Origin of the sequence: Lysinibacillus sp. NPDC096212, from assembly GCF_044763105.1 — a bacterium.
Classification (GTDB): domain Bacteria; phylum Bacillota; class Bacilli; order Bacillales_A; family Planococcaceae; genus Lysinibacillus.
Genome location: NZ_JBIWFQ010000014.1, coordinates 57,672 through 115,342 on the forward strand (window position 1 = coordinate 57,672; position 57,671 = coordinate 115,342).

At 36.1% G+C, this 57,671-nt stretch carries 55 protein-coding genes and 1 pseudogene (1 of these 56 only partly in view); 8 read left to right on the plus strand and 48 right to left on the minus strand.

All coding sequences use genetic code 11. The features are described 5' to 3' along the window. From ACIQ7T_RS14845 to ACIQ7T_RS14860, 4 genes are all read right to left on the minus strand, one after another. Window positions 1-489, minus strand: the start of a protein-coding gene (locus ACIQ7T_RS14845; RefSeq protein WP_370080402.1) for a M56 family metallopeptidase. 1,053 nt of this gene lie to the left of the window's left edge; 489 of the gene's 1,542 nt are visible here — the first part of the coding sequence; the start codon lies at window positions 487-489; its stop codon lies off the left edge, out of view. A gap of 1 nt (window position 490) precedes the next feature. Continuing rightward, a complete protein-coding gene (locus ACIQ7T_RS14850) occupies window positions 491-859 on the minus strand; it encodes a BlaI/MecI/CopY family transcriptional regulator (RefSeq protein ID WP_370080404.1) in 369 nt (122 codons plus the stop codon). A gap of 420 nt (window positions 860-1,279) precedes the next feature. After that, window positions 1,280-2,158: a PQQ-binding-like beta-propeller repeat protein gene (locus ACIQ7T_RS14855; protein ID WP_370080406.1), complete on the minus strand. Its 879-nt coding sequence runs from the start codon at window positions 2,156-2,158 to the stop codon at window positions 1,280-1,282. A 237-nt stretch (window positions 2,159-2,395) separates the two neighbouring features. Then, window positions 2,396-4,087 (minus strand): M3 family oligoendopeptidase, encoded by a 1,692-nt coding sequence (locus tag ACIQ7T_RS14860; protein ID WP_402871228.1) that lies wholly within the window; start codon window positions 4,085-4,087, stop codon window positions 2,396-2,398. A 343-nt stretch (window positions 4,088-4,430) separates the two neighbouring features. Between ACIQ7T_RS14860 and ACIQ7T_RS14865 the strand changes: the two genes are divergently transcribed. Next, on the plus strand, window positions 4,431-5,039 hold the full coding sequence (locus ACIQ7T_RS14865) for a transglutaminase-like domain-containing protein (RefSeq protein WP_370080409.1): 609 nt from the start codon (window positions 4,431-4,433) through the stop codon (window positions 5,037-5,039). 117 nt (window positions 5,040-5,156) lie between these two features. Here ACIQ7T_RS14865 and ACIQ7T_RS14870 read toward each other — a convergent pair whose 3' ends face one another. From ACIQ7T_RS14870 to ACIQ7T_RS14965, 20 genes and pseudogenes are all read right to left on the minus strand, one after another. Beyond that, window positions 5,157-6,338: an iron-containing alcohol dehydrogenase gene (locus ACIQ7T_RS14870; RefSeq protein WP_370080411.1), complete on the minus strand. Its 1,182-nt coding sequence runs from the start codon at window positions 6,336-6,338 to the stop codon at window positions 5,157-5,159. Between the two features lie 17 nt (window positions 6,339-6,355). Beyond that, complete coding sequence (gene ahlS / locus ACIQ7T_RS14875; RefSeq protein ID WP_370080413.1) at window positions 6,356-7,201, minus strand: AhlS family quorum-quenching N-acyl homoserine lactonase; 846 nt, start codon at window positions 7,199-7,201, stop codon at window positions 6,356-6,358. A 127-nt stretch (window positions 7,202-7,328) separates the two neighbouring features. Next, on the minus strand, window positions 7,329-8,750 hold the full coding sequence (locus tag ACIQ7T_RS14880) for an aldehyde dehydrogenase family protein (RefSeq protein ID WP_402871233.1): 1,422 nt from the start codon (window positions 8,748-8,750) through the stop codon (window positions 7,329-7,331). A gap of 101 nt (window positions 8,751-8,851) precedes the next feature. After that, entirely contained in the window at window positions 8,852-9,847 is a 996-nt protein-coding gene (locus ACIQ7T_RS14885) for a LacI family DNA-binding transcriptional regulator (protein ID WP_402871235.1), read from the minus strand. Between the two features lie 90 nt (window positions 9,848-9,937). Then, on the minus strand, window positions 9,938-11,170 hold the full coding sequence (locus ACIQ7T_RS14890) for an RtcB family protein (protein WP_370080421.1): 1,233 nt from the start codon (window positions 11,168-11,170) through the stop codon (window positions 9,938-9,940). Window positions 11,171-11,314: 144 nt separating this feature from the next. Next, on the minus strand, window positions 11,315-13,165 hold the full coding sequence (locus tag ACIQ7T_RS14895; RefSeq protein WP_370080422.1) for a dynamin family protein: 1,851 nt from the start codon (window positions 13,163-13,165) through the stop codon (window positions 11,315-11,317). A gap of 233 nt (window positions 13,166-13,398) precedes the next feature. Continuing rightward, window positions 13,399-14,280: a ribokinase gene (gene rbsK, locus ACIQ7T_RS14900; RefSeq protein WP_370080423.1), complete on the minus strand. Its 882-nt coding sequence runs from the start codon at window positions 14,278-14,280 to the stop codon at window positions 13,399-13,401. 92 nt (window positions 14,281-14,372) lie between these two features. After that, on the minus strand, window positions 14,373-14,546 hold the full coding sequence (locus tag ACIQ7T_RS14905; RefSeq protein WP_370080424.1) for a DUF2197 domain-containing protein: 174 nt from the start codon (window positions 14,544-14,546) through the stop codon (window positions 14,373-14,375). Then, window positions 14,543-15,568: pseudogene (locus ACIQ7T_RS14910) on the minus strand (MFS transporter); the annotation flags it as partial. The gene ACIQ7T_RS14905 and the pseudogene ACIQ7T_RS14910, both read right to left, overlap by 4 nt. 12 nt (window positions 15,569-15,580) lie before the next feature. Continuing rightward, window positions 15,581-15,754, minus strand: a complete 174-nt coding sequence (locus ACIQ7T_RS14915) for a hypothetical protein (protein WP_370080425.1) — start codon at window positions 15,752-15,754, stop codon at window positions 15,581-15,583. Window positions 15,755-16,198: 444 nt separating this feature from the next. After that, complete coding sequence (gene leuD, locus ACIQ7T_RS14920) at window positions 16,199-16,789, minus strand: 3-isopropylmalate dehydratase small subunit (RefSeq protein ID WP_402871242.1); 591 nt, start codon at window positions 16,787-16,789, stop codon at window positions 16,199-16,201. A 30-nt stretch (window positions 16,790-16,819) separates the two neighbouring features. Beyond that, window positions 16,820-18,229, minus strand: coding sequence for a 3-isopropylmalate dehydratase large subunit (gene leuC / locus ACIQ7T_RS14925; RefSeq protein ID WP_370080427.1), 1,410 nt, complete (start codon window positions 18,227-18,229; stop codon window positions 16,820-16,822). 16 nt (window positions 18,230-18,245) lie between these two features. Beyond that, complete coding sequence (gene leuB / locus ACIQ7T_RS14930; RefSeq protein WP_370080429.1) at window positions 18,246-19,346, minus strand: 3-isopropylmalate dehydrogenase; 1,101 nt, start codon at window positions 19,344-19,346, stop codon at window positions 18,246-18,248. Window positions 19,347-19,534: 188 nt separating this feature from the next. Next, window positions 19,535-21,073 carry a 2-isopropylmalate synthase gene (locus ACIQ7T_RS14935; protein ID WP_370080431.1) on the minus strand — a complete coding sequence of 513 codons (1,539 nt, stop codon included), beginning with the start codon at window positions 21,071-21,073 and terminating at the stop codon, window positions 19,535-19,537. After that, the gene (gene ilvC / locus ACIQ7T_RS14940; protein ID WP_370080433.1) at window positions 21,060-22,094 is read right to left on the minus strand and encodes a ketol-acid reductoisomerase; all 1,035 of its coding nucleotides are present in this window, start codon (window positions 22,092-22,094) and stop codon (window positions 21,060-21,062) included. The genes ACIQ7T_RS14935 and ilvC overlap by 14 nt, the downstream gene beginning before the upstream one ends. Before the next feature lie 98 nt (window positions 22,095-22,192). After that, a complete protein-coding gene (gene ilvN / locus ACIQ7T_RS14945; RefSeq protein ID WP_049664470.1) occupies window positions 22,193-22,708 on the minus strand; it encodes an acetolactate synthase small subunit in 516 nt (171 codons plus the stop codon). Then, a complete protein-coding gene (gene ilvB, locus ACIQ7T_RS14950; RefSeq protein ID WP_370080435.1) occupies window positions 22,705-24,471 on the minus strand; it encodes a biosynthetic-type acetolactate synthase large subunit in 1,767 nt (588 codons plus the stop codon). The genes ilvN and ilvB overlap by 4 nt, the downstream gene beginning before the upstream one ends. A 464-nt stretch (window positions 24,472-24,935) precedes the next feature. Then, window positions 24,936-26,606, minus strand: a complete 1,671-nt coding sequence (ilvD, locus tag ACIQ7T_RS14955; RefSeq protein WP_370080437.1) for a dihydroxy-acid dehydratase — start codon at window positions 26,604-26,606, stop codon at window positions 24,936-24,938. 342 nt (window positions 26,607-26,948) lie between these two features. Then, window positions 26,949-28,271, minus strand: a complete 1,323-nt coding sequence (locus ACIQ7T_RS14960; protein WP_370080439.1) for a D-arabinono-1,4-lactone oxidase — start codon at window positions 28,269-28,271, stop codon at window positions 26,949-26,951. Beyond that, on the minus strand, window positions 28,259-29,434 hold the full coding sequence (locus tag ACIQ7T_RS14965) for an amino acid deaminase/aldolase (RefSeq protein WP_370080441.1): 1,176 nt from the start codon (window positions 29,432-29,434) through the stop codon (window positions 28,259-28,261). The genes ACIQ7T_RS14960 and ACIQ7T_RS14965 overlap by 13 nt, the downstream gene beginning before the upstream one ends. A gap of 415 nt (window positions 29,435-29,849) precedes the next feature. Here ACIQ7T_RS14965 and ACIQ7T_RS14970 point away from each other — a divergent pair, with 415 nt between their 5' ends. Beyond that, window positions 29,850-30,392, plus strand: a complete 543-nt coding sequence (locus tag ACIQ7T_RS14970; protein ID WP_402871250.1) for a cysteine hydrolase family protein — start codon at window positions 29,850-29,852, stop codon at window positions 30,390-30,392. A gap of 256 nt (window positions 30,393-30,648) precedes the next feature. Continuing rightward, the gene (locus ACIQ7T_RS14975) at window positions 30,649-30,906 is read left to right on the plus strand and encodes a GlsB/YeaQ/YmgE family stress response membrane protein (RefSeq protein ID WP_370080445.1); all 258 of its coding nucleotides are present in this window, start codon (window positions 30,649-30,651) and stop codon (window positions 30,904-30,906) included. Window positions 30,907-31,293: 387 nt separating this feature from the next. Here the strand turns inward: ACIQ7T_RS14975 and ACIQ7T_RS14980 are convergent, their stop codons facing one another. Beyond that, window positions 31,294-31,989 (minus strand): lytic transglycosylase domain-containing protein, encoded by a 696-nt coding sequence (locus ACIQ7T_RS14980; RefSeq protein WP_370080447.1) that lies wholly within the window; start codon window positions 31,987-31,989, stop codon window positions 31,294-31,296. Between the two features lie 168 nt (window positions 31,990-32,157). Between ACIQ7T_RS14980 and mscL the strand changes: the two genes are divergently transcribed. From mscL to ACIQ7T_RS14995, 3 genes are all read left to right on the plus strand, one after another. Next, entirely contained in the window at window positions 32,158-32,547 is a 390-nt protein-coding gene (mscL, locus tag ACIQ7T_RS14985) for a large conductance mechanosensitive channel protein MscL (RefSeq protein ID WP_402871254.1), read from the plus strand. 597 nt (window positions 32,548-33,144) lie between these two features. After that, the gene (locus ACIQ7T_RS14990; protein WP_370080451.1) at window positions 33,145-34,278 is read left to right on the plus strand and encodes a methionine biosynthesis PLP-dependent protein; all 1,134 of its coding nucleotides are present in this window, start codon (window positions 33,145-33,147) and stop codon (window positions 34,276-34,278) included. Further along, window positions 34,262-35,428, plus strand: coding sequence for an aminotransferase class I/II-fold pyridoxal phosphate-dependent enzyme (locus tag ACIQ7T_RS14995; protein ID WP_402871257.1), 1,167 nt, complete (start codon window positions 34,262-34,264; stop codon window positions 35,426-35,428). Before ACIQ7T_RS14990 ends, ACIQ7T_RS14995 begins: the two co-directional genes overlap by 17 nt. A gap of 82 nt (window positions 35,429-35,510) precedes the next feature. Here ACIQ7T_RS14995 and ACIQ7T_RS15000 read toward each other — a convergent pair whose 3' ends face one another. After that, window positions 35,511-35,939: an NUDIX hydrolase gene (locus ACIQ7T_RS15000; RefSeq protein ID WP_370080455.1), complete on the minus strand. Its 429-nt coding sequence runs from the start codon at window positions 35,937-35,939 to the stop codon at window positions 35,511-35,513. A 69-nt stretch (window positions 35,940-36,008) separates the two neighbouring features. Between ACIQ7T_RS15000 and ACIQ7T_RS15005 the strand changes: the two genes are divergently transcribed. Continuing rightward, window positions 36,009-36,494 carry a GNAT family N-acetyltransferase gene (locus ACIQ7T_RS15005; protein WP_370080457.1) on the plus strand — a complete coding sequence of 162 codons (486 nt, stop codon included), beginning with the start codon at window positions 36,009-36,011 and terminating at the stop codon, window positions 36,492-36,494. 45 nt (window positions 36,495-36,539) lie between these two features. On the opposite strand, the gene ACIQ7T_RS15010 is transcribed toward ACIQ7T_RS15005, so the two are convergent. From ACIQ7T_RS15010 to ACIQ7T_RS15060, 11 genes are all read right to left on the minus strand, one after another. Further along, a complete protein-coding gene (locus tag ACIQ7T_RS15010; RefSeq protein WP_370080459.1) occupies window positions 36,540-36,899 on the minus strand; it encodes a cupin domain-containing protein in 360 nt (119 codons plus the stop codon). Continuing rightward, entirely contained in the window at window positions 36,896-37,420 is a 525-nt protein-coding gene (locus ACIQ7T_RS15015; protein WP_370080461.1) for a GNAT family N-acetyltransferase, read from the minus strand. The genes ACIQ7T_RS15010 and ACIQ7T_RS15015 overlap by 4 nt, the downstream gene beginning before the upstream one ends. Before the next feature lie 120 nt (window positions 37,421-37,540). Then, complete coding sequence (locus ACIQ7T_RS15020) at window positions 37,541-38,548, minus strand: hypothetical protein (RefSeq protein ID WP_402871262.1); 1,008 nt, start codon at window positions 38,546-38,548, stop codon at window positions 37,541-37,543. Between the two features lie 158 nt (window positions 38,549-38,706). Next, the gene (locus ACIQ7T_RS15025) at window positions 38,707-38,859 is read right to left on the minus strand and encodes a YpzG family protein (RefSeq protein WP_082172689.1); all 153 of its coding nucleotides are present in this window, start codon (window positions 38,857-38,859) and stop codon (window positions 38,707-38,709) included. 90 nt (window positions 38,860-38,949) lie between these two features. Beyond that, entirely contained in the window at window positions 38,950-39,735 is a 786-nt protein-coding gene (locus ACIQ7T_RS15030; RefSeq protein ID WP_370080467.1) for a nucleotidyltransferase domain-containing protein, read from the minus strand. Between the two features lie 26 nt (window positions 39,736-39,761). Then, window positions 39,762-41,411: a sensor domain-containing diguanylate cyclase gene (locus tag ACIQ7T_RS15035; protein ID WP_370080469.1), complete on the minus strand. Its 1,650-nt coding sequence runs from the start codon at window positions 41,409-41,411 to the stop codon at window positions 39,762-39,764. 214 nt (window positions 41,412-41,625) lie between these two features. Continuing rightward, the gene (locus ACIQ7T_RS15040; protein WP_370080471.1) at window positions 41,626-41,874 is read right to left on the minus strand and encodes a hypothetical protein; all 249 of its coding nucleotides are present in this window, start codon (window positions 41,872-41,874) and stop codon (window positions 41,626-41,628) included. Next, window positions 41,867-42,370, minus strand: a complete 504-nt coding sequence (locus ACIQ7T_RS15045) for an RNA polymerase sigma factor (protein ID WP_370080491.1) — start codon at window positions 42,368-42,370, stop codon at window positions 41,867-41,869. The genes ACIQ7T_RS15040 and ACIQ7T_RS15045 overlap by 8 nt, the downstream gene beginning before the upstream one ends. Window positions 42,371-42,380: 10 nt before the next feature. Then, entirely contained in the window at window positions 42,381-42,767 is a 387-nt protein-coding gene (locus ACIQ7T_RS15050; protein WP_370080473.1) for a group-specific protein, read from the minus strand. Further along, window positions 42,768-43,517 carry an ABC transporter permease gene (locus tag ACIQ7T_RS15055; protein ID WP_370080475.1) on the minus strand — a complete coding sequence of 250 codons (750 nt, stop codon included), beginning with the start codon at window positions 43,515-43,517 and terminating at the stop codon, window positions 42,768-42,770. Further along, on the minus strand, window positions 43,514-44,236 hold the full coding sequence (locus ACIQ7T_RS15060; RefSeq protein WP_370080477.1) for an ATP-binding cassette domain-containing protein: 723 nt from the start codon (window positions 44,234-44,236) through the stop codon (window positions 43,514-43,516). Before ACIQ7T_RS15060 ends, ACIQ7T_RS15055 begins: the two co-directional genes overlap by 4 nt. A gap of 248 nt (window positions 44,237-44,484) precedes the next feature. On the opposite strand from ACIQ7T_RS15060, the gene ACIQ7T_RS15065 reads away from it, so the two are divergent. Next, window positions 44,485-45,072 (plus strand): hypothetical protein, encoded by a 588-nt coding sequence (locus ACIQ7T_RS15065; RefSeq protein ID WP_370080479.1) that lies wholly within the window; start codon window positions 44,485-44,487, stop codon window positions 45,070-45,072. A 264-nt stretch (window positions 45,073-45,336) separates the two neighbouring features. Here the strand turns inward: ACIQ7T_RS15065 and ACIQ7T_RS15070 are convergent, their stop codons facing one another. The 11 genes from ACIQ7T_RS15070 to ACIQ7T_RS15120 all read right to left on the minus strand — a co-directional run bounded on the left by ACIQ7T_RS15070 (window position 45,337) and on the right by ACIQ7T_RS15120 (window position 57,625). After that, entirely contained in the window at window positions 45,337-46,440 is a 1,104-nt protein-coding gene (locus ACIQ7T_RS15070; RefSeq protein WP_402871267.1) for a C45 family autoproteolytic acyltransferase/hydrolase, read from the minus strand. An 87-nt stretch (window positions 46,441-46,527) separates the two neighbouring features. Next, window positions 46,528-47,376: a MerR family transcriptional regulator gene (locus ACIQ7T_RS15075; RefSeq protein ID WP_402871270.1), complete on the minus strand. Its 849-nt coding sequence runs from the start codon at window positions 47,374-47,376 to the stop codon at window positions 46,528-46,530. A 424-nt stretch (window positions 47,377-47,800) separates the two neighbouring features. Further along, complete coding sequence (locus ACIQ7T_RS15080; protein ID WP_285394919.1) at window positions 47,801-48,121, minus strand: hypothetical protein; 321 nt, start codon at window positions 48,119-48,121, stop codon at window positions 47,801-47,803. Between the two features lie 164 nt (window positions 48,122-48,285). Beyond that, window positions 48,286-49,854 (minus strand): putative ABC transporter permease subunit, encoded by a 1,569-nt coding sequence (locus ACIQ7T_RS15085; RefSeq protein WP_402871273.1) that lies wholly within the window; start codon window positions 49,852-49,854, stop codon window positions 48,286-48,288. Beyond that, entirely contained in the window at window positions 49,823-50,560 is a 738-nt protein-coding gene (locus ACIQ7T_RS15090) for an ABC transporter ATP-binding protein (protein ID WP_402871322.1), read from the minus strand. The genes ACIQ7T_RS15085 and ACIQ7T_RS15090 overlap by 32 nt, the downstream gene beginning before the upstream one ends. A 550-nt stretch (window positions 50,561-51,110) precedes the next feature. Then, window positions 51,111-52,391 (minus strand): alpha/beta hydrolase, encoded by a 1,281-nt coding sequence (locus tag ACIQ7T_RS15095; RefSeq protein ID WP_402871276.1) that lies wholly within the window; start codon window positions 52,389-52,391, stop codon window positions 51,111-51,113. A gap of 13 nt (window positions 52,392-52,404) precedes the next feature. Beyond that, the gene (locus tag ACIQ7T_RS15100) at window positions 52,405-53,484 is read right to left on the minus strand and encodes a DUF1648 domain-containing protein (RefSeq protein ID WP_402871279.1); all 1,080 of its coding nucleotides are present in this window, start codon (window positions 53,482-53,484) and stop codon (window positions 52,405-52,407) included. Window positions 53,485-53,491: 7 nt separating this feature from the next. After that, window positions 53,492-53,869, minus strand: coding sequence for a GntR family transcriptional regulator (locus ACIQ7T_RS15105; RefSeq protein WP_249073792.1), 378 nt, complete (start codon window positions 53,867-53,869; stop codon window positions 53,492-53,494). A 513-nt stretch (window positions 53,870-54,382) separates the two neighbouring features. Next, window positions 54,383-54,760 carry a carboxymuconolactone decarboxylase family protein gene (locus ACIQ7T_RS15110; RefSeq protein WP_402871282.1) on the minus strand — a complete coding sequence of 126 codons (378 nt, stop codon included), beginning with the start codon at window positions 54,758-54,760 and terminating at the stop codon, window positions 54,383-54,385. Between the two features lie 210 nt (window positions 54,761-54,970). Next, window positions 54,971-56,344 (minus strand): argininosuccinate lyase, encoded by a 1,374-nt coding sequence (argH, locus tag ACIQ7T_RS15115; protein ID WP_402871285.1) that lies wholly within the window; start codon window positions 56,342-56,344, stop codon window positions 54,971-54,973. 87 nt (window positions 56,345-56,431) lie between these two features. After that, complete coding sequence (locus tag ACIQ7T_RS15120) at window positions 56,432-57,625, minus strand: argininosuccinate synthase (RefSeq protein WP_402871288.1); 1,194 nt, start codon at window positions 57,623-57,625, stop codon at window positions 56,432-56,434. Between the last annotated feature and the right edge of the window lie 46 nt (window positions 57,626-57,671).

Consider the following 57,671-nt stretch of genomic DNA (forward strand, 5'->3'; position numbering starts at 1 on the left):
ACATTCTTTCAATGCGATTTCCTTAGTGATATTCATTTCACTTTTAACTTTTTCAAGTAAATGAAGGGTTTTCGGTTCAGTTATCGTTTGCCCCCATCTTTTCACCATGTACATAAAACGATAATGTCTTACAAGATGAACTGCCAAAAATACAACGATTCCTAAAATCCAAATTATCATCACCATCTGCCAAACAGAAAGTGCTGTCACTGTATCTACAGATGAGGACACAAGCGTTATCTGACTACTGTTAGTTGGAACAGGTTCTTTAGATGGTACTTGCACCGATTCTGATAGATTGAAAACTGGGGTCGATATATTATTGATTGAAAATGGTAAAATAAAACCTGCAAGGATAGCGAACCAGCCATAATAAAGCCATCTAGCACTGTACCGTTTTAAAAGGGAAGGCGTTACAGCTATAAAGAGTAGTCCAATAAAGGACATAACTACTGATTTAAAGAATAAACCTACCATGATACTGTGCATATTAATCCCTCTTTTCTTCCACCCATTTAATTAATGAAGCTAAATCTTCATTAGAAATAGTATCGGATTTATAGAGTGTCCCCACTAAATTCATAAAGGAATTTTTATGGTAGAGCTTCATAAAATGCTCTGTTTCAAAACTTAGATAGGCATCTTTTTCTACTATAGGGTAATAAAATCTCTCCTTACCTTTTTTCTCACTGCGAAGAAATCCACGTTCAGTTAATCTTTGCATAAGGGATACTACGGTTTGGATCTTCCAACCTTTCTCATTTCCTATTTCTCTCATTATTATACCTGTAGTAATTGGAGGATTACTTTCCCAAACTATCCTCATAATCTCAAATTCTGCTTCAGGCAATTTTTTCATATTTACTCACCCCTTTCATTTAAGTCAATTGTCTTACTCGTATAATATATCTTTTTTGAAACAGCGTCAAATTTTGTTATAGATGGAGATATATTATTCAAATACCAAGGGTTATCCTAACAGTCATTGCATTCTCTGTTCCAAGTTGCAGAAATTCTCTATGGTGATGAAATTTATTAGAAAAACTTCCGAAATGCAAAGAATCAAGGGATAGAATAAATCAATTATTGTTGCTGTTAAAACATAAAAACAGAGTCAATCTACAAAATGTGTAGAATCAACTCTGTTTTTATGTTTGATATTTCGTAAATCGAATATTTAACTAAACCACTCGTTATTTTAAGTGTTACATTTCACATTTTGCACTAACGAAATTAGACCAAAACTATTCTCATCCTTTTGGCAATATAAATGATATTACTAACTATTTTGTATTAGTTTATTACAGAACTTCCATTCAACACTAAGTGTATCCGTATTTCTTACCTCACCATCAGAGGTGATCACAAATTCACCTTGCTTTATGAATTCATATAGAAATACATTACCCAGAATTTTATTACTTACTAATATTCCAGAATCGTTTATTCTACAAATAGATTTTGGTCCCCCAGTTTGGCAATTCCAGAGAATAAATAGCCACTCATCTTCTTTGACATCCCTACTTAAATTATGAAAAATATGCCCTTCAGGACAGTTATATTGCCATACAATTTGACCCTCAAAGTCGTAGCAAGCAATTTTTTCATATGTGTTAACTACAAAATGTTCATCTAGGAATTCAACGCTTTTAGGATTGATTTTATCCTTAAATAGAACTTTATTATTGGTAACATCAATAAGTTGATCTTGAGAATCTTTTACAACAAACCTTTTTAAACCTTCGTTGTCTGTAAAGATCCTTCTAACACCTCTTATTTGTTCCTTAGTAGAACCATCTCTTATATTTACTATCGTATAAGGACCTTGGCTACGTCCTAAACCGATAACTATTTCATCCTCTATTATTAATCTATCAACATCTTGTACTTTTGTAAGATCTTTGCGGTGCCACAATTTTTCTCCAGTTAATGCATCGTAAGCAGCAACACCTTTACGAGAGTACGCCGCTGTAACTACAATTGGACTAGGAAAAGGGATTAACAACATTCTTTGCCCACCAAAATCTAAAATAGTTTCAAATTCTGACAATTTCTTTTTGGTAGCCCATGACCAAAGTGTAACTTTCTTTTCGAATTCAGCTGTAACGAATAGATCCGAGCCTTCCACGGGAACATTAATATGTCTAATTTTATACATTTTCTCACCACAAGTTTATAAAATTGCTTACTCTTCTTGTTTATATAAGCCTTACTGAAATTGTACTATCTTTGTATAAGGAAGCAAAATGTAAAAATTAACAAAATGCTATTAGTTATATATAGATATTATCTTCAACTAATCTGCCCCGTTCGTTTAACTAAGAAGTTACTTGTTACTTTTATCAGATATTATAATTATTTTATATAGGGATTCTTTAATGGCATTTTGTCGTAATTAATCATTCTTACTAAACCATGTATCAATGGAATTTATCATATTTTCAAATGCTTCTTCTTTAAATGGTGAGGCGATTCCTGAATGATCAAGTAAGTCTAGGAAAGATAAACGTCCCCCCTGTTTGCATATGTCCATATATACATTCCAAGCAGTATAAATATCTTTTTGTGCGATTGACCAAATCTGCAAGGCACAAATTTGAGCCATTGCATAGTCGATATAGTAAAATGGAAATTTAAATAAATGAGTTTGTTGGTGCCAAAAGTTCCCTTTTTTTAAGTAAGAGTGATTGTAGGTAGTTTTATATGGCATATATTTTTGTTCAATTTCAATCCATTTTTTCTTTCGCTCCACTGATGATAAGTTAGGATTTGTATAGATAAAATGTTGAAACTCATCAATACTAGCCCTATAAGGCATTGCAAAGATAGCATCTTCTAAGTGTGAATATCTATAATTCATTGCGTCATCCCCAAATATTTCTTCCATGTAAGGCCAAATAAGAAATTCCATTGTAATTGAGCTAATCTCACAAGCTTCCTTAGTGGGAAGTATAAATTCTGGTATGTTGTTATTTTGGTTAAAAATAGCCATTTGGAATGCATGACCAAATTCATGTGCCAGTACCTTTACATCCTTTCTTGATCCATTAAAGTTTGCAAAGATATATGGTATCTTTTCATTACATAAATAAGTAGTATAAGCACCTCTTGCTTTATTTTCTTTAATGGTTAAATCCATATATTTATTCTCATGCATTAACTTGAAAATCTCACCAGGTTGATTAGATAATTGTTGGAAAATAGTTTTAAATTTTTCTATCATCCAATTAGAATCTCCTTTAAGGATAGCCTCTCCGGTTTTAAACCTCACTTCTTCATCATAGTAGGTTAAGTTCTCAATCCCAATCCCAATCCGAATCCGTTGCTTTCCCCTTAATTTCTCGGATATAGGAACCATATATTTCAAAATCATTTTTCTAAAATCAGCCACCTCTTGTTGACCATAGTCAACCCTAGAAAGTCTAGCATATCCAAGTTCCACAAAAGAATTGTAACCGAGCTCTTTTGCTATTTGCGTTCTTACTTGAATTAAAGAATCAAAAAGTTCATCAATTCTATTTTCGTATTGCTCCAATAGTTCATATTTTTTTTCAATAGCCTGCTTTCTAAGCATTCTATCTGGAGATGAAACAAATTTATCTAATTGAGATAGATTTCTCTCTTCTCCTTTAAATTCAATCTTGGCATTTGCCATCAATCTTGTATATTCACTTATAAGATTGTTCTCTCTTTTTAATTTATCAATAACTGATGAACCAATAGTATTTACATTAATTTCAGCAAGATTCAGTAATTGTTTTCCATACTTTTGCTTAATTTGTTCTTTAAATGTGGACCTTATTAAGCGTTCATAATAACTCGCTACAACTTTTTCATATACCGGCCAATTTTTATTGATAAACTTTTGCTCTTCTTGATAATTCTTATCTGAGGTATCTAATTGTGCTCTTATCTCCGCAATAGTCATCATTGTTAAAACATGATTTCTAAGCGAATTAATCTTATCTATTAGCTTAAATTGCTCTTCGAATGAGTTTACAGAGTCAAACTTTCCTAATAGTTCAAATACCACTTCTTCAAATTTTACGATGTTAGGCCTCTCATATAAAAGCTGATCAAAAATCATTGCCTTCCCCTCCCTTCGCATTCCATATTATGGTATATTATGTACAACAGAATAAATAGTCTTATAATTCAAAACAATGCGTGCTATAATAGCGATATAAGATAATATAAATACCATTAGCATATACAAAAGGTCTGCTTTCATAAAAGCAGACCTTTTTGTTTTCTTAGATATAGTTCGATTCAATCTACCCTCTATTTTATCTCCTCGGCAATGGTATATATCATTTTTCTAATTAAACTAAACTGTACCGTCAGTTGAAAAATATATACTAACCACCTATCTTCGTTGTATATTAATACTTAACCACAAATAAAAATTCAACAGAAAGGGTTGGTGGTTTATGGGTTTTGTATTTGAATCTGAAAATTTAGGTGATTATTTAATTGAATTAGATGTGGTTGATTACTCTAATTCAATTATTAAAGAAAAAATTGAGGAACTTTTTAAGTCAACTCAAACAGAAATTGAAAAAACAAAAATTGCTTTTGAATTTGTTCGTGATGAAATATCACATTCTTGGGATATTCAAGGGAAAAAAGTTACTTGTCACGCATCAGATGTATTGAAGTATAAACAAGGTATTTGCTATGCAAAATCAAACCTTTTGGCAGCACTATTACGCTCGCAAGGAATTCCAACAGGTTTTTGTTATCAGCGTTTAATGTTGTTTGATACTCCAGAAAAAGGCTATTCGATTCACGCTTTGAATGCTGTTTATTTAAAGTCCCATAATAAGTGGATACGATTAGATGCTCGCGGAAACAAAACAGGTGTTAATGCTCAATTTTCATTAGATGAAGAAAAATTAGCTTTTTCAATTAACAAGGAACTTAACGAAGAGGATTATTCTATTATTTTTGCAAAACCAAACCATAAAACCATTGCTGTATTAAAAGAGCATACTGATGCATTGGAAATGTATAAACATTATTTACCTGAAAGTATATAGTCATTTCACTAACAGGGACTTTAGTTAAATTTTCGATTCAAGAAATATCCAAACAATCTTTGAGAAAACAGTCTAAAAAAAGAGAAACGCCCGCAATCAACGTTTCTCTTTTATTCATTATAGTAGATGAGGTTCTCGAACTTCTCCATCAAATGCAGCTCGATAAATAGTATAGATATCTTCTCGCTTAAGCGGCATCGGACTACGTGCTAAGATTCTTGTTTGCTTTGTCGCATCACCAGTTAGTTGTTCCAGTGCTAATTCTGGTATATTGAATCCTTTTAATGTTGACGGAATATTAACATCGTGAACAAGTTGCTTTAATGCATCTACACATTTATAGGAAGCCTCTTCTTGCGATAAATACGCAGATGAAATACCCATTGCATCTAAAATATCTTTCATACGTTTTTCGCAACTTTGACGAATATAGCCCATTACATATGGTAATAGCACTGCGTTGGAATCTCCATGAGCAATATGGAACTGGCCACCAAGTGGATAAGCTAAAGCATGTACTCCTGCAACACCAGCATTAAAAAAGGCTAAGCCTGCCAAATAACTGCCATAACTCATATCCGAACGAGCCTGTTTATTCTGAGAGTCATGCACTGCAGTTCGAATAGAGCCACTAATTAATTTAATGGCTTGTAGTGCAAGTGCATCAGTTACTTCATTGGCATTTATAGAAACATAAGCCTCTATTGCATGTGTTAAAGCATCTACGCCTGTAGCAGCGGTCACTTTTGGTGGTAAGGAAATCGTTAACGCAGGATCTATAATGGAGACATCTGCTAATAAGTAATCATGTGTAACAACATCCTTAGTTGTTTCAAGTGATAGTACGGATATATTTGTCACTTCTGAACCTGTGCCAGATGTAGTTGGAATTAATATCTTAGGTAACCCTTTATTTTCAAGAGTTTTTGTTCCCGTTAAATTTAAGTAATCTGCCACTTTTCCATCATGTGTTGCTAAAACAGCGGCAAGTTTCGCTAAGTCTAATGCACTTCCTCCCCCTAGACCAATGACTAAATCAAAATGATGCTTTCTTGTAAAATCAACTAGTTTTTCACCAATTGCGAGCGGTGGCTCAGGAGCAATATCGGTATAAATGGTTGTAGAGTACCCATTGTCTTGTAAAGGCTTTTCAACATTATCTGTTAAACCTAACTCTTTTAAAAATGGATCAGTAATAATTAAAATATTTTTCACCTTTAATTTTTCTACTTCTGGTAATAACTGGTTCAAACAACCCCAGCCTGTATAACTTGCAGGAGTAAAAGTTAATTTATGCATAATTGTTATGCTCCTATCTATTCATAATAACCTTCTGTCGATTTTCTAAAAGACTTAAATTGGGCAGAATCATGACCAAACCAAACTTGTGAATTTGTTTCATTTGCTAATCTTCTAATTCGTTCAACCGTAGAATTATAACCAACAGAATCATATAGTATTCCAGGTGGCTTGACAGGTGGCCCAAAGCTTTCAGCAGTGTAAATGGTATCTGAAGCTAAAATAATTCCACCCGTTTCTGGCATATTAATATGCAAACCTAGCATTCCCCATGCATGACCGCTACCAAAATTCAAAACTTGGATTCCTTCTGCAAGCTTCACATTATCCTCACCACGCTTAATTAAGCGCCATTGTAAGTTGTTCTTTATCCACATATCAATGTCACCCCAAATATATGCACCTTCTTTTACATTTCTTGCATATGTTTGTAAAGTTCCATTGAATTCATCTTCCTGCACAATTATTGTTGCATTCGTAAAAAGTTCTAAACAGCCTGCATGATCTAAGTGTAAATGTGAAGCAACAACATATTTAATATCTTCTGGACGCACATTTAACTCTTCCAAACGATGATGTAAATAGCATTCTTCTGGCATATTAATTGGGAATGCTTTTTGAGTAAATTCACCCCAGCGTCCTTCAGGTCCCATTGAGTTTGGGTTACAAGCTGTATCAAACAATATTTTTCCTTCTGGATGATCAATTAATACTGTATAAACTGGAAATTCTACAAATTCATTTGGCTGGTTTGGATGATCGATCGTTGCAGGGTTATGCATGGCAATCATATAGTTTTTATCCATTCGCATTGTTCCATTATCCATAACATACAATTTCGGATGCTGTTTGATTATGTTCATTTACAACCATCTCCATTTCTGAATCATTTGTGCCTCGGCGTAATTGTAGCTGACGCTTTGCTTTCACTACATAAAACATTTGTAGCCGACTCTTTGCTTTCGCTACATAAAACATTCGCTGAAGAAGTTAATTGTTATTCCAAATCACTAGCTTCATTTCTGTCATTTCCTCAACTGCATATTTGATTCCTTCTCGACCGGTTCCGCTTTCTTTAATGCCGCCATATGGCATATGGTCAACACGGTATGTCGGAACGTCATTTATAATGACACCCCCTACTTGTAATTTCTTTGAAGCTTTAAAGGCCATCTCGATTGAAGGTGTAAATATTCCTGCCTGTAAGCCATAATTTGAATCATTGACAGCATCAATGGCTTCTTCTATTGAAGAAACAGTATTGACAATTACAACAGGTGCAAATATTTCCTCACAAGATACACGGCTATGAGAGGATACATTAAATAATACTGTTGGAAGTAAAATATTATTTTCAATACGACCACCCGTCAGTACTTCGGCACCTTCTGCTACCGCTTCTTCTATCCATGTGACAGCACGCTGTTGCTCAGTTTCTGAAATCATCATCGCTAAATCTGTTGTTACATCTAGTGGGTCCCCTATTGTTAGCTGTTCTATTTTTGCTTTTAGTTTTTCTAAAAATACATCTATTATATTTTCTTTTACATATATACGCTGTAGGGAGATGCACACTTGACCTTGATTTGAAAAAGCTCCCATAACAATTCGGTCCATGATTTTATCGAGTTGAATCCCTTCATCAACAATAACACCAGCATTCGAACCAAGTTCTAATGTAACTTTCTTTAATCCTGCGCGATTACGAAGAGAAATGCCTACAGCAGGACTTCCCGTAAATGTAATCATTTTTACTTTTGGATGTGCTAAAAATACATCCCCTACTAGTTTTCCTTGCCCAGTTACTAAGTTAAATGCACCTGCTGGTAAGTTTGTTTGTGCCAATAGTTTTGCTAGAAAATGAGCAGATAAAGCTGTTTGTGTTGCAGGTTTCAAAACAATCGTATTTCCAGCTGCTAATGCTGGTCCAACTTTATGGGCTACTAAATTTTGTGGAAAATTAAAAGGTGTAATGGCCGCAATAACGCCTAATGGTTCGCGGATTGTATAACCAAATCTACCCTCTCCACTTTTAGATGCATCCATCGGAATCATTTCACCAGATAGTCGCTTCGCTTCTTCTGCTGCAAATTTGTAAGTTTCAATCGTTCGATCAATCTCAGCATACGCATACTTCAACGACTTTGCTGATTCTAATGAGATAATATTAGCTGCCTCATCTCTATTTACTGCAAATAGTTCAGATAATTGTTCTAAAATTTCTGCTCTTTGGAATGCCGTTAAAGCTGCCATTTCAGACTCTGCTAAATGAGCACTTTCAATTGCGCGCTGTACATCATCTTCAGTTGCCATCGCAAATTGAGCAATGACCTCTTTTGAGTAGGGGGATTGAACCTCCATAAATTCATCTGTCATTTGCCATTGTCCATTAATAAATAAGCTTTTTTTCAAGACCTGACTCACTCCTCTTTCGGAATGGTTACGTATTCATTTCTGAAAATAAAAAAATGAATACGTAACCATTTTAAGTTTTAAAAAATAAACTGAGGTCATCAGTTTATTTTTTTACATGTTGTATTTCTCGGGAAAAGCTTAACAGATTCTGTTTGTTGGATGCAAGTACTTTTTTTCTCCATTACCTCAAATAATTTTTCAATAGCAATAAATCCGAGGTTTTTTTCGGATGCTAAACCTACTGTTGTTAAAGCAATTGAATGGTGCTTACTGAGCTCAACATTATCAATGCCAATAATATTAAAATCTTTAGGAACATGAAAGCCCCTCTCTAAGCAAAGGTTTAAAATTTCAATAGCAATTGCATCTGTTGCGGCACAAATAGCAGTAGGTCTCGTAGGAAGCTTAAGTATTTCTTCAAATATTCGTTCAATATCGTCTTTTTTAGTATTTGTAAAAAATGCTGGCACTGTATTTATACCTATTCCGCTGTCCTTTAATGCATTTTTAAAGCCATTGTACCTTTCATAAAAAGTACTTATTTCATGTGGACCGCCAATCCAGCATATGTCATGATGACCTAAAGTTAAAATATGATTCGTCGCTATATAGCCAGCTTCCACATTATCAATTTCTACAAAATACCTGTTTTCTTGATGCTTGCGATTATACATGATAAAAGGTATGCCTCGTTTTTCAAGCTTAAAAAATAAGTCATCTTCATATAACATAGACGATAAAATTATCGCATCAGCCCTGGTTTCCAAAACAGAATTATAAATAGAATCTAAATTATCTTCCGTACCAAAATAAACATTTACTTTATAGCCCCGAGCATTAACATAATTAACGATTGCAGTTGTTGTATCGACAAAAAAAGGATTATGTAAAGGCCCTGATATCAAAGTAATAATGCCTGTTTTTTTCTGTACAAGCGATCTAGCAACATCATTTGGAATATAGTTTAATTCCTCAATAGCCTGCATTACTTTTTCGACAGTCTTCGGCTTTACGAGTTCAGGAGTATTTAACACTCTTGAAACCGTTGTTTGCGAGACACCCGCATACTTTGCCACATCTTTTGAAGATACCAAAAAACCACCCACTTCATCTTTGTAAGCCTATTTTATATCATTACAGATATATTGTTAATAGATAACCACGAATGCAAGCACTTTCTATTATTAGGAATTATTTTTATTTTTCCGCTCATAAGGCTTAGCTACTTCGCTAGCTTTAAAATTATAAACAGGTGTAATCACTTTTAATATATCTGCAGTTTCCTCGAGAACAGATGTAATTTCTGACATCGGCTTATATGCCATAGGGGCTTCATCTAATGTTTCTTCGTTTACAGATGTTGTCCAAATACCTTGCATCATCTCTTTAAAATCTTCCATGTTTAGTGCTTCTTTTGCTGCACGGCGAGAATACATTCGCCCTGCCCCATGTGGTGCTGAGTAATTCCAATCTGCATTCCCTTTCCCGATACAAATGAGTGAGCCATCTCGCATATTCATAGGAATAACGAGCTTCTCCCCTTTATTTGCTCGAACGGCTCCTTTTCTTAACGTCATTGTTTCTGTATCAATATAGTTATGGATCGTATCGAACGTTTCGTTAAAACGCCAGTTCATATGCTTGGAGATTGTTTCAGCAATTGTCCAACGATTCATCCGAGCATATTGCTGAGCAATTTTCATATCGTGAATATAATCATGGAAATACTCACCCTCTAAATAGGCTAAATCTTTTGGTACAATAGGGTTTTGCTCTTTACTAGCTTTAATCATTGCTTGAATTTCTTTTTCGCGCCCCTGATTTTTCAAATCGGCAATTTTTTCTTTTAAATCTTCTCGTTGTAATGTTTCATAGGCTCTTTTTTGATGCCAATTCGCTACCTTCGCTCCGACATAACGCGACCCAGTATGGATAAGTAAGTAATGTGTGCCTGCTTCGTCTTTTGCAAGCTCTATAAAATGATTGCCTCCCCCAAGTGTACCAAGCGATAGATTCGTATAGTCATCCTTTAAGCCACTCGCTACAAACTGTCTCCCCTCGAATTCAACAAAATGACGTGCAGAAGATACTTCCTGATGGATATTCTGTCCGCTTGGTATATGTGCTCGAATTGTAGCATCAAGTTTAGAAAAATCGATATCCGTCTCATTTAGCTCAGCTACAAATACACCGCAACCAACATCAATGCCTACAAGATTAGGCACTACACGATTTTGAAGCTGAATCGTTGTACCAATAACACAACCCTTCCCTGCGTGATAATCTGGCATAATCCGTACTTTTGTTCCTTCCATAAAGGCTTGATTTGCCAATTCTTTAATTTGATCGATAGCTGATTGTAAGGCTGTCTTTGAATAAATTTTCGCTTCAGTAAAACGTCCTTTAATTTGAATCATTTTAATCCCTCCTACTATCTATACGAAAATCGTCTTATTTAGTTTCAATTTTATATAATTAATCCCAATTTATAGAAAACTAGAAAATACATAAAAAAATGTTCTAAAATTATAAATAAATTTTAGAACATTTTCTTTTAACGTTTATTCTTCATATTGAATATCTAATTTTTTCGGTATTTCTGGTATATCGTTTGATTTTACATCTACTTCTGCTAAAGCTAACGTATGTAAAGGATATTTTTTCTGAACATCGAAAGGAATCGCAGTGCTCTCCATTTTATTGTTCATTTGACTACGTGCAAGTAGACCATTATTCGTCAGGTCAATGCTTATGATACTGTTAATCGTTTCTTTTAGCATTACAATATCTTTTTCTTTTAGCGGCATTTGTTCGTCCATTAAAAATGGTTGAATAGTTTCTTTAATATAGCCCTGCGCCTCTATTAAACAAGAAAATTCATTTAATTTATTTGCGTATAACTTTAATTGGCGTTTTTCTTTTGAACGTTGGTGATTTAGCTCTTGCACTTTCTGCTCAATACGTACCAAACGTTTTTTCGTTAACTCCATAAGATAACTTTGTATTGAATTAATGGACTGAAGCATCATTGCCTCCGCTTCTTGCACTTTTTCATATTGTGCAATACAAACAACTTGCTGCTCATTTAACTTGCTGACACGTTCTTTGAAAAATCCATTTTGTGTATGCTGACCAAAGATAGCCTTCATAAGACCTTTTCCGTGAATTTTTTTATGCTGGGCATCCAATCGATCATATTCACGTATATAATCGCTATGCATATTACGATATTCTCGTAACATTTGTTGATAAAAAACAGCCTTTTCTGTAAAGCTTTCCACTATTTCATCCTGTAAATAATCATTTTGTGAAATGGTTTGTAAAAGTTGGTATAATGTTTGAACATTTTTAAATACATTGGCAACCTGCTCATATTCTTGCTCATATTCAGTCACAATCGCTAAATCACGTTGATAACGTGAAAATTCGTATTGTGTATCGCCTGCATACTTTTCAATGTTCTCAACCGCAGATTGGAATGGATCTCTTTGTGGAATAACAGTTAATTCGAAGCGGAATCGTTCAAGCCATTGCAAGAAGCGAATTAAAATGCCATACGTTTTCTTATCACTATTTTCTGCAACTCGATGAATTTCTGAAATTAATTGCTCATACTGACTTTTTTCCCAAAGCTCATCACTATTAGTCTGTTTAGCTTCAATCGCTTCTCTTGCAGAGATAGCAACAAAATCACTTATTAAATGTCCAATTCGTTCTCTCTCAGCATTAATAAACGTCTGCGTATTTTCATTTGAATCGATAGCATTGATAACACAAAGGGGCTCAACACCTTTGTTTTTTAGCGTTTCCATCAATAAAATTTCAGGATAAATAGCCATCGAACCTGAGCGTAATACCCAAAAAATTTCGTCAACACGGTTCATTAATGCTTCTGGGAAGTAGGCCATTTCTCCTCCCCCAGCTTCCAATGAAACAGAATCAATAATTGTTACTGATTTTAATAAATCGTTTTTCAAATATACTTCTAAGTAATCTAAATGTTCTCGTAGTATTTGAGATGCAAAAGTATCGCTAGTTGTCAATAATTCTAGCTTGCTCATATCGAATATTGCTACAACGCCATCTAAAAAATACGCCTTTATTTCTTCATGCTCACCGTATCGCAAAAATGTATTTACCCCTGTTGGATGCTGATCACTAACAGGCAAAACTTGACGTCCTAAAAGTCCATTTACAAGTGTTGTTTTTCCAACACGCTCTTTCCCAACAATAAGAATCATCGTTTCGTTGTTAGCATCTTGAATGATACGATTTAAATGTTTAGCTGTATCTTTTACATATGTATTTTGTACAATAATGCCATGTAATTGTCGAAAATGATCAACAAGCTGTGGCAAAATATTATTCGCTGAGGCTGTATATTCGATCGGCACATTATCAATATTTGTCATCCTCAAAACCTCTTTTCGTATGTATCTAAAGTTATTATAAATGAAAATATTCACTTATTAATACATAGTACTAAGAAATAACGACAAAAAAGGACAATATACTTAAATATAAGTGTCACAAATAGGTAATTAATCTTACGCTATTGAACAGACTATCTCAGATATTATTACTCATTCAGACTAAAAGAAATAAAAATTATTATTATAAATTCGTAAGAGAGTTAGTTTCTTCTTCATTCTTCAATTCCAGCCATACGTGAGTACACCGCTCCAAGTGTTGGCATTCCACCTTGCGCACCGAATTCCTCCACCGATAATGAAGCTGCAATATTTGCAAAATACACAGCCTGATCCAATGATTGCCCTTCTACTAAAGCATAAGCGAGTGCACCGTTAAACGTATCACCTGCACCTGTTGTATCTACCGCTTTCGTCAAATAACCCGGAACATGAATAGGATATTCACCATCAAAATAGCGTGCGCCATCACTACCTTGCGTAATAATCATTTTATTAGGATACTTTTCTAATATTCGCTCAACATCATCTCCAAAAATTTCGGCACACTCCGTTTCATTTGGTGTGATATAGGTAATATCCTCCATCCATTGCACATCAAAATTAGCCGCTGGTGCAGGATTTAATAAAACAGGTACATTCGCTTCTTTACAAAGTTTTATCGCATAAGCAGTCGTTTCCACTGGGATTTCTAGCTGCATAATGACCATTTGACTTTTTTGAATGATTTCTTTCGCTGCCTCTATATGCGCAGGCATTAGTTCATAATTTGCCCCAGGCACTACTATAATACGGTTATCATTATTGTAGATTAAAATATTAGCAATCCCAGTAGGTGCCGAAACGCTTGTAATAGCTTCAGTTTGAACATGCTCCTGCTGTAAAACTGTGCGCAATGTTTCTCCAAAACTATCGGAGCCTACACAGCCGATCATTGTGACTTCACTTCCAAGACGTGCCGCAGCAATTGCCTGATTAGCCCCTTTTCCTCCTGGAATCGTTTGAAAATCTTTACCAAGAATCGTTTCACCCTGCTTTGGAAAAACCCCCATTTGTACAACTAAATCCATATTTATACTACCTATAACTGTAATCATCTTTTGACCTACCTTCCATCTTATTTTTCCATTTTAACTGAGAAAACAATAGAAGGACAGGTCATTTACATTTGAAAAATATGGGGTTATTTTCAATTAATTTTTCCCAATAAACCTTTCCTTGCCTCTAATTCAATTTTTCTATCACAATCTTCACAGGAAAACTTCCCGTCCATATTTTCTTTATATAGTTTATATTTCCTTGTACCTTCTACAACTTCAAATATTTTCTTACAAAAAATACAATGAACCTTATAGCTAATCATGATACTTCCTCCTTTAACCCGATGTAGTTTTTCGGGGAATATAGCACAAAATATAATGAGATTGACAATAAAATACTGATAATACCGAAAACAATTGCAGTCATTTGAAGCGTAAATAATTCTGCAAACAGACCTAATAGTAAAGTAAAGGAGATTTGTAAAATATTTTGAAAAATACTAGAAATACTACCGAATCTCCCCATCATTTCAGGTGGTACATTTTGCTGATAAAACGCTTCATAACCAGTATTACTAAATGCCATAAAAAAGCCTAAAAAAACGAAACTTACAAATGTCAAAATACTCGATGTCGAGGCATAAAAAGCTGTATAAAACAGCATTGTCAGGAACAAACCAAAAGCCATATATGACCGAGTGGACCATTTTTTGGCGAAGCTTGCAGCAACCATTCCACCTAAAATTGCTCCAGCTCCTGCACTACTCACAAAGGCTCCATATAAGCTATCGGATAAAGCCAAATCTTGTTTTATAAATGTTGTTTCCTGAGAATCAAGCGCAAAAGCAATCATTAATGTACTTTGAAACAGTAAATAAATCATTATAAATAATGAATTTTGTCGAATGAAAGCTATTACAGTTAGATAGTCATTTTTTAGTATTTGCCAAGTAATACGTTGCAGTGAAGTTTCCTTCACATCATCTACATCAGGTAATAAGTAAATGATCAAAGCACAAACAAAAAATGTAAAGCTGTTAAACCAAATCGTAAATGTTGTATTAAAAAGCATGATGAGGAGTCCTGCAAGAGCTGGACCTACTAAAAACGAGCCTGAATTGAACGTGCCAAGTATTGCGTTGAATCGTTGTCTATCTTCTGAAGGAACAAACTTTGTAATATAATATGTACTACTAGGCCCAAAGAAACTACTCGCTATATTCGCTAAAAATAACAGTGTATAGATGAGCCAAATTGATTCCATAAACGGCATACAAAAAACAATGAAACCTCGTATAATATCAGTTGCAATCATCAACTTGCGTTTATTCATACGATCAATAAAAGAGCCAGCTACCTAACTTGTTAAAACTCTTGCTATTGGTCCGACAATAAAGATTCCAGCCATCGCTGCCGGCGATTGTGTTAAATGCCATATAAATAAATTTAGCGCTACAAGGTAAATCCAGTCCCCTAATTTTGAAAAACCTAAGCCTCCAATTAATAAGCTGTATTTTCGAAGGATTTTCATTATATAGTTCCTCCCTTTATTACTTTTCACAAAAGTATTCTGGTAAATGTTTAAATAAACTGACTCATCACCAAAACGTGTAGATAATTTCCGTCCCAACTTATATGCACGAGATATGTTTTAACAAATGTCATCCCTAACTTATAGTGTTGGGACAATAATCTGGATAATGTTCCATTTATTCCCGTAACTCTATTTTTATATTATCAAAATATTACTTCAATTTGTTGCGTTTTTTGAAAATAAACATTTAAATAACTAAAGTGGTTTTTAATTGGAACTATGTTATTTAGTAAGGAATAATCATTTACCAATATAGGAGTTAGGAGGTTTCCCTGTTACCTGAGCAATTTCCACTTCAATCAAAGCCCCCCTTCTTTAAGCAACAAAAAAAACTGAAGACAACTTAATATGTCTTCAGTCAAAAGGTCAGCGCTCAATCTATTAAAATACAATACGCTGTGCTTCGTAAGCAGCAATATGTTCTTCGTATTTAAAGGTTAGAGCAATCTCATCCCAACCATTTAGCAATGTTTCTTTATAGTAAGGATCGATGCTAAATTTATAAACTGTACCATCTTCACCCGTTACTGTTTGTGCTTCTAAATTGACTTCCATCTTGTACGGATTTTCTAAGCTTTTTGCTAAAATTTCATCACACTCTGCTGCAGTTAGTTTGATTGGTAAAATCCCATTTTTGAAGCAGTTATTATGGAAAATATCTGCGAATGATGGTGCAATTACTACATTGAAGCCATAGTCTAAGATTGCCCACGGTGCATGTTCACGAGATGAACCACAGCCGAAGTTATCTTGAGCTACTAAAATTTTAGAGTCTTTAAATTCAGGTTTGTTTAATACAAAATCCTTCATTTCATTGCCCTCTGCATCAAAGCGCCAATGGTAAAATAAATACTGACCAAAACCTGTACGCTCAATACGCTTTAAAAACTCTTTTGAAATAATTTGGTCTGTATCGACATTTTTACGATCGAGTGGTGTTATCACACTGTTTACGATATTAATTGGTTCCATTTGCAATCATCCCTTCCGTGTAAATGGAAATTACACAGTTTCCTTTACGAATTCACGAACATCTACAAAGTGACCAGCAATTGCTGCAGCTGCTGCCATTGGTGGCGATACTAAGTGTGTACGAGAACCAGCTCCTTGGCGTCCTTCAAAGTTACGGTTTGAAGTTGATGCACAGCGTTCACCAGCTGGTACTACATCATCATTCATTGCCAGACACATTGAGCAACCTGTCTCACGCCATTCAAAGCCAGCAGCTGTAAAGATTTTATCTAATCCTTCTGCTTCTGCTTGTTTTTTCGTCGAATATGAGCCTGGCACAACGATTGCTGTTACATTTTCATGTACCTTACGCCCTTCGATGACATTTGCAGCTGCCCGTAAATCACTGATGCGTGAGTTTGTACAAGAACCGATAAATACGTGTTGAATATCGATTGAAGTTAATGGTTGACCTTCCTCTAAGCCCATGTAGGCAAGTGCTTTGCGAAGAGCAGCTTTATCTGACTCATCCTCATAATCGGCCTGTGTTGGAACATTACTTGAAACACCTGAACCCATTGACGGATTCGTTCCCCAAGTGATGATTGGCTCAATTTCTTCAGCTTGAATGATACGAACTGTATCATATGTTGCATCTTCTTCGGATGCTAAGCTTAACCAATAATCTGCTGCTTCCTCAAACTTTTCTCCTTGTGGTGCATGTTTACGACCACGGATATAGTCAACAGTCGTTTGGTCAGGCGAAATTAGCCCTGCCTTTGCACCCGCTTCGATTGACATATTACAAATTGTCATCCGTTCTTCCATAGCAAGCTTGTGGATAGCCTCTCCAGTGAATTCCACAATATGTCCTGTGCCGACACCGATACCGAATTTCGAAATAATCGCTAGAATAATATCTTTGGCAGCTACACCTACAGGAAGCTCACCCTCTACACGAATTTCCATTGTTTTCGGCTTATTTTGCCATAATGTCTGTGTTGACAATACATGTTCTACCTCAGATGTACCAATCCCGAAAGCAATCGCTCCGAACGCGCCATGTGTAGACGTATGGGAGTCACCACAGACAATCGTTTTACCAGGCTGCGTTAAACCTAGCTCTGGTCCAATTACGTGAACAATTCCTTGGTCAGGATGGCCCATTCCCGCAAGTTCAACGCCAAATTCTTCAGCATTTTTAGCTAACGTTTCGATTTGGTTACGCGCAATCGGATCATGAATCGTTGGTAGATTTTTTGTAGGCACGTTATGATCCATTGTCGCAAAGCTTAAATCCGTGCGACGCACTTGACGTCCGTTCATTCGTAGACCTTCAAAGGCTTGCGGAGAAGTTACTTCATGAATTAAATGGAGATCAATATATAACAGGTCCGGTTTGCCCTCTTCCTGATAAACCAAATGTTTATCCCAAATCTTTTCAATTATATTTTTGCCCATTATCTTCACCTATTTCTTAAATGTATGTTGTCATAATGCTTTCTGAAACAAAGCTTGTATCAATCTCGTTAATGACTTTATCTGTCCATTCATTCGTCGATAGTATACGACTACCATCACGCGCAAGATCTGCTGTGAAATAGCCATCATCAAATACTGCACTTACAGCACGTTCGATTTCTGCTGCTTCTTCTTTTAAGCCAAATGAATATTGTAACATCATGGCCACTGAAAGAATGGTTGCGGCTGGATTTGCAACGCCTTGACCGGCAATTTCTGGTGCTGAGCCATGTACTGGTTCATATAGACCAAAATTATCTCCGCGAATGGATGCAGATGGTAATACGCCTAAAGAGCCTGTAATAACAGATGCTTCATCACTTAAAATATCTCCAAACATATTTTCAGTAACTACCACATCATAATGACCAGGGTTAGTAATTAATTTCATCGCAACTGAGTCTACTAAATTGTGCTCCACCTGTACATCTGGATACTCTTTTTTCTTCGCTTCAACAACTTCTCGCCATAAACGACTTGTTTCAAGTACATTTGCTTTATCAACTGAGCATAATTTGCCTCCACGTAAACGTGCTAATTCAAAGGCATTTTCAACAATACGCTCAACTTCTGCAGTTGAGTAAACAGTTGTATCAATCGCGCCATTCTCAGTACGCATACGTGGTTCCCCGAAGTATACGCCGCCTGTTAATTCACGTACAATCATTAAATCGACGTTTTCGGCTACTTCACGCTTTAATGGTGAAGCATCTAGTAAACTCGGGAACGCCTTTACTGGACGTAGGTTTGCGAATAAGTCAAAGTGTTTGCGAATACGTAGTAATCCTTTTTCTGGACGTAATTCAGGTGGATTATTATCCCATTTCGGGCCGCCAACGGCACCAAGTATAACTGCGTCACTATTTTCACACATCTCAATTGTTTCATCTGGTAGTGGATTATTGTGTTGGTCGATGGCAGCGCCTCCGATTGTTGCATAACCTAAATGGAATGTATGGTTGAATCGCTTACCAATCACCTGTAATACACGTACAGCAGAAGCAACAACCTCTGGCCCAATTCCGTCACCAGGAAGTACTGTAATTTTTTTCTCCATCGTCAAAACACCTTTCTTTGTATAGCGTTGAACTACGCTATTTTAGTAAGACTCTCACCTATATTAATAGGTGAGGTCATCAATATTACGACTACACGAAATTGGCACATTGCCTTTGGGATATGAATGATGCTGACTCAATTCACTACCGTTAAATCTACTAAATTCATAAAAAGCTGGGTGATCGATTAACTTACAGGCTGTGTACGAAGGCTTGCTTGTATTAAATGACGGTTAATCGCATTTAAATAAGCTTTTGCCGATGCTTCTAAAACATCCTGTGATGAGTTTCGTCCGGTTGTTGAAATGCCATCATATCGAATATTAATCACAGCTTCTCCTAATGCATCTCGTCCCTTACCAACAGACTTAACTCGATAATCAACCACATGAATATCTCCTTGAACAAGTTGCTCAAGCGTATTGAAAATAGCTTCAACTGAGCCAGAACCTGTTGCCACAACTGTCTTTTCCAAACCTTCTGGTGTTAAAACAATCGCTGTTGCTGTTGGTATATTTTCTGTACCATATTGTACCTGTACCATCTTTAATTCGTAGAGTGGAACATCTTCTATTTGAACTTGTTGCTCAGTAAGAAGCGTTAGTAAATCTTCTTCTGTAATTTCTTTTTTACGATCAGCAAGCTTTTTAAATTCAGTAAATGCTTTATTTAGTTTTTCATCCGAAAGATTGAATCCCATTGTTTCCGCTCTGTCACGGAATGCTGCGCGGCCTGAGTGTTTACCTAGAACGAGTGGTACCTCCCCTTCACCAATAAGGGCAGGTGTAATAATCTCGTACGTTTCAGGATTTTTTAACACACCATCTTGGTGAATACCAGATTCGTGTGCAAATGCGTTTTTACCAACAATCGCTTTATTCGGCTGAATAACCACATTCGTAAGTTTACTGACTAATTGAGATGTACGCTTAATTTCTTGTAAATGAATACCTGTTGCTACAGGGTAGATATCTTTACGGATATGAAGGGCAACTGCGATTTCTTCAAGCGCTACATTTCCAGCACGCTCTCCGATACCGTTAATCGTACCCTCAACTTGTGAGGCACCATTTTCAATGGCTGCAATCGTGTTAGCGGTTGCCATACCTAAATCATCATGGCAATGCGCAGAGAATTTTACCTTATCAGCACCTTTTACGTTTTCAAGTAGGAATTTAAATAATGCACCATATTCTTGTGGTGATGCATATCCTACTGTGTCAGGTACATTAATGGTAGTTGCACCTGCCGCAACAACATCATTCATAATACGTACTAAAAAATCACGATCTGAGCGAAATGCATCTTCTGCAGACCATTGTACAAGCGGAAAGAATTTTTTCGCATATTTTACGGCTTCAACCGCTTGTTCTACCACTTGATCAGGTGATTTTTTTAGTTTGTATTCCATATGAATGGGAGATGTTGCTAGGAAAATATGAATGTGTGGTTGTTCGGCCACTTTAATGGCTTCCCAAGTTGTGTCGATATCTTTTTGTATACAGCGAGCTAAGCCTGTTACGATCGAGTTTTTCACTGTTCCTGCAATACGATTTACCGCCTCAAAGTCACCGGGTGACGAAGCAGGAAAACCTGCTTCAATAATTGTCACTCCTAGGCGCTCTAGTTGCTTGGCGATTTCAATCTTCTCTGCTGTGTTTAGATTAATACCAGCAGATTGTTCGCCGTCGCGAAGTGTTGTATCGAAAATATCAATTTTTCGCACTTGCAGCCACTTCTCTTACAACCTTTTCTTTACCTTCGTTGATGAATGGCATCATAGCACGTAATTTAGCACCAACTTCTTCGATTTGGTGGTTTGCACCAGCTTCTTTGAATTTTGTATATTCTGGACGACCGTTTTCATTTTCTTGAATCCAACGGCGAGCGAATGTACCATCTTGAATATCCGTTAATACATCTTTCATACGAGCTTTTACAGAGTCGTCGATAAGACGTGGTCCTGCCACATAGTCACCCCACTCTGCAGTATCCGATACTGAGTAACGCATTGTTGCCATACCACCTTCAAACATTAGGTCAACAATTAATTTTAGTTCGTGAAGCGTTTCAAAGTATGCTAATTCTGGTTGGTAGCCAGCTTCTACTAATGTTTCGAAACCTGCTTTTACTAATTGTGTAGCACCACCGCAAAGTACTGCTTGCTCACCGAATAAATCAGTTTCAGTTTCTTCTTTGAATGTTGTTTCAAGTAAACCGCCACGAGCTGCACCGATTCCTTTACCGTATGCAAGAGCTAAATCTTTTGCTTGACCAGTTGCATCTTGATGAATTGCGAATAATCCTGGTACCCCAGCACCTTCTTGGAATTGACGACGAACTAAGTGTCCTGGACCTTTCGGCGCAACTAAGAATACGTCCACATCTGCTGGTGGTGTAATTTGACCGAAATGAATGTTAAAGCCATGTGCAAACATAAGTGCTTTACCAGCTTCAAGATGTGGAGCAATTTCAGCCTCATATACAGCTTTTTGGCGCTCATCTGGAAGTAAAATTTGGATAACATCTGCTTCTTGCGCTGCTTCAGCAACAGTTTTTACATCTATTCCATCCGCTTTTGCTGCATCGAATGATCCGCCTGGACGAACTCCTACTACTACATCGAATCCTGATTCTTTAAGGTTTAATGCATGTGCATGACCTTGTGAACCATAACCGATGATTGCGATTTTTTTCCCTTTTAATACTTCCTCGTTGATGTTTTGTTCATAGTACATAGTAGCCATTGTTTGTTTCCTCCTAATTTTGGGTTTGTTTTTTCAACCTCGGATGCAAGTAAGCCAACAAGGGCTACGCATCCTAAGCTGTGAATTTTATATGCAAACTATTTTAAAATAGAGAGCTGCGTATTTGAGATTTTTTGTGTTTCACGAACAGATGCAGTAGCCCCTGTACGCGTTAATTCTTTAATACCATAAGGTCGAATTAGTTCAATAAAGGCATCAATCTTATCTGGATCGCCTACTACTTGATATGTGACAACGTTTTTCGCTGTATCAATAATTTGTGGACGGAATGGTTCAACTATTGAATTCATTTCCAATCGTAAGTTTGGTGGTGAAATTACCTTCACAAGCGCTAACTCGCGTAGCACGATTGATTTATCTGTAATGTCATTGACCTTTAACACATCAATTTGCTTCGATAACTGCTTCACTAGCTGTTCAATTTTACGCTCATCCTCAACGTTTACAACAAAAGTCATTTTCGAAAAGTTTGGCTGTTCTGTATGACCAACTGTGATTGATTCAATATTAAATTGACGCTTCATAAGTAAGCCTGTTACGCGATTTAATACACCGCTTTGGTTAATCACTGTTACTGTAATTACTCGTTTCAATTCTTTTTCACCCCAATCATTTCATGTAGGCCTTTACCTGGTGCTACCATTGGGTAAACACATTGGCTCTGTTTAACACGACAATCAATTAACACTGGCTCATCAGAAAGTAGTGCCTCGCGGAAAATACTTTCCGCTTCATCGATTGTGTTAATTCGGTAGCCCTTAAGACCATATGCATCCGCTAATTTAACAAAATCTGGTTGGATCGGCATTAATGAAGATGAATAACGCTCCTCGTAGAATGTTTCTTGCCATTGGCGTACCATTCCTAGACAGCTATTATTTATAATCACTACTTTTACCGGTAAGTTGAATTCTTGTAGTATAGAAAGCTCTTGTGCAGTCATTTGGAATCCTGCATCACCTACAATGGAAACAACTTTTTTGTCTGGTTTCGCAAACTGGGCGCCAATTGCAGCTGGGAAGCCGAAGCCCATCGTACCAAGTCCACCAGACGTTACCCATCCGTGATCATTGTTTAAGCGATAATATTGTGCAGCCCACATTTGATGCTGACCAACATCTGTAGTGACAATCGCGTCACCTTCTGTAATTTTATGCACAAGCTCTAATGCTTCCTGCGGTAAAACTTCTTTGTCCGCTGACTCCTTGCTGTACCATAATGGATATTCTTTTGCATGATTATTTAAGAACGCTAGCCATTCTGTTGTATCAGGGCCATCGAAGTCCTTTTTCAATAATGCTTTTAATGCTTCTTTAGCATCTGCAACGATCGGAATATCTGTCGGCACGTTTTTTCCAATTTCCGCTGGATCGATATCGATGTGTATGATTGTTGCATTTGGAGCGAATGTTGCTAAATTACCAGTTAAACGGTCATCAAAGCGAGCTCCGATATTCAACAATAAATCTGATTTTGTAATAGCTGTGTTCGACGTTGCGGTTCCATGCATTCCTGCCATACCAAGGAATAATTCATGCTCTCCATGGATTGAACCAAGTCCTAGTAGAGTGTTTGCTACTGGAATTCGATATTTTTCAGCGAATGCTGTTAACTCTTCTTTTGCGTCTGCAAAGAGGACACCAGCTCCAGCTAAAATGACTGGATTTTTGGCCAATGAAATCGCTTGAATGGCCTTTTGAACTTGTAAATAATTCGGTTTATATGTTGGTTGATAACCCGGTAAATATATTTCATCAGGAGCCTGTGGTGGATTTTCCACATCAAATAACATTTGAGAAACGTTTTTCGGGAAATCTACTACAACAGGACCCTTCCGACCAGTGCTTGCAATATGGAAAGCCTCTTTAACAATACGCGGGATATCATTAACATCCTGTACCTGATAATTGTGCTTCGTAATTGGTGTCGTAATCCCCATAATATCCGCTTCTTGGAAAGCATCTGTCCCAATCACAGATGTTGAAACTTGACCTGTGAATACAACTAATGGGATGGAGTCAATCATCGCATCAGCAATACCAGTTACTAAGTTTGTTGCCCCCGGACCGCTTGTCGCAATAACAACACCTGTTTTATTGGAAACACGTGCATAACCTTCCGCTGCATGGATTGCACCTTGTTCATGTCTAGTTAAAATATGACGAATCGGATTTTTATACATCGCATCATAGATTGGTAGTACCGCTCCACCTGGGTAACCAAAAACAATTTCAACACCTTGTTCATGCAGTGCTTGCACTAATACATCAGCACCATCTTTCGCTTGATAGGTTTGTTCAACTTTTGCTACTGTTGCTAATTCTTCTTTCTCATTGATAGAAACATTCGTACTCATCAAATATGCCTCCTTCTTATCATTCAATTTCACATTAGTAATGCGCATCATTGAAGTATTACAAGCTGATCATCTCCTTGAAAAGAGATAACAGACTCTTTCTTACGCCGTAAAAAAATAAAAAGCCTTTTTCTCCACACGCAAAGAATTACCTTACGTAGGGATGAAAAAGACTTTCCATGGTACCACCCTTTTTTATAGCAAATAATTGCTACCTCGTGAATAAATATTAGCATTTATGAACCAATGCGAGATCATTCGCATCCAATACGGTGTCATAAATTATTTATTCATTAATAACGAGCACTTTCGATTATGCCCGGAGCTATCTAATGGCGAATACGCGTTTAATAGCTCACTCAGAGGGGATGTCGGATCTAGTTGTATTGCCGGCTTCCAGCACGACCGGCTCTCTGGTAAATACAAGGCTCTAGAACCTTTAACCTCATCAACGCTTTAACTTTTTAAATTTTCATAACGCCACCTGTAGAGGCGCTTGTTACTAATTTTGAATATCTTGCTAGCCAACCGCGCTTAATTTTCGGTTCAAATTCCGGTAGTTTTGCACGACGTTCAGCTAATAATTCATCTGAAACTTCTAAATTGATAGTACGGTTTGGTAGATCAATTGTGATCATGTCACCGTTCTCTACTAAAGCGATTGGACCGCCTTCTGCTGCCTCTGGTGAAATATGTCCGATTGAAATACCACGAGATGCGCCTGAGAAACGTCCATCTGTGATTAACGCAACCTTTGTGCCAAGACCACGACCTTGAATCGCGGACGTTGGTGCAAGCATTTCAGGCATCCCTGGGCCACCTTTTGGTCCTTCGTAGCGAATGACGACTACATGGCCCTCTTTAACTGTCCCGTTATCGATATTTTCCTGTGCCGCTTCTTGTGATTCGAAGACGATTGCTTCGCCTCTGAATACTTTAATAGAAGGGTCTACAGCTCCTACTTTAATAACAGAACCATCTGGCGCGATATTACCAAATAACACCGATAAACCACCAACTGGGCTATACGGATTGTCTTTCGTACGGATAACTTCAGCATTTGTAATATGATAATCTTTTACAAGCTCACCCATTGTTACTCCAGCAACTGTTGGTCGATCTGGGTGAATGGCACCTGGGATAGATGCTAATTCATTAATAATGGCACTAACGCCACCCGCTTTATTAATATCATCCATTGAAATATCTGAAGCAGGCATAATTTTAGCTAGATATGGCACACGCTCTGCGACTTTATTAATATCTTCAATGTTATAATCGATTTCAGCTTCATTGGCGATTGCTAATGTATGGAGGACTGTATTTGTCGAACCACCCATCGCCATATCAAGTGCAAATGCATCATCAATTGCTTCTTTAGTAATAATGTCACGAGGTTTGATGTCCTCTTTAATCATACTGACTAATTGTTTAGCAGCTTCTTTAATAAGCTTATGGCGCTCTTCAGAAGTAGCGACGATTGTTCCATTACCTGGTAAAGCTACTCCTAACATTTCCATTAAGCAGTTCATAGAGTTTGCAGTAAACATCCCGGAACATGAACCACATGTTGGGCATGCATTGTTTTCAATATCTAACAGCTCTTCAGCTGACATATTGCCTGATTTATGAGCTCCTACACCTTCAAAAACTGAAGTTAATGAAAGTTGCTTGCCTGTAGCAGAAGTACCAGCCTCCATTGGACCACCAGATACGAAAATTGACGGTACATTAGTACGAACTGCTGCCATTAACATTCCCGGTGTGATTTTGTCACAATTAGGAATATAAAATACTCCATCGAACCAGTGTGCATTAATAACTGTTTCAGCAGAATCTGCGATAATTTCACGACTCGGTAAAGAATAACGCATACCAATGTGCCCCATTGCAATGCCATCATCTACACCGATTGTATTAAATTCGAATGGAATACCACCCGCTTCAATAATGGCCTCTTTGACAACATCAGCAAATGTACGTAAATGAACGTGACCTGGTATAATGTCGATATAAGAATTACAAACCCCAATAAATGGCTTGCCTAAATCTTTCGCTTTTACTTTGCCTGTTGCATATAAAAGACTTCGATGCGGCGCACGATCTACGCCTACTTTAATCATGTCACTTCTCATTTTAAACGCCCCTCTTTATTGCTATGTTCGTTGCTATATACGAAATGTTCTGTCTATTCCGTTTGCGTATATGTTAATCTCTTAGAAGATTACTAACTGCTGTAACGAACGTGTTAAATTGTTGTAATCATAGTACGAAAAAAAGGTCTAGTCAACAGTATTTTTAGAATTGTTTGAACAATTTAAATAATTTACAAAATTTGAAATCGTTTTCATGCTCATTAAGTATCACTTTTATCTCGCTTTGGAGAATATTTTGACATTTTGTTCAAATTTTAATTTTTTTAATAATCCATTAATAATATTTCCAAATCCTTCAAAAGTAAGTGAATAGCTATTTCCTTACAATGTAAATAATTTTCTAAAGTACCCTGTCAAAAACACATGATCAGGATCGAATTGACTTCGAATGGCTAAAAATTTCTCGATATCTGGGTATAGCTCGTAGACATATTTAGCAGTTAAATGACTTAGCTTGCCCCAATGCGGTCGTCCTTTATATTTCTTCATCATCGTATGGACCCATTCAAAATAAGGCTCTTCCTGCATTCCTTTATACATATGAAAGGCAATAAACGCTGATTCTTGTCCTTGGGTAGGACTTAAAAAACCTGCTTCTCCCGCTGTCGTCCTACATTCTATCGGAAAATGTACATTAAAAATTCCACTTTTAAAGGTTGCGTGGATCTCCTCCATACATGCCTTAAATTGCGTTAATGGAATAGCATATTCACTTTCTTGGAATTTGACGCTACGTGGAGACGGATAAATTTCATAGCTTATTCCCGTTTTCTCCCCCTCCACAACATTGGCTGCTGCAAATTTACTCATAGCGCCACTTAACGAAGGTCTCCATTTACATAGCTCGGACATAGCAAAAAAAGCACCGTTCTCTACTATTTGAAGTTTCAATGTTTCGATTCTCTTATTCCAATTACTCTGATAAACAGGCGCTATAGCGTTCATACGCTTCACTTGAATGGTTTCACTACCCGGAAAATAAAACCACTCAACATGTCGATTCTGTCGAATATTTTCAGCAAATATCGCCAGCCCATTTTCTAACGTATCTCTTGTGCTCACATAATGTAAGCTATATAGAGGTATCACCTTAATCGTTACTTTTACAAGCACACCCAGCATCCCTAGCGAAACATGCAAAGCTTCAGATAAATCATCCATTCCTCTCACATGCTCACGATAAGTACCTGTACCATCTACAAAACCCCACCTTGTTACGGCAGAGGATAACGAACCGAGTGTTACACCTGTTCCATGGGTACCCGTTGACACTGCTCCTGCAATCGTCTGTTCCTGAATATCCCCCATATTTATAAGGGCAAATCCATGCTTCGCAAGCAATGGTCCTATTTCATATAAATACGTTCCGGCCCAAAGTGTCGCCTCTTGCTTCTCCTCATTCACAGCTATGAGCCCACGCATATTATGTAAAGAAAGTGCTATATGCTCAGGCATTGCCACAGCGCTAAAAGAGTGAGCTGCACCTGTGACACGAATCGTTTTTCCTGACTCACGTGCATGCTTCACGATATCCGTAACCTCTTCAATTGATCGGGGCAAGTACATCTCAGACGGAAATGAGATGACATTACCGGCCCAGTTTGTCCACTTCTCACCATTTTTCCACTTATCTATAGAAAACATTGACCATCCCCCCTATAGGTTGAATAAGCTCCTACATACTTGTCTCCTCTAATCCCATGTAGTTGTTGAAATCTTTCACAAAGTTCACCAGCCTTCGCATGTCGAAAATATAGCGTGTCCCCTACATTAACTTTTTTACGCTTTACTTTAACAGGTGTTTGAACTTCTCCTACTCCTTCTAGGCTAAGATATGAAAAAAAGGTAGGTTCATAGAATACTGGTAATCGATCAATATTAATTGCCCCAGACGCCGTATAACCGCCACCATGACAAACAACAATATTTTTTTCTGGCTTTCTTGTTACACGTAAAGCAAATCCAGCTGCCTTTTCTAGCTGTAGATGTGTAAATTGGTCAAACAAAGCTGGTGCATAAAATGCAGAGCCAACTGTAATTTCTGTTACTTCCTTCTGTTGTGCCGTGTATGCCATACTTCCTGAACCACCACCATTTACAAAGTGCAAGCTCGGAAAATATGCTTTAATATGCGCGATTGCTAATCTACGAAACTGGGTAACTTGCTTTTTAGCTTGCAATTGCATTACTTCAATCAGTTTTCCTTTAACAGCATTGGCTGGACGATTACCGACTCCTGCAATTTGAGCCTCATAGCCCATTGCTCCAACTACCTCAATAAATGCTTGATTTTTAATATATTCGAGGAAAGGTGTAAGTGACTCAAGTGAATGGAGCGAAGAGCGTTTCGTACCAAAATAAAGCAGCTTAAAATCATTGGATACATTAATATCAATACATACTTGCACACGAACGCCTAGCTCTTGCCCTAGCTCCGCCAAAAAATTGACATGTTCCCGTTTATCCACCATAAAAGTGACAGTTTTTCCCGCCTTTACGGAATGTAATAACTGACGAACAGCAGCTTCTTCCATCACCGGATATCCTAGTAATAAATCATCAAAATGCTGTTGCAGTAAAAATATTGTTTCCGCCGCTGTAAACGTCATAAATCCCGTCACATTGGGTAGACTTTTTTGTAAATAACGTAATATCTCCACAGAACGAACTGATTTCGTAGCGATACGTATATTTTTCTCTCCACAAGCATTGTGTACGGTTGAAATATTGTGATCCAATGCATCAAAGTCCAACCAAGCAAATGGACGTTCAAGCTTATGAAACGCGTGATCAAATCTAGAGGTCATGCTATCATTCCTTTATTTGTACTTTGTCTTTGATATTCTTGTTAAAAATTATATTTAGACAATAAAAAACAACCGTGGACATGTAATCAAATTTGCCTTCACGGTTGTTTTTAATAATGGACAAGCATTTAACTCACCTTTCTATTATTTTAAGAGATTACGAGGAGAATATGAAATCCGCTGCTAAATTTAACAATACTAGCAGATGTAAGCCTGCAATCAGTAATCCTTGGCGATTTAAACGCTTCATAGCTGTCATATTCATATAGACCACTCTCCTTTTTTTCACATTATACTCTCAGAAAAATCAATTTTCAAACTATTCGTAATATTAAAATCGAATCATTTTTCTGACAAACAGGCCCAAATATGGCATGATAAAAGTGAAATTATACCTATAGGGAGAGTGAAAAGGTTGAAAAAGGCTTTATTAGTCATTGATTACACGTATGATTTTGTCGCTTCTGATGGAAAACTAACTTGTGGAGAGCCCGGTCAAGCGTTAGATAGAAAAATTTCATCCTTAATTCAAAAATTTATTACTGAAAACGAATTTGTCGTTTTTGCGAATGATCTACATGAGGAAGATGATCCGTTCCATCCTGAAACAAAGCTATTTCCTCCACATAATATTCGTGGCACTAAAGGACGTCATTTATTTGGGCAAGTTGGCGAAATTTATAACCTTCACAAGGATAAAGTTTTGTGGCTCGATAAAACTCGCTATAGCGCATTTGCCGGAACCAATTTATCGATTTTATTGAATGAGCGAGGAATTAAAGAAATTCATTTAGTTGGAGTTTGTACTGATATTTGTATTTTACATACAGCAGTTGATGCTTATAATTTGGGCATTTCAACTGTTGTTTATGCAGATGGTGTTGCAAGTTTTGATGCTGCAGGTCATGAATGGGCATTACGTCATTTTGAACATACATTAGGCGCAACAGTTTGTTAATTAATCAATTTGCCTTGGCGTCATTGTAGTTTCTTTGCTACAGAAAAAAATACTTACAGATATTTTTTGCGCAAAAATGAAGCGTCAGAAAATGACTTTTGTCTATGCAAAATCGAAGCGTTAGCATAAGCTGAATGAAGATAAAAACCTTATTGAGAATTTGTAATAATTACTAAGAAGCAAGACGCGTAATATACTCCATTCAGGGCATAACTAAATAATCGCCATTATATCTTAGTTTAAGGAGATGAAAAAAATGATTAGCTTCATTTGGTATTTAATCATCGGCGGAGTATTAGGTTGGTTAGCTGGCGTCATTTTAGGTAAAAATGTACCCGGCGGCATCATTGGGAATATTGTTGCAGGGGTTGTCGGTTCGTGGATCGGTAGTATGGTTCTTGGCAACTGGGGTTGGCGAGTTAGTAATTTTTACGTATTCCCCGCATTAATCGGTGCTGTCGTGCTGATCTTCATCGTAAGCATTATTTTAAAGGGTATGCGTAAAGCAACCTAAATATGTAATAAAGAGCCATCATTTTTGATGGCTCTTTACATATATTTTTGAAAATAAAATGATTAAGGAAATATTTTGATGTGGCATCGCTTTACATGAGTTTGTCGAGTCCCTTTTCGCATGTAAAATATCCATTATCGAATTTCCTTTTTATAACTACAAATAATTTAAATTACATACCAGGAGATGTGGTTGATTGGAGTGAAGGCAGGGCGACTCCTTAGGGATCAGCGTCACAGATGAGACCTGAAGCGAGTAAAGCGGCTCATCGGACGCCCCCAGGAAGCTTGCTCTGTGCGAAAGCGTAGCGACAGCAACAACAAAGCGCCCTGTCGAAACGGAAATCAACCCCACGCTTTGCCAAATTGCAATATTTTTTATAGTATTTTACTTTTCTTTATAAACGATTGCTTCCTTTAACTCATCATGATAGTCATTATACAAATTGAAATAATGTAACACCTTTTTCACATATTCATCACTGTGATTGTACTTAAAAACAGCTTGCTTTATATGACCATCTGCTGCACCATTTTTCGATAAATAGTTCGCGGCACTAAATATAGCGTCCTCAATATCATAAGGATCTGCTATACCATCTCCATTTGCATCTACACCATATCCTCCATATTTTTTGATGGTTTCTGGATTCATTAATTCAGCCTTCGATATATCCCCTTTTCCTAACCCTGAGCAGGAAGGATGTTGCCAGCCGACAAAAGTACAAGGCATAAATTGCATAGGGCCTTCTGCCCCAGCTGGTGAAACGAGCGATTTCATTGAGGAAAATCGTGTTTCAATTCGATGATGTGCGGCAAGTAAAGTCCAAGGTACGCCGTATTTCTCTTCCGCTGCTACATAGATGGGAATATATTGCTCAGGAATGTTCATATCGAAATTTTGTTGGATTTCTTCTAGTTCTTTTTGCTTTGCTAATTTTTCAAATATAGGTAACGTTTGTAGCTCCTTCCATGCAAAAAAAGCGAAAACACAAACAGTTATCGCTATTGGTATTAATAAAGCTATCATGCCTAATTGAGCGGAAGGCGATAGCATCGGTTTTTTCTTCTTTTTTTTCGCCATATGTCACACCTAATCTTTTATTCTATTTCTATATTACCAAAATTTTCGAATCTATAGCAGATTTTTCAGTATATAATTACCACTACTTTAATAGTTGAAAAGGAAGGTAAAAATATAGTAAAATATAATTCGACTATTTTATATGGATAATAATAGGAGGAATTTATTTTGTGGAAAGACTTTAAAGAGTTTGCTATGAAAGGCAATATTGTCGATCTAGCAGTAGCAGTAGTAATTGGTGGTGCTTTCGGTAAAATTGTTACTTCCTTAGTTGCAAATATCATAATGCCATTAGTCGGTGTCTTAACTGGTGGTATTGATTTAACAGAGAGCTTTGTGTTTGGCTCAGGAGATGCGAAAGTTAAATTAGGCGAATTTTTACAGTCAATCCTTGACTTTTTAATAATTGCATTTGCAATATTTATGGCATTAAGACTTATGACAAAGCTAACTCGTAAAAAAGAAGAGGCTGTTGTGGAAGAACCAGCACCAGAATTGGATGCTAAAGAAGAGCTTCTAAAAGAAATTCGAGATTTATTAAAAAAAGAACAAGCTTAAAAAGAATCTGTCTAATTACCACTACTTATCCGAGGTAATAGACAGATTCTTTTTAGGTTCTGTTAAATTTTAAGTAAAAAATCTTAGGAACTTCCAAAATAAAGATGATCTTAATCGAGAAGAAATTCAATATATATCAGATGTTTTAAGTTGATTCAGTACCCTTACAGCAACTTTAGAATAGTCTTCTTCAGATTCAGCTTTTTCATAATTAAACCTTTCAGTTTTTTAGTAGCACTCCGTATCCGACCTCACTCTCATCCCACACCTGAAGGATTGGGCTTTTCCGTTCGAAAAATCTGAAATTAGTATAGTCAACTAATAAAGGTGACAATTTCGAATCATTTTCAGCTTCATTTATCAAATTCCTGTATAAGCCATACAGAAACATCTTTTAGCATTCCTGTTCCACCTTTTCTTCCCTCCTTTATCTCCTACTATTCCTAGATGATTTAATATAAATAATCTCGCTAATTTTCTGAAATTATCTTGTCCTTCTTTAGTATACATGTTAAATTGGTAACAATTATTGAGAATATGGGGAAAAGAAGGTTTAATAGACTCCCCTTTTATTATGATGAAGAAAAGAGTGACGACATGACAAACAGCAGAAGTATTGAAACAAAACTTGTACAACTTGGGAATTTAAGTGATCCTAGAACAGGCGCTGTCAGCCCACCTATCCATTTATCGACAGCTTACAAACATACAGGTATCGGTGAATCCACTGGGTTTGATTATGCACGTACAAAAAATCCAACTCGCGCTCTATTAGAAGAAGGAATTGCAGATTTAGAGGGCGGAGATGCGGGCTTTGCCTGTAGCTCTGGGATGGCTGCTATTCAACTAGTTCTATCATTGTTTAAGCCTGGTGATGAATTAGTGGTGCCTGATGATTTATATGGTGGTACATATCGACTTTTTAATTTCTTTGAAGACACATATAATATTAAGCCTGTCTACTCAAAATTTGAATCAGTTGAACAGGTAGAAGCATTAATCAATGATCATACACGTGCTCTATTTATTGAAACGCCAACAAATCCGCTTATGCAGGAATTTGATTTGCAAGTATATGCTGAATTAGCTCATAAGCATGGAGCATGGTTAATTGTCGACAATACGTTTTATACACCCTATTTCCAACGTCCAATCGAATTAGGTGCAGACATTGTCATTCATTCGGCTACTAAATATATTGGCGGACATAATGATGTGTTAGCTGGTTTAGTTGTCGCAAAGGGTGCTGAATTAGCCGAACGCATTGGCTTTATTCATAATGGTAGCGGTATGGTTTTAGGTGCAATGGATTCCTGGTTACTTATTCGTGGATTAAAAACAATGCATCTTCGATTAAAGCAGCACGATGCGAACGCCAAAGCAATTGCCGCATATTTAGAGGAAGAAGAGCTTGTAACAGACGTGCTATACACAGGAAAAGGTGGCATGCTTTCATTCCGCTTGGAAAGGGCGGAGTGGATTGACCCATTCCTTCGAAACTTGAAGCTAATAACTTTTGCTGAAAGCCTTGGTGGTGTTGAAAGCTTTATTACGTATCCTGCTACTCAAACACATGCAGATATGCCTTATGAGGAGCGTATTGAACGTGGAGTATGTGACCGATTACTGCGCTTCTCTGTTGGCGTTGAAGAGGCTGAAGATTTAATTGCGGATTTAAAACAAGTATTTGATATCCTTAGAAAAGAGGTTAAAAATGAAGCAGCATATTGAAACAAGCCTCATTCACTCAGGTGTCCGTGACGGCTATGAAAATAAAAAAGGTGCAGTCAATGTGCCTATGTATTTATCATCTACTTTCCATCAGGAGAGTATCGATGAATTCGGTGAATATGATTACGCACGTTCTGGCAACCCTACGCGGGATGCATTAGAAAAAGCAGTATCTGAACTAGAAGGCGGAGTACGTGCCCATGCATTTTCTTCTGGGATTGCTGCTGTATCTGCAGCATTAATGCTATTATCTCAGGGAGATCATATTGTCATTACGGAGGATGTTTATGGTGGAACATACCGCTTCGTCTCCAAAGTATTACCACGCTTCGGTATTTCCCACACTTTCGTTGATTTCACAGATTTAGCGGCAGTAGAAGCAGCCATTACACCAGCTACAAAGCTACTCTATATGGAAACACCGTCAAACCCAACACTTGGCATCACTGATATTCGCGGAGTAGTAGCACTTGCCAAGCAGTATAATTGCTTAACATTTTTAGACAATACGTTTATGACACCTTTACACCAACGTCCACTTGAGCTAGGTGTCGATGTTGTAATTCATAGTGCTACAAAGTTTTTATCTGGGCACTCTGATATTATCGCGGGATTGACAGTAACAGCTGACGCGAAGCTTGGTCAGGATTTGTACTTTATCCAAAATTCATTTGGCAATATTTTAGGTGTACAGGACTGCTTTACTCTATTGCAAAATATTAAAACGACAGATGTGCGATTTAGTCGTTCTACTGAATCGGCACAAAAGATTGCGGAGTTTTTAGCCGCAAGTTCTCTTGTTGAGCAAGTATACTACCCAGGACTTGCAACACATCCTGGCTATGAGATTCATCATAGTCAATCAACTAGTGCAGGTGCAGTACTATCCTTCCGCCTACCAAGCTATGAAGCTGCAAAAGCGCTAGTAGAAGCGATGAAAATTCCAGTTTTCGCTGTCTCTCTTGGTGGCGTTGAATCGATTTTATCCTACCCTGCTAAAATGAGTCATGCAGCAATGGAGCCTGAGGAGCGTGCAAAACGTGGTATTACTGATGGATTATTACGATTCTCAGTGGGACTTGAGCATGTTGACGATCTGATCGCCGATTTCGCTCAGGCATTGGAAGTGATTGCCGCAAAGGCTATATAAACAACAAAACAACCGCGTTTCCTATTTACGGAAACGCGGTTTTGTTCATTAAATGTACCTTCTATATGTTTATGCTTAACAATCAGTTGTTCACACGAGCTAACACTCTATATAAATAATCTCCATGTCCCTTCGCCAACGTTACTTCTTGTTCATCTGTTATCCAGTAAAGTGAAAATTCAAAGCCTGCTTCGTTTACGCCTGTCGGGCAATGCTTCCAAGAATCTCGTTTTTCATCTGTCGTTAAATGATAAAAATAGCGTTTTTGTAATAGCCCTGAATGATGATTAAAATAATCCTGGGCAATTAACCCCTTCACTTCTAAATAGGATAAACCTGTCTCTTCAAACATCTCTCGTGTTACTGCCTCTAGCGGCGTTTCACCTTCCTCTACCGTGCCTTTAGGAATTTGAATTCCTGCTCCTTCTGTATTTTGCTCAAATACTAGCACTTGTAACTGACCCTCATGCTCTCTCGTAATATAGCCAAATGCCTTTTCAACAACTTGCATGAAGTCATCCCCTTTCGCGTGATTTGATGTTACAATAAATAGAAAAATTGGAATAGCAGGTGAAAAGTATTGATATCAATTATACGGCATATGCAAAAGAATGGCATCATTTTTGTGCAAGAAATTGCCAAAAAGAGTTGGCATCAAACATACAAAGGCATTATCCCAAATGAGATTCAAGATCGTTTTTTAGAAGCTGCTTATTGTAGTGATCGGTTACTAAGTCGCTTAGAAAAAAGTCTATTTTTAGTTGCTTTACTTGAAGAATCAATAGTAGGCTTTGCGAATTTTTCAAATGTTGTAGATGGTGAAGCAGAACTTTACTCAATATATTTACTTCCTGAAACTCAGGGCAAAGGAATTGGTACAGCCCTATTACAGGAAGTGATCAAAATGCTTCCAGATTTAACATCACTTTTAGTTTGTGTAGAAAAGGAAAATACGATTGGCATGAACTTTTATCAAGCGAAGGGCTTCAAGATATTGAAGGAGTTTGATGAGTTATTTGATGGTCATTTATTAAAAACAGTTAAACTAGGCTTAAATATAAATTAGTGTAACGGAGCTATAACTTACTCCGTTACACATTTTTTATGTAATCTATGCAAGATTGATTTGCTCGGATTGAATGACAAGTGCTGTTAAGCCTGAATCACTCCTGGATTCATGTGCTTCTCCTGTTTGCCAAAGAACACCTTCCCCAGACTTTATCATTACTTTCTCTTGATCCTCACCGCAAACCCATCCTTCACCCTGAATCACAATAAATAACTGTGGTACAGGCGCTTCATGCATCCCAACAACACCACCAGGCTCTATATAGATGAAGCCAATATTTGCAGGTTCCACCGTTTTCATGATTTTCGTATAAAAAGCATCTATCGATTGATAATTATTAATTTGATTGGCCAATTCTTGTGTGAAATTATATTTTTTCATGTCAGCATAGTTCCCTTTCAATTTTTTAATACCATCCTGTACATTAAAACATCATCTATATATTCATTGTCATGTAATTTAATGTCATTTATTTTTCTTCCTTCTTCAATAAATCCCATCTTTTTATAGAGCGCAATAGCCCTTTCGTTTGTTGAAAATACGCCAAGACTAATTTTTTCAATATAAGGGTTGTGCTCTGCCCATTCTAGTAACTTTTCAATTAAGAGCTTGCCAATCCCTAGACCACGATATTTATTAAGCACCATCATGCCAAAGGTACCTGTATGTGCTAATCGTTTTCTTTGTGGCGATTGAAATACAAGCCAACCAACTACTTCTTCTTGATATTGTGCAATAAAAATTGTTTCTCGTTCATTTGCTAATTTCACTTGTATCCACTCTCTTTGGTCATCAATCGTTCGCTGAAATTCATCAATTGTAGTGATTAAGTACGTTTCTTCTGCTAAAACTTCTTTTTGGATTTCCAACAAGGCTTCAGCATCTTCTTGATAAGCAACTCTAATTTTGATTTTTTCTATCATTAACCCACTCTCCTTTTATACTTAAGAATCCTTTTTAGATAATTCATTTAATAAACGGAAATTACGATTGTCTATCGTAAAGTCTTATTTGGAGAAGTAGAGAACCCCAAGGAGACTATTTTAATGATTTCTAGTCAGATATCTTTGGAAGTTTTTTAAGTCCTTCGCTAAAAATTCATTTGATAACCAAGAATTTTTTGTCATAATATCTTCAACAAAATTAGAGAGAGACGTTTTATCTAACTGACTAAAATGATTTGAAATCACTGTATTTTTGACTGTTTCTTGCCAGTCATTATAATTCTCAATTTTCTTTTGTACTAGATGTGATTGATTTGTATAAATGGATTTAACTAGTTGGTTATAGTCTTTGAATGCTTCAAGAAGTGCGTCTTGATCCTGTTTTTCAGTAGCTGCTACTATTTTATCTTTAAAGCTCTGCCATTTTTCAGGGAAGGCTTCTTTCACAAGATCATCGATATGAATATAATCATCAGGTGCATGTACTAAAGGGCCCTTTTCGATCGCATAAACTACTTTGCCATCGTCGTTTTTAACGCCATTGACAGCAAATTTTGCAATCGTTGTCATGGCATCCATATAATCTTTTGCCTGTTGCCCTGTTAAATAGTTATCTGCAATATATTGTGCTTTTTCTAAACCAAGTGAAATCATAGCTTGACGTTGTTCTTCAGTCATATTGCCAACATCGTGCACTAAAAAGTTTTGAGAAATTGTTGAGTATGTAGCATCAAGTACTTGCTGACTCGCTCCATTTAAACTATTGACAAGCTTTTCATTTGTTTGAATATGCGGAATAATTATAGCAAGAACATTATGTTCAATCGCTTCGTCAAATCGCGCCTGCTGTTCCGCACGAATAGCTTGATGCTCCTCACTTTCAACAAAATTTAATTTCCCACCATCCTTAAAAATTGAAGCTATTTTTTGAGCTATTTCGTCTGGTACATCTTGCAATTGAATTTGATTATCGAATAATTTACGTGCTTCCGCTCCGATTGTTACAGCATCCTGTTCTTTTTTTACTGTTCGAGAATTCCCCCCCTTAGTTTGAACATTCGTTGATTGAAGAAAATTTACCGTATTAGTATAGGACGTTATCTTCATAATAAAAATGTCTCCCCCCTTTATTTGTGTTAAAGACTATATCGGATAAATTACAAATAATTGAAGATAGAATAATAATTGGTCATTTTTATAATTCCAAAAAAATAAAAAAACCCAGAATAATTTCTGGGCTTGATGACACTTACTTTTCTAGCTGATTAAAACTGACGGGCTTTTGCTTCACTTCTCAAGATACGGTTATGGAGGGTAATCTCCGTTTCACCATTTACTTGAGATTTTGAGCGTTTAATCCTTGACCAGTTGCGGTGGATTTTTTGAGATTTTGGGTCTAATTGTTCGAACCTACTCATTTGCCATCCTCCTCATCAATATAGATTTCATAAGTGAAACCTTTTTTAGTATGACCTTGCAATAAAATATTATTCAGTTTTCTATCACCATTAACCCCACACTTCTTGCAATGTACTTCTAAATAGCGCATCTAATTTTTGTGTAGGATCATCGACTTTAACATGAAGATTTTTACAGTATGTCTCAATATGCATTATTTCTTTATCTAAATACTCATTAATACTTTCAATTCGAGGCTCCATATTCAGTTCATCACCTGCCATCTTTCTCTGCAAAAGTTGCTGAATTTCCGTTTTTAAAGGGCCGTCAGAAATGATTTCATTTAACAATTCCTGAAAATCAATTGGTGGAACCGTATTGTTTTTCTCGATCCATTTACATGCTAAAATTGGTCTGAGGACATAGAAATATTTTTTTATTTTTACATCAGAGCCCTGTAAATACTCACAATAATTGTTTTTTGCCATATTTAAATAGTGATATAAGCTTGCATTTGGATAAAATACTTCTTTTTCTAATGATCGTACATTGTCAATAAATGAAAATTGTTGGTCATAAATAATATTGCTTCGTAGCCATTCTAAAAGAGGTGGATTACTTTTGCGAAATAGCCTTAATGCTTTTGTTATTTCCCAACCACTAATATCCAACAAATCATTGATTGGTACTTCAATAACATCCCTCTTTGCCCCAATCCCTTGAGGGTCTATTGAAAGATACCACTGAGGTTGATGAATATATATGAAACGAACATCATAATCACTATCTTTAGAAGGAAATCCCCAAGCACGACTACCCGATTCTACTGCATATAAAATTTTCACTTGATACTCATTTTCAATTTCTTTTAATTTACTAAGTATTATTTCCTTCATATAAAAACCACTTCCAAATGTAATTTTTAAAGCATTTGTCCTATATCAACTATACCTGTATTATCATATACTCTTAGTTGATTTCGACCGCTTTCCTTTGCAATATAAAGTGCTTGATCCGCCTTGTCAAGCAGCTCGTAAAATGTTGAAATATTTTCAGAATGACCGTATCCTGCGATGCCAATACTCACTGTCACATTGATTTCAAAATCATCCGCAATATAAGGATGATCTTCAACATGTTGCCGGACTCTTTCCGCAATTTCCACTGCACTCTCTAGCGTAGTATTTGGAGATAAAATGACAAACTCCTCTCCCCCATACCTTGTAACAATGTCGATTCTTCGCACAGAATTTGTAATGGTGTTTGCGACGTGCTTTAGTACTTCATCACCGATTAAATGTCCATATGTATCATTGACCTTTTTGAAAAAATCAATGTCAATCGCTATACACGAACAATGGTTTTGTTCTTCTAAACATTTCTGAAAAGCAAGCTCCCCCTGTTCAATCAAATAACGACGATTATACAGCTTCGTCAACTGACAGGTAATCGATAATTCTTTTAGCAAAATAGTATCTTTTCTCACCTTGTCGCTCATTTCATTGAAGGACGCACAAAGCTCCTGAAATTCTTGCGCATATGGCGTCAGCTGTTGATCATCTATTTGATATTCATAAAAACCTTGTTCTACCTTTCTAACACCTGTAAGAAGCTGCTGGATAGGTTCTTCAATTCTTTTCGAGAGATGTAACATCATTTTAATCATAAAAAATGACCCTACTACTAAACAAATGGTTATCCATAAAAATCTATTGATTAATGGTTTATAGGCCTCTAACAGACCAATTTCTGATATGATAAACCATTTCCCTCCATTTATAGGCTTACTCTTAGCAAGAATCCACTTATTATTCGCGTCTTTATAAAGCTCGAGACCGCTTGTTTTATTTTTTAAGGCTGCGTTTAGGATATGCTTATCAACTAAATAATTTCCTGAAGATCGTTGTTTTTTATTGTTAAATTCAGAGAGCATAGTACCTTCTTGATCTATAATATAAGCATGACCTAAAAAGCCCACTCTGGATTCTTGCAGCAGTTGATCGATGGTGTCTAAATTTACTGCGCCAAAAACTACACCATTGAATTGTTGCTGTGCATTAAGAATCGGTGAAGCAAATGCAATAATAGGCTGCTTTGTAACTTTACTTATTAAAATATCTGTTATGTATGGTTGTTTCGTTTTTTTAGCAATTTGAAAATACTTACGATCATTTACATCCACACTAACACCAGATGTATTATTTTCTGTAACTGTATCAAATTGCACGATGCCCTCTTTATTGACGAATATTAAGTCTGTAAAATCTGTTTTTTCTTTAAAATCTTGAAAAAAAGCTTGTGATTTTTTATAATTAAAGGCCTTTATAAAATCTAAGTTAGCTAATGTATGTATATCACTGGATCGCTCTGATAACCAGCTTTCAAAAAAATATGTTTGGGTATCCAAATAATATGTCATCTCTTCATTTTGATGTTGAATAGTTTGCCGATATTCAATATAAAGCGTTGGAATAAAAATACATAGACCAATAATAAAAGTAATCCAAACAAGTGCTCGATGAAGCTGACCTTTTATCGTGTTTGGATGTGGAATCATTTTTAAAACCCTCAAAGCATTTACCTCCAAATAATCCAAATATTTCCTTAAAATGGGCAATGAATAGTATTTTATTCATTAAAAATACCACAACCGGGTGATTGTGGCAGTGAGAAATTTAACTTCTTTCAGCAAATTGTACTGAAAGTGAAACGGCAGTTACAATTATTTTCTGTAGCGAAAGCAAAACGTCAGCTACAAATGTTTTATTTAACGTAAGTCATAAAATTTATTGCAATAAAATTTGGAGAATTGTAATAAATACTGCCGCGACAATGGGCACTATTTTCAAAGAGGTGTAGCCAACTGAAGATGTACATATTGACTCTAACGGATCCTTCGTTGGTGAGGCTAAATACTGAAGAAAACGTTGCCAGCGACTTTTCTTATATTTCATCAACTGCTGGGGAATCTCCACTTTATCATCATCTAAGCTGTCTTTTAACCATTGTTCCTTTTGAAATTCATCCTTAAGCATCGAAATCCTCCTTTAGCTCTTCCTTTAAAGTCCTTATCGCGTTATGTAGCCTCGATTTAACGGTACCAAGTGGAATGGACAAAATTTGTGCAATTTCCTCCTGTGGCAAATCATGATAGTAAACGAGCAAAATAACAGCTCGTTGCTTATCCGGTAAGCGAAGAATCGCTTCTTGAATCGTTAATTTCTCGTCAGCAGACATTCGATGGCTTGACGTCGGTACTAAAAACGGGAAGAGCGTGCGCCATTTTTTACGCCGATTTAATTTATTAATCATTAAGCGATAAGCAATTTGAAATAAAAACGCCTTAATCGTTCCCTTTTGCTGGTCAAAATCTGTTTTTATATATTGTAAACGCTCAAAGGTATCTTGCACAATATCAATGCTTAGCTGATCTTCCCGAGTATAGCGAAATAAAAAGCAGTACAATGGCTCATACAAACGATTATAGAGCTGTTCAAAGCCCTCTACTTCACCGTTTTTATAGGCCTCCATCCACTCCTCATTACTCATCATCTAGCTCATCCCCCCAATGAGCCTTAATGGATTTTAATGTCACGGAAATACGTAGTACCAAATAAATTACTATAATAATGATCCAAACTTGTGATTGATTTGTAAAGAATTGCACATAAGAATTTTCAATTGTTCTTCCACAAAAAAGTAATATGTTTAACGCCTGCACACAGAAAATTGTATAAACCGATAAAAAAAGTGTTAGCGAATCAAATACATTCCAACGCAAATAAATCGTTGTTTTTTTATAATTTATTTTTCCATGTTCACGAACAATATATTTTCTATCCATAGGAATCATAAGCGTTAATATTATTATCATCATTATTCCACTAACAACCAATGACCAAATAAATCCAATTGGCAAAGGAATCACCTACCTCATTCTAAATACTTTTTTGGCAATAACCGCTAACGCCAAGCTAATAACTGCTAAAATTATACAATATTGATATTGCGGAAGCCATGTTTCGTTAATTAAATTCAAGTACACTTGCAAGCTATCATTTAAATAAAGCATTGGATTCCAGCTTAGAAAAATATAATAATCATGTGGATTTTTCCCTGCAAGTGTTAAAAACACCGTTGTCATCGTTACTGAAAACATGAATAAAATCATAATTGGCGTTAACATGCTTTGAGCTACTTTCTCATTTTTAAATAGACCTGCCAATATAAAGCTCAATGGATATAATGCCAGTAAAACAAAATTACTAATCAAAATAATCATAAAAAAAGATGAAAATGAAATATCAATGATGAAGGAATAGCCAATGAGTAGTAACACTAAAAATATATTTAATAATGTAAAAACACCGATTCCCATCCCAATATAGTAAGTGTGTGGCTTAACGCCTGTTCGCTGTACCCATTGAAACGTTCTATGGGCCTTCATATCTGCCAAATATATTGTTGCGCTAGAAAATGCAAATGAGAAAATTAACATTAAAATTGAAATTGGTAAAAACTGACCTTTAATCATAAAATCTATCGCATCTCCAGTCACTATATTTTTACAAATCACTGAAGTAAACATAAATATAAAGGATGGTAATAAATTCCCAATAGTCATTCCTGGATTGCGAATACTTTCTAACATATACATTTTTGCAATTTGTTTAGTCATCCCGCTTTTCCTCCTAAAATTTGTCCTGTCACTTCATAGTAGATACCTTCGATTCCAGGTAATTTCGCGTCAGTGTATTTTCTATAGAGTTCATCCTGTGTGCTATTTTCAATAAGCTTCCCTTCTTTTAAGATCACTACATAATCAAATAAAGGTTCTAACCCTGCCACCTCATGACTAATAATAATAATCATTTTGTTACGTTGACGAATTTCATCTTGTAAGTAAAACATCAATTGTTTTTTCTTTGTTAAATCTAAATCAGCAAACGGCTCATCTAATATGATGATTGGTTTATTTAATAAAAAAGAAAGGAAGATGGATACTGCTTTACGTTGACCGCCTGATGCATTTTTCAACAAGATGTGGTCATAAGTTGGCAATCCTAATATTTCATATAGCTCTCCCAAATCATTTTTATTGTTCGTCAATGTAGTAAAAAGAGCCAACACTTCACGAATTTTAAGATGCTGATAACTCGAAAAAAATTGGTATTGTAACGCAACTTGCTCTTGTACATTTTTAGACGAATCATTGAATAGAATGGTACCACCATCAGGTTTTACATCTCCAGCTATACATTTTGATAAAGTAGATTTACCCGCTCCATTCTGACCTAATAATAAATAACAATAGCCCAATTTAAATGTGGCTGACACACCATCCAAAACGTTCACACCATTATATTTTTTCACAATATCCTTCACAATAAGTTCCAAAATAAACCCTCCCTTTTTATATGTTCACTGACTATACAAATGGGGATTGTAAAAGGTTCATTTTATTTTTTAAAAAAATGAAATAAAATTATATGTTTCTATATAATGATTTTTTATGTAAAATAAATAATTATTGGGAATTAAGTAAAAACAAAGGTATTCCACCCTAACACGATGAGTGGTTAGACGAAATTTTCTATTGTTTTTACTTCACGATTAATAGAATACTAATTAAGGGAGTTACTGAAGTGAGCGATTTTGAAGAACTTAAGTATTTTTTAGGGCCACATTTTGGTCCAGAGATAGACTGGGAGCTAATCGAATACGCTGTTATTGATCATCGACAATTAAGTAAAAAAGGGCGATCCAAATTCAAAGAAGAGCTCCTTTATATGAAGCAACTTTTAGAACAAAATCAATATGATAAATTACAACAGATTATTGAGAAGCATGATTTAGAAGATACAAAGCTTTACGATATAGAAAAAATACAAAGATTTATTGATGAGGTTCTACCTATTATTGAGAAATATGAGTATAAGAAAGGAATTCCTTATGTCCCTTTTAAAGCTTTAAATTATTTGTTTGATAAAATTATCAATCCTACTAAAACATTTTTATCTTTTGACTTTATTGCTATAGATATCAAAAGAGAAGGAGATACATTTATACATCATATTTTGCAAGATTTACAAAATGTAGAAAAAGCCTTTATAGAGCAAGATGAAGCAAAGATTCAAAAGTTACAACAACTTTCCAGAGAAAAAGGTGTTACTATTTTTGAATCACAATATCGAGATGAATTTATCCAAGTAGTAACGAACGAATTAAGTTAATAAACAAGTATGTCCTATAAAGAGAATTGACTACGAATAATAGCCACTGTATAGCTCGCTCAGCCCCCAGAATATATTTGATCCATAAAGTAAAATTTCAACTCATAGTGATTTTTCTACTGATAATATGTAAAGTTTATCGAGCTAATACGCTTTAGTAATTGTCAACTCCTAGCGTTAAATTTGGCGAGTTTTATTTCTTTCTCTTTTTAACAATCGGACACGACAAAAAGGCCTCTCACAAAGGAAAGGTCTTTTTGTTGTTTAAGATTTTATTATTTTCCAAAATTCAGTTCCATAGCTTTTATTATTAAATTCAACAGATGTTTGTGTTTTCACTAAATTCTCACCAACGTCTATTTTGTTGACCTGATTTTGTAATGGTGAGCCAAATGAAAATTCCAGTTGTAAATCAGTAAGGTTAAACAAAATTGAATGCACTGTTCCAAAGCTTTCTTTATAATTATGAACTGATAATCCACTTGGAAACTCTGTTAAAAGAAGTTCTTGGATTTCATCAATAGATCTTTTTCCACTTTCCTTAAATTTCTCCTCTAAAATATCATACCTTAATTGAGAATGCTCAAGCTTCCCTGGCTCCATTTCTTGTATTGCGGAAAATAGGCCATGGTTAGTTGCAATAAGATAATCAAGTTCTGCACGTTTTACTTCTTTAATGCCGTCATATGTTCCAATCAAAGCCGCGTCACCATTTGCATCAGCCAAAAGTAAATTCATATTCGTTCCTACTGGCATATTGTTAACCATATAAATTGCTTCTTCGACATTTTTACAGTTTTCTAATAGGGCTCTAACAATAACCATAAACTGTAACCCAGGTACTACTGGTGGTCTCATACCAGGATATTTACCAATAGGCATACCACATGATGCATATGCAACACATAGCCCCTTCTCATTTAAGCCTTCACTTCGACCGAATGTTGAAACAGAAAATCCTGTATGAGTATATTTCCCTTCAACACGAGTAGTACATAAGCGCATATCCGAAATATCAGGTGATAAATCATAATTTCTTAAAACATATGTTTTACCATCTACCATCTTTCCAGGTAAAATAGCCCCTAAACTACATCCCCCAGGAATTAACCACGCATTTTGATAAAAATTTAGTTGTTCAGGCGCATAACCAAAACCTTCTGCAAAGCCTTCTAATTCTTTATTTAAACCTGGGCAATACTGCTCTATTTGTGCTTTCATTTCAAAATAAGCGTTGTCAGAAGTTAAATTTTCCGTAAAGAATAGCGATTTTGCAAAAGGGTTATTTTGAAATTCTCTCGCTTGTGATTGTCCAATCTCATATGAACTACCTTTAAGAAATGCAAACTGTCCTGTATTTGTTTTCATCGATATACCCCGTTCTATATTTTAGTAGCAAGACATTTCTTACCTTGCTAAATACAGAATAAAGTCTCCATCTACTGGAGAGTTTAGCTAGTTTCTTAGTTTCACAAATACTTTTGTCAAAAAATCATTTGGATGTAGCTCAATATTTGGTTTAATATTAATTGGATTAACTACTTCAGTTGGTATTAACCCCTTTATGTACTGCTCCATAAAAGTCCCTTCTGCTTGGAGGGATTGCTCAGTCAGCCATTCCTGCAAGCGACTATAGCCAAAATGTAACTCTGAATACGGTCCCTTTACATTTATACAAGCATACTTGCCTTCTGGTATTACTTTAATATACTCCCCTTGTTGAGTTGCTTTTACTGGTAACAGAAGTTCAACATCTGCTATATTTTGGTTCCTGTCCTGTTGGTGGAGAATTGCAACAAGCTCCCCATCTTTCTCAAATTGATACGCATAGATTCGTTCAAATAATTTTTGAACTAGCTTATCCATTTCAATAATATGTATCTTTTCACGGATGGAAAGCACCTGTGTTTTTGGTCGTTCTTCTATGTAACAACTTGATAATATTGGCTTTGGATTAAACGTTTCAGTGTTCCTTATAGAATTTTTCACTTGGACAATATTTTGAATTAGTTCAGCGATTACTTCTTGTTGATGCTCTAATTCCTGAACTTTTTTATGTAATCTTAGCTCTAAATCTTGCCAATCATTTTTTCCTTTCATAATCTGTTCAATCTCTTTTAATGAAAAATGACAATTTTTTAGTACCTGAATCGTATTCAGTTCTTTCATTTTATCGTAATCAAAATAACGATAGCCGGTCACTTCATCTATAAAAGATGGTTCGAGTAATCCAATATCACTATAGTAACGAATAGTTTTTACAGGAACATTACACAGGTTCGAAAATTTCCCAATGCTATACATAAAAACACCTTCTTTTTAAATAGTTGCATGTGCTATGTCATTCATTTTAAATGAATTAAAATAAACCTCTCCTTGCTTAGTAATTGTACGATAAAGTAGTAGTAAATGTTTCACTATAATGAACTTATTAACATGGTATACGTTTTAACAAATATCATCGACAACTTGCTCAAAAAACAAAAGAGTATGCTCATCATTTTTTGATTTGAGCATACTTCTTTTGGTTATATACTAATTTGTTTCGTACGGGTATTTGCCCTGCTTCCGCGGGTAAACTTATCCATAATATGATAGATTAGTTGAAGACTATCAGAATGGATGGCGCAGAGGGTGGAAAAATGGAAAATTTATATCAAATTTTTCTAATGTGAAAACTGGGTTTTCAACAAGTAAAATGCAAAGAAGCTTAGAATTGCTAGAGGAATTACATATTCCAATTTGATAAGATTGTATAAACCATAAATCCACCTACTATTAAGTTCCCAATAATTATAAATGGTAAGTTTCCTTGTAATTTAGTATTTTTCTTTTTCCCTACTCCACCTAACGCAGTAATCCCTATAAATAAAGACAATGCAGGATATATAAAGATAAAATACTTACTGCCGTTTAAATTGGGACCGGCTATGTTGAAGGTAATAGGAATCTCATCCGATATATTTTGTACACCAATAATTGAAAACGCCAAAAACAAGGCACAAAATATCCAAGGAATTATACGTACTGACTTTTTAGATGTATTCATAATAATCTCCATTCTCTCCCTTGTCCGCTTCACGATACAAACAGTAATGAAAGCGAGTGAGCGGAACACTCTATTTTTCGATTTTTCAATTAATTCCAGTCTTTATTTAGCTTACTTTTTTCAATAATATTTAATAATTTCATCTTCACACTACTCTTCCCAAATTAAATAGGCTCACCATTTATTGTTTTTGCATATAACATGCTAGTTACGATGCCCAAGCATGAAATAATAATAACATCATATATACCTACTATCGAACCTAACCATAGTACTCTTGGAACTGCTGCAATGAATACCAGAATCGCTGCACCGAAAAACCCCAATACACTTGATATACTCCGCTTTACTACTTGGAGTTCTGATTGCCAACTATAATTGACAAATCTTAAATTAATAGCGACTCCGTATATTGCTGAAAATACTGCAAATGCACATGGAAGAAGTACTAATGTGATGGAATGAAATAATGTTGCTCCAAACACTCTTCCGATTATTAATCCGTTTATTATCGTAAGAGGTATTGTAAGCGTAAGATTAACAAGTATCTTACTCTTTACAACCAATTCTTTCGACAATGGAAAAGTTTTGATTATCCAAATATTTTTACCTTCAAGTGAAAAAGACACGCTACTTGTATTTGAAAGACATACCATCAATGACATTATATACGGTGTTACGCCATACAGAGTCTCTACTGTATTAATAGTATTTATCGGCATATTTTCCATCACTTTTGTAATTGAAATCATTAAAGAAATCGTAAAAATAACCATCATGATCATTCCAAATGTTGTGTTTATTAAGTACGTTGTGGACGAAAATAGTCGTTTGATTTCTTTCACATATAATGCTTTTAATTTACTTGATCTTTTTAATGTGTTTATTTCATATTTTTTGTTACTACTCATTGATCGAATTTTAGTATTTAGTCCTTTGTATACAAACGAGAGACCTATAATGAAAATCACTGTTAACACTATTGAAACTGCTATATATATAAGAAAATCTCCCACTTTTCCTGTTACCAGTATTTTATTAAACAAATAAAACATTGGATACACTTGGTTAGCCTGATTCAATATATTTGTTAAGATCAATTTCATATCGCTTGGGTCTAATTTATAACTACTCAATGTTGGTGCTAATACTAAAAATAAAATAATACACATATAGCTAAATGAAGAAACCGCACGAGAATATTTTGCTCTCGATGAAACTTCTAAAACTACTATACTAACAATTGATGCTATAATTGATGGCACTAATGCAACTGTAAGTATTCCAATCAGTATCTTTATCCAAAAAACGCCGCTTACTGTTCCTGTAAAGAAATATACTGCTCCCATAAGAAGCATGATTATTAAAGATACTACCGTATTCAAGAAATATATATATAAGAATCTACTTACTACTATTATCGATGTTTTAATAGGAAGTGACATTAATGTGTCATAATCTCTTTTTCCAAAAAACTCATCACTAGCACTAAAAAATGCTATAAACAATGATATAAGAGTACTCACTAAAAATGAATATGCAAGTATGTGTTCTCTCATATTATATTCATTCAGCAAATATCCAAGACTTGTAATATACGCTAGCCCGAAAGCAGACGCAAGAAATATACCAACAATAGCCATTTTATCACCAAAGTTGGCTTTACCTTTTAGGGTATTAAGTCTCACTAGTGAAATAATCCTAATTTTCAGAAGAATCGATAAGTGTTTCATCTTTTAACTCCTTCATAAAGAACTCTTCCAATGTTTGATTTTGTATTATGTCATCCATCGTACCACTATAAACTAGCTTTCCACGATTAATCATGGCCACCTTATGACAAAGCTTTTCTGCAACATCTAAGACATGTGTTGAAAAAAATATTGCATTCCCTTTAGCAGTCATTTTCTTCATTATCTCTTTTAAATCAACTACTGCTTTTGGATCAAGACCTACAAATGGCTCGTCCAGAATCAAAAGCTTTGGTTCATGAATAATAGCCCCAGTTATTGCTAACTTTTGCTTCATTCCGTGAGAATAAGAGGATATTAGATTTCCAAGACTTTCTGTTATTCCAAACATTCCAGAATATTCTTTTATTCTCTTTACTCGAATATCTTCCGGAACTCCGAAAATATCTACTACAAAATTTAAATACTGGATTCCTGTCAAATGTTCATATAATTCGGGACTATCAGGAATATAAGCAAATTTTGATTTGCATACAAGCGGCTCTTTCTTAATAGAATGCCCATCAATGTAGATGTCGCCTTCTTCAAAATCTAGGATTCCTACTACTGATTTGATTGTTGTACTTTTCCCTGCTCCATTATGACCTATAAATCCAAAAACATCGCCATTTTCAACACATAAACTAATGTTATCGACAGCTTTTTTTTCACCTTTATACACTTTTGAAAAATTTTTAATATCTAGGATTCCCATTCTTTCATCTCCTTACCTTATTATTACCGATCGATTACTTACAACCTCGCTAATGACCTTCGTAAAGCTTTCACGGAAATCATCACAAGTAAATGAAAAAAGTGGTTATCATCAAATGTTTGAAGTTTAAATCCATCTGGAACTTTGCTTCAGAATAGGGGGTATCATTACTTACTATTGGTTTTGAATGGGAGCTTTGCAAACTCTAATTTTTCAAGTGGACTGTTGCTAAATGGCTTTCTGGTAGTCTTCGTTCTGACCTCTACGATTCTCTATTTTATGCTCACAAAGTACAGTTAGATTCAGAACTTATAGTTTAACTTGGCTTACTTCCTATGATTGAAAGTAAACCAAGTTCTTTTCTATTTTTTTTTTATGCTCAGACCATCTTTCAAGTCCTTCCTCACCTTTGAAAGCGCATTCTCTTATACCGCTTTGGATTGGTGAAGAAAATATAATCGCACTTTTAATTTCGCCTAATTGTATATCAAAACTTTCACTATCGATTCCTTTGTAGAATCAGACCTGTCTCCATTCCTAGTCTCTATTTCTTAATAAATTGCTGGATGGCTGGCAACAATTCTTTATGAAGTGGTAATGATGGGTCTGAATACGTCGCTAAATTTTTCGCGCGATCTGCTGGAGCATTTTTTAACACATGATTCATGCCGTCCATATATACAAGCTCGGCATCTGGTTTACCTTTCTTTAATGCTTCCGCATCCGTTGCAACTACTTGTAAGTCAGTTTTTCCTTGAATAATTAAAACTCGGCTACTTACTTTTGCTAACTCACTTGCAGGGTTATATTTTAACCATGAAATCATATATGGTTGAATGGAAGAGCGGAAGAGAGATTGTAATTCTGGTGAAACGTTCTTCACTAGCTCGCCTTTTTTCAAGGATGCAAGAGCATCTGTTGATTCTTTTAGAAGGGCTGGTGTAAACTGACCTTTTACTTGCTCTAACAGAACTTCATCTATTGGTCTTCCAGTGCCTGCGATGGAAACAAAGGACTCTACCTTTGCTTTTTGTGCGGCTAGCAAACCGATCAGTGAGCCTTCGCTATGACCAATAATATGAACACTTGAATAAGCTTTGTCGGCTAACAGGGTATTAATTACTTGAACTGCGTCATCTACGTATTGGTCGATCGTTAAATCCTCTTCCTTTGTTAAAAGGGATTGATTATCGCCAATTCCACGTTTATCATAGCGGACAGTTGCAATACCATCTTTTGCTAAGCCTTCTGCAATCATTTTTAAGCTATTATTTTTACCAGCTAAGGCTGAATTTCCATCCTTATCCGTTGGACCAGAGCCTGCTATAATAAGCGCAACTGGAGATGATTGGTTGCTAGCCTTTTGAAGAGCCGCTGTTAACTCACCATCCTTGACGGGAACCTTTAACGTTTCATACGTAACTGGTTGTTTTGGCTGTTCTTTGAATGGCTTTAAGACAAGTGGGAATTTGCCACCATTTTGTTGGAATGTTGCTTCTATTTGCCCATCTTTTAATGTGCCTTTAATTTCAATTGCAGAGCCATTTAAGTTGATCGAAACATTCACTTGATCTCCATTATATGTAATGCTTTTAAATGGATAATTCCCTTGCCCAGGTACTGATAGTTTCCCGTTATCTTTTTGCAAATCAACAATAATTGGAAATGCTCCATTCGGTGTCTCAATATTCCCTTCCCATTTACCTATTAGTTGTTCATTCATTTTATTGTCCCCTTTCGTCTCTTTCCCTTTTGTGTTGTCTTCCTTCTGAGCGCATGCTGTTAATAATAAAAGTGCACAACATAAAACTAATAGTTTTTTCATAAAATCTCTCCCTCTATATGAAAATGACTAACAAGATTGATAAAAATATGACAAGTAAAATGATATAGCTCCATTTATTCGCCATATTCACAGTCCAACCAATACCGTATTTCTTTTCTACTAATAGTGAAGGGTCATTTTTATTACTATAAAAAATACCCCATTTCCAGTATCGATCATCGGCTGAAGCTGTTTCGTTTGTATGTAAATCATCAAAGCGCTCATTACTTTTACTTAATTTCCAATTGAAGAGGATAAGTCCCCCTAAAGAAACGATCATAGATACAATAAAAAGAGGGAAGAAATAAGGAGCTGTTTGATCTTTTAAAATCACTGTCGTGTAATGTAAAACAACAAAAAGAATGGTCATATTATAATTAATCGCCGCTAAATACCAGCTGCCATATTTACGCTGAGTAAGCTCTCTATTGGCCGAAGCTTCTTTCGCCTGTGCGCTCAATTGAATTTTGGCACTTTTCATACCAAAACTTATAATGAATAAGCTAATTTGTGTCCCTAGTAAAATAAGTGGCATGACAATTACAGAGATCCACGTTTTTTCAGTCCAACCGTCTGCCTCACCTGCTGCATTCCAATGGGTTGCAAACACATCCGGAATGGCATTGTAATTCATATAGGTAAAGGTAATCAACGCTAACGTGATAATAATTGGTAATGCGAAAAATACAGGTGAAAGTACTTCATCTCTATCACGTATAGATAGATCCGTCACATAAACAGTTTTGACATGTGCCTCCCAATTTTCTTGTTTTTTTAGTTTTTTTATTTTTATATGATAAGACATAGAAAGAGCAGCTGATAGGAGAAACATGACACATAGGAATATAAAGGATAGTAAAACAAATTTCTTTTCCTGAATGGACGTCAATAATAGTAAAATTTGGCCTAAAAGAAATGCAGCTGCGATGCTCCCTACAAACATGCTGTAGTGCTTTTTAAATAGTTGTAATTGCTGATGTTGCACATAGGGCTCTGGAATTGACACACCAAACACTGTTGTTTTTCTCGACAAATATGGTGTTACTGTTTCCAGTACCCCTACAAAGATAAAAATGCCTATTATAAAAAGCATATTTCCCCTACTTCCATTGTTTTAAAATTCGATGAAACAAACTTGTCATTTGATCTTTTTCAAGGCCACGTGCAAAGGCCTCTGCCATAATTGGTTTTAATGCATTTTCTACTTTTTCAACTTCCGTCTCTTGCAATTCTTTTTTTTGACCACCGATAATGAGAGCCTTTGCTTTCGGCTTTAATTCGATTAACCCTTTTTCTTCGAGTTCGTGATAGCTCTTACTTACCGTACTGACATTAATCCCTAAATCTGCAGCCATTGAACGAACTGAAGGTAATGTATCACCATTTTTTAGCTCTCCCTTAGCAATTAACTCAATTAACTGATTTGCTAACTGTTTGTAGAGCTGTAATTCACTGCTTGGATCTAAATGAATATTCATTTTACCCCTCCAATCTGTACCGCTTATCACCAAACAGAAATCTGTCATACTTAGAGTAGTACAGATTTTTGAAAAAGTCAAATTTTTCTATAAAGTAAAAATTAAATTAGTAGGAAATCTTCTTCATCATCACTGGTCTAACAGACTTTAGGGCAATCAATGCAAAAAAAAAGGACCCAGGAAAATTCTGGATCCAAGAACACTTATTTCTATTGATTATATCTGTATCGGTTTTTGCTTCTTCTTAAGAAACAGCAAAACAGAATATCCTCTGCCTCACCTTTTTCTTAAGATTTTAGAAGCTCACCCTATACAACTGTGGCGGACTTTCCTGAGATTCCTGGTCTTTGGGTGTTTGACTACTCATTCTACATCCTCCTAATCATATTAGATTAATAAGTGATTCCTCTTTTAATATGAACCGTTTCACAAGTGTTTATTCATGTGAAGCGCATTTTTATCAAAAGTACCTTGTTAAAGAATAGAACTCCACGAAAATGCAGCGTTTTTATTTTAGGCGTCTTCTTTAAAGACTTGTTGCGCAATCGTTAAAGCATTTTGCACACGCGGAAAGCCTATGTAAGGCACTAATTGTAATAATGCTTCCACAATTTCTGTCTGTGTCAATCCTACATGTAAACCACGTTTAATATGTGTCTTTGTTTGTGGGGCAGCACCTTGAGTTACTACTGCTGTAATGACAACAAGTGCACGGCTTTTTGCATCTAGCCCTGGTCGTGAATATACATCACCATAGGCAAATTCAATAATCATTTTGCGTAAATCTGGTGCTAAATCAGCTAGTGCATCTGCCTCAATCATTCTTGCCGCTTCTTCCTTTGTTACATACTGTTTAATTGTTTCGTATCCCTTTGTAAAACGCTCATTCATTGTAATCCCTCCCATTGTTATTTCTTTACACAAAAACCCCAATTCCGCGTCTCCAGAATTGGGGATTGTCCTTCACCTATGTAAGGGGCTCTTTTTCGTTTCACCCTCTGGCTCTAACGAAAAAGGAAAATGGTTTTTCATAGTGCCTCACTGGACAGCTTTAATGAATATCTATGCAAAAGTCACAAGGACATGCACGCTAAGTTATGGTTAAACGAGACAAGCTTTTGCTTTTTCAATTTGGATGATTACTTGATCAAATCCTGTACCACCTAAAGAATGGCGACGACGAACGGCTGCTTCAGGCGCTAATACATCGTAAATATCCGCTTCGATAAGCTCACTTTCTTTTTTCATGTCTTCCAGCGGTAAATCTAATAAGTAGATACCCTTTTGAATACATGTGAATACAAGTTTTCCTGTCACTTCATGTGCTTCACGGAAAGGCATACCTTTTGTTGCTAGATAATCTGCAAGCTCCGTAGCATTGGAGAAGTCAGAGTGTACTGCCTGGTGCAAACGCTCTGTATTGACAGTCATCGTGCGAATCATACCTTCAAAGATTTTTAGTGAACCAAGAATTGTATGGACTGTATCGAACATACCTTCTTTATCTTCTTGCATATCTTTGTTGTATGTTAACGGTGTTCCTTTCAGAACAGTTAATAAGCCCATTAAGTTACCGTAAACGCGTCCCGTTTTTCCACGGATTAACTCCGCCATATCAGGATTTTTCTTTTGTGGCATAATAGAAGAACCTGTTGAGAAGGCATCATCTAATTCGATAAATTTGAATTCATCTGTCGACCACAAAATAATTTCCTCTGCAAAACGAGATAAATGCGCCATTAATAATGATGAATTACTTAAAAATTCAACGATAAAATCACGGTCACTTACTGCATCCATCGAGTTTGCGTAAACCTCGCTGAAGCCTAAAAGCTCCGTTGATTTTAAGCGGTCGATTGGGAAAGTTGTCCCCGCCATGGCACCTGCACCTAAAGGCAAAATATCGATACGCTTAAGCGACTCCGTAAAACGTTGTTTATCACGCTCTAACATCCAGAAATAGGCCATTAAGTGATGCGCAAATGAGATTGGTTGGGCACGTTGTAAATGTGTATAGCCTGGCGCAATTGTTTCTACATGCTCCTCAGCTTTTTCAAGCAATGTCTTTTGGAATATCTCAATTAAACCGATTGCTTCCTTCACACGTTTTTTCAAGAAAATATGCATATCCGTTGCTACTTGGTCATTTCGGCTACGGCCTGTGTGAAGCTTACCACCTACAGGACCAATTAAATCAATGAGCATTTTTTCCAGATTTAAGTGAATATCTTCATTAGCAACTGTAAATTCAAGCTCCCCTGCGATTGCTTTTTCTTGTAATTGTGCAAGGCCACCAAGAATGGCCTCTACGTCAGCTGCTGGTAAAATTCCTGTTGCGCCAAGCATCGTAACATGTGCTACGCTACCTTCAAGGTCTTCTAGAACAAGCTGTTGGTCAAATCCAATCGATGCGCCGAACTCGTCCACCCATGCTTCTGCTGATTTTTGGAAACGTCCGCCCCAAAGTTTTGTCATAACAGCTCACCTTTTCCTTAAAAATTCTTTTTAAAAAAGGTGTAGTACAGCGTTTAATGCTACACTACACCCTGCTGTCAAAAAAGATTATTTTTTATTTACTGAAGAGTTAACCACTGTTGGCAAACCCCATAATTCGATGAAGCCTACTGCTGAAGCATGGTTGAATTGGTCTTCTTTAGAATATGTTGCTAGCTTTTCACTATAAAGTGAATTTGGGGATTTACGTCCTTCTACAATTGCATGACCTTTGTAAAGCTTCACGCGCACAGTTCCGTTCACAAACTTTTGTGATTCAGCAAGGAATGACTCCAGTGCTACACGTAATGGAGAGAACCATAAACCATCATAAATTAATTCAGATAATTTTTTCTCAATGACTGGCTTGAAGTGTGCTAACTCTTTTACAAGCGTTAAGTCTTCAAGTTCTTTATGAGCCGTTAATAGCACTTTAGCTCCTGGAATTTCATATACTTCACGAGATTTAATACCAACTAATCGGTTTTCTACGTGATCGATACGACCAACACCGTGTGCGCCAGCTACTGCATTTAATTCTTGGATTAAATCAGCAAGCTTCATTTCTTTACCGTTTAACGATACTGGCTTACCAGCAACGAATTCAATTTCTACGTATTCCGCTTCATTTGGAGCGTTTTCCACAGAAACTGTTAAACCATAAGCTTCTTCTGGTGGTGATACCCATGGATCTTCCATTACGCCCGCTTCATTTGCACGGCCCCATAAGTTTTGGTCGATAGAGAATGGTGAATCTAACGTTGCAGGAATCGGTACATCATGTTTCATAGCATATTCGATTTCCTCATCACGGCTCCAGCCCCACTCACGTACAGGTGCTAACACTTCTAAATCTGGATTTAACGCTTTAATTGAAACTTCGAAACGAACTTGGTCATTACCTTTACCTGTGCAACCATGAGCTACTGCGTCCGCTCCTACTTGGTTTGCAATCTCCACTAATTTTTTAGAAATTAATGGACGAGAAAGTGCCGATACTAATGGATATTTTTGTTCGTACCAAGTATGAGCTTGTAATGAGATTAATGCATATTCTTCAGCGAACTCATCCTTCGCATCTACCATATATGATTCAATTGCTCCTACATGGAGAGCTTTATTTTTTACGAATTCAAGGTCCTTACCTTCACCAACGTCAAGACAAACTGCAATAACGTCCCAACCTTGTTCTTTTAACCACGGAATTGCTACAGAAGTATCAAGTCCTCCTGAATATGCTAATACTACTTTTTTATTCGCCATAAAAAATGCGCCTCCAATTAATCTATAAGATATGTATGTTTATACA

Bases quoted from the DNA above. Each gene is read 5' to 3' on its own strand.
- ACIQ7T_RS14850 (WP_370080404.1), bottom strand. From the start codon at position 859: ATGAAAAAATTGCCTGAAGCAGAATTTGAGATTATGAGGATAGTTTGG.
- ACIQ7T_RS14855 (WP_370080406.1), bottom strand. From the start codon at position 2,158: ATGTATAAAATTAGACATATTAATGTTCCCGTGGAAGGCTCGGATCTA.
- ACIQ7T_RS14860 (WP_402871228.1), bottom strand. From the start codon at position 4,087: ATGATTTTTGATCAGCTTTTATATGAGAGGCCTAACATCGTAAAATTT.
- ACIQ7T_RS14865 (WP_370080409.1), top strand. From the start codon at position 4,431: ATGGGTTTTGTATTTGAATCTGAAAATTTAGGTGATTATTTAATTGAA.
- ACIQ7T_RS14870 (WP_370080411.1), bottom strand. From the start codon at position 6,338: ATGCATAAATTAACTTTTACTCCTGCAAGTTATACAGGCTGGGGTTGT.
- ahlS (WP_370080413.1), bottom strand. From the start codon at position 7,201: ATGAACATAATCAAACAGCATCCGAAATTGTATGTTATGGATAATGGA.
- ACIQ7T_RS14890 (WP_370080421.1), bottom strand. From the start codon at position 11,170: ATGATTCAAATTAAAGGACGTTTTACTGAAGCGAAAATTTATTCAAAG.
- ACIQ7T_RS14895 (WP_370080422.1), bottom strand. From the start codon at position 13,165: ATGACAAATATTGATAATGTGCCGATCGAATATACAGCCTCAGCGAAT.
- rbsK (WP_370080423.1), bottom strand. From the start codon at position 14,280: ATGATTACAGTTATAGGTAGTATAAATATGGATTTAGTTGTACAAATG.
- ACIQ7T_RS14905 (WP_370080424.1), bottom strand. From the start codon at position 14,546: ATGATTAGCTATAAGGTTCATTGTATTTTTTGTAAGAAAATATTTGAA.
- ACIQ7T_RS14915 (WP_370080425.1), bottom strand. From the start codon at position 15,754: ATGAAAATCCTTCGAAAATACAGCTTATTAATTGGAGGCTTAGGTTTT.
- leuD (WP_402871242.1), bottom strand. From the start codon at position 16,789: ATGGAACCAATTAATATCGTAAACAGTGTGATAACACCACTCGATCGT.
- leuC (WP_370080427.1), bottom strand. From the start codon at position 18,229: ATGGGCAAAAATATAATTGAAAAGATTTGGGATAAACATTTGGTTTAT.
- leuB (WP_370080429.1), bottom strand. From the start codon at position 19,346: ATGGAGAAAAAAATTACAGTACTTCCTGGTGACGGAATTGGGCCAGAG.
- ilvC (WP_370080433.1), bottom strand. From the start codon at position 22,094: ATGGCTACTATGTACTATGAACAAAACATCAACGAGGAAGTATTAAAA.
- ilvB (WP_370080435.1), bottom strand. From the start codon at position 24,471: ATGAGTACGAATGTTTCTATCAATGAGAAAGAAGAATTAGCAACAGTA.
- ilvD (WP_370080437.1), bottom strand. From the start codon at position 26,606: ATGAGAAGTGACATGATTAAAGTAGGCGTAGATCGTGCGCCGCATCGA.
- ACIQ7T_RS14960 (WP_370080439.1), bottom strand. From the start codon at position 28,271: ATGTTTTCTATAGATAAGTGGAAAAATGGTGAGAAGTGGACAAACTGG.
- ACIQ7T_RS14965 (WP_370080441.1), bottom strand. From the start codon at position 29,434: ATGACCTCTAGATTTGATCACGCGTTTCATAAGCTTGAACGTCCATTT.
- ACIQ7T_RS14975 (WP_370080445.1), top strand. From the start codon at position 30,649: ATGATTAGCTTCATTTGGTATTTAATCATCGGCGGAGTATTAGGTTGG.
- ACIQ7T_RS14980 (WP_370080447.1), bottom strand. From the start codon at position 31,989: ATGGCGAAAAAAAAGAAGAAAAAACCGATGCTATCGCCTTCCGCTCAA.
- ACIQ7T_RS14990 (WP_370080451.1), top strand. From the start codon at position 33,145: ATGACAAACAGCAGAAGTATTGAAACAAAACTTGTACAACTTGGGAAT.
- ACIQ7T_RS14995 (WP_402871257.1), top strand. From the start codon at position 34,262: ATGAAGCAGCATATTGAAACAAGCCTCATTCACTCAGGTGTCCGTGAC.
- ACIQ7T_RS15000 (WP_370080455.1), bottom strand. From the start codon at position 35,939: ATGCAAGTTGTTGAAAAGGCATTTGGCTATATTACGAGAGAGCATGAG.
- ACIQ7T_RS15015 (WP_370080461.1), bottom strand. From the start codon at position 37,420: ATGATAGAAAAAATCAAAATTAGAGTTGCTTATCAAGAAGATGCTGAA.
- ACIQ7T_RS15020 (WP_402871262.1), bottom strand. From the start codon at position 38,548: ATGAAGATAACGTCCTATACTAATACGGTAAATTTTCTTCAATCAACG.
- ACIQ7T_RS15025 (WP_082172689.1), bottom strand. From the start codon at position 38,859: ATGAGTAGGTTCGAACAATTAGACCCAAAATCTCAAAAAATCCACCGC.
- ACIQ7T_RS15030 (WP_370080467.1), bottom strand. From the start codon at position 39,735: ATGAAGGAAATAATACTTAGTAAATTAAAAGAAATTGAAAATGAGTAT.
- ACIQ7T_RS15040 (WP_370080471.1), bottom strand. From the start codon at position 41,874: ATGCTTAAGGATGAATTTCAAAAGGAACAATGGTTAAAAGACAGCTTA.
- ACIQ7T_RS15045 (WP_370080491.1), bottom strand. From the start codon at position 42,370: ATGGAGGCCTATAAAAACGGTGAAGTAGAGGGCTTTGAACAGCTCTAT.
- ACIQ7T_RS15055 (WP_370080475.1), bottom strand. From the start codon at position 43,517: ATGACTAAACAAATTGCAAAAATGTATATGTTAGAAAGTATTCGCAAT.
- ACIQ7T_RS15070 (WP_402871267.1), bottom strand. From the start codon at position 46,440: ATGAAAACAAATACAGGACAGTTTGCATTTCTTAAAGGTAGTTCATAT.
- ACIQ7T_RS15075 (WP_402871270.1), bottom strand. From the start codon at position 47,376: ATGTATAGCATTGGGAAATTTTCGAACCTGTGTAATGTTCCTGTAAAA.
- ACIQ7T_RS15080 (WP_285394919.1), bottom strand. From the start codon at position 48,121: ATGAATACATCTAAAAAGTCAGTACGTATAATTCCTTGGATATTTTGT.
- ACIQ7T_RS15085 (WP_402871273.1), bottom strand. From the start codon at position 49,854: ATGAAACACTTATCGATTCTTCTGAAAATTAGGATTATTTCACTAGTG.
- ACIQ7T_RS15095 (WP_402871276.1), bottom strand. From the start codon at position 52,391: ATGAAAAAACTATTAGTTTTATGTTGTGCACTTTTATTATTAACAGCA.
- ACIQ7T_RS15100 (WP_402871279.1), bottom strand. From the start codon at position 53,484: ATGCTTTTTATAATAGGCATTTTTATCTTTGTAGGGGTACTGGAAACA.
- ACIQ7T_RS15105 (WP_249073792.1), bottom strand. From the start codon at position 53,869: ATGAATATTCATTTAGATCCAAGCAGTGAATTACAGCTCTACAAACAG.
- ACIQ7T_RS15110 (WP_402871282.1), bottom strand. From the start codon at position 54,760: ATGAATGAGCGTTTTACAAAGGGATACGAAACAATTAAACAGTATGTA.
- argH (WP_402871285.1), bottom strand. From the start codon at position 56,344: ATGACAAAACTTTGGGGCGGACGTTTCCAAAAATCAGCAGAAGCATGG.
- ACIQ7T_RS15120 (WP_402871288.1), bottom strand. From the start codon at position 57,625: ATGGCGAATAAAAAAGTAGTATTAGCATATTCAGGAGGACTTGATACT.